The organism is Acinetobacter sp. ANC_7511, assembly GCF_056779975.1.
On record NZ_JBWYIY010000021.1, the window covers coordinates 1 to 47,832 of the forward strand.

The 47,832-nt window shown below is 38.8% G+C and carries 48 protein-coding genes and 1 pseudogene; 37 read left to right on the forward strand and 12 right to left on the reverse strand.

Annotated features, from left to right (window positions below):
* Window positions 1-120: 120 nt before the first annotated feature.
* From AC1M9L_RS13045 to AC1M9L_RS13060, 4 genes are all read right to left on the reverse strand, one after another.
* Window positions 121-864 (reverse strand): amino acid ABC transporter ATP-binding protein, encoded by a 744-nt coding sequence (locus AC1M9L_RS13045; protein WP_481592363.1) that lies wholly within the window; start codon window positions 862-864, stop codon window positions 121-123.
* An 11-nt stretch (window positions 865-875) separates the two neighbouring features.
* Window positions 876-1,553 (reverse strand): amino acid ABC transporter permease, encoded by a 678-nt coding sequence (locus AC1M9L_RS13050; protein ID WP_481592364.1) that lies wholly within the window; start codon window positions 1,551-1,553, stop codon window positions 876-878.
* Between the two features lies 1 nt (window position 1,554).
* On the reverse strand, window positions 1,555-2,397 hold the full coding sequence (locus tag AC1M9L_RS13055; protein WP_481592365.1) for an amino acid ABC transporter permease: 843 nt from the start codon (window positions 2,395-2,397) through the stop codon (window positions 1,555-1,557).
* 69 nt (window positions 2,398-2,466) lie between these two features.
* Window positions 2,467-3,366, reverse strand: coding sequence for an amino acid ABC transporter substrate-binding protein (locus AC1M9L_RS13060; protein ID WP_180028739.1), 900 nt, complete (start codon window positions 3,364-3,366; stop codon window positions 2,467-2,469).
* Window positions 3,367-3,824: 458 nt separating this feature from the next.
* Between AC1M9L_RS13060 and AC1M9L_RS13065 the strand changes: the two genes are divergently transcribed.
* From AC1M9L_RS13065 to hisG, 5 genes are all read left to right on the forward strand, one after another.
* Window positions 3,825-5,276: an RNA polymerase factor sigma-54 gene (locus tag AC1M9L_RS13065; RefSeq protein WP_481592366.1), complete on the forward strand. Its 1,452-nt coding sequence runs from the start codon at window positions 3,825-3,827 to the stop codon at window positions 5,274-5,276.
* Between the two features lie 188 nt (window positions 5,277-5,464).
* Window positions 5,465-5,797 carry a ribosome hibernation-promoting factor, HPF/YfiA family gene (hpf, locus tag AC1M9L_RS13070; protein WP_035268921.1) on the forward strand — a complete coding sequence of 111 codons (333 nt, stop codon included), beginning with the start codon at window positions 5,465-5,467 and terminating at the stop codon, window positions 5,795-5,797.
* 142 nt (window positions 5,798-5,939) lie between these two features.
* On the forward strand, window positions 5,940-6,191 hold the full coding sequence (gene ibaG / locus AC1M9L_RS13075; protein WP_180000146.1) for a BolA family iron metabolism protein IbaG: 252 nt from the start codon (window positions 5,940-5,942) through the stop codon (window positions 6,189-6,191).
* Window positions 6,192-6,198: 7 nt separating this feature from the next.
* The gene (gene murA, locus AC1M9L_RS13080; protein ID WP_481592367.1) at window positions 6,199-7,458 is read left to right on the forward strand and encodes a UDP-N-acetylglucosamine 1-carboxyvinyltransferase; all 1,260 of its coding nucleotides are present in this window, start codon (window positions 6,199-6,201) and stop codon (window positions 7,456-7,458) included.
* 4 nt (window positions 7,459-7,462) lie between these two features.
* The gene (gene hisG / locus AC1M9L_RS13085; protein WP_180000150.1) at window positions 7,463-8,161 is read left to right on the forward strand and encodes an ATP phosphoribosyltransferase; all 699 of its coding nucleotides are present in this window, start codon (window positions 7,463-7,465) and stop codon (window positions 8,159-8,161) included.
* On the opposite strand, the gene AC1M9L_RS13090 is transcribed toward hisG, so the two are convergent.
* The gene (locus AC1M9L_RS13090) at window positions 8,158-8,931 is read right to left on the reverse strand and encodes a hypothetical protein (RefSeq protein WP_481592368.1); all 774 of its coding nucleotides are present in this window, start codon (window positions 8,929-8,931) and stop codon (window positions 8,158-8,160) included. The two genes, hisG and AC1M9L_RS13090, sit on opposite strands and share 4 nt — an antisense overlap.
* 272 nt (window positions 8,932-9,203) lie before the next feature.
* Between AC1M9L_RS13090 and hisD the strand changes: the two genes are divergently transcribed.
* Together hisD and hisC are read left to right on the forward strand one after the other, a co-directional pair.
* Window positions 9,204-10,505 (forward strand): histidinol dehydrogenase, encoded by a 1,302-nt coding sequence (gene hisD, locus AC1M9L_RS13095; RefSeq protein WP_481592369.1) that lies wholly within the window; start codon window positions 9,204-9,206, stop codon window positions 10,503-10,505.
* 150 nt (window positions 10,506-10,655) lie between these two features.
* Window positions 10,656-11,747, forward strand: a complete 1,092-nt coding sequence (gene hisC, locus AC1M9L_RS13100) for a histidinol-phosphate transaminase (RefSeq protein WP_035268929.1) — start codon at window positions 10,656-10,658, stop codon at window positions 11,745-11,747.
* A gap of 48 nt (window positions 11,748-11,795) precedes the next feature.
* On the opposite strand, the gene pabB is transcribed toward hisC, so the two are convergent.
* The gene (gene pabB / locus AC1M9L_RS13105; RefSeq protein ID WP_481592370.1) at window positions 11,796-13,142 is read right to left on the reverse strand and encodes an aminodeoxychorismate synthase component I; all 1,347 of its coding nucleotides are present in this window, start codon (window positions 13,140-13,142) and stop codon (window positions 11,796-11,798) included.
* A gap of 246 nt (window positions 13,143-13,388) precedes the next feature.
* Here pabB and filA point away from each other — a divergent pair, with 246 nt between their 5' ends.
* The 6 genes from filA to filF all read left to right on the forward strand — a co-directional run bounded on the left by filA (window position 13,389) and on the right by filF (window position 21,405).
* Entirely contained in the window at window positions 13,389-14,258 is an 870-nt protein-coding gene (gene filA, locus AC1M9L_RS13110) for a putative pilus system protein FilA (protein ID WP_481592371.1), read from the forward strand.
* Window positions 14,259-14,441: 183 nt separating this feature from the next.
* Complete coding sequence (gene filB / locus AC1M9L_RS13115) at window positions 14,442-15,275, forward strand: putative pilus system C39 family peptidase FilB (protein ID WP_481588027.1); 834 nt, start codon at window positions 14,442-14,444, stop codon at window positions 15,273-15,275.
* A 65-nt stretch (window positions 15,276-15,340) separates the two neighbouring features.
* Window positions 15,341-16,549 (forward strand): putative pilus system protein FilC, encoded by a 1,209-nt coding sequence (filC, locus tag AC1M9L_RS13120; RefSeq protein WP_092768595.1) that lies wholly within the window; start codon window positions 15,341-15,343, stop codon window positions 16,547-16,549.
* 12 nt (window positions 16,550-16,561) lie between these two features.
* Window positions 16,562-18,229: a putative pilus system OmpP1/FadL family transporter FilD gene (gene filD / locus AC1M9L_RS13125; protein ID WP_481592372.1), complete on the forward strand. Its 1,668-nt coding sequence runs from the start codon at window positions 16,562-16,564 to the stop codon at window positions 18,227-18,229.
* Window positions 18,229-19,485, forward strand: coding sequence for a putative pilus assembly protein FilE (filE, locus tag AC1M9L_RS13130; protein ID WP_481592373.1), 1,257 nt, complete (start codon window positions 18,229-18,231; stop codon window positions 19,483-19,485). The genes filD and filE overlap by 1 nt, the downstream gene beginning before the upstream one ends.
* A 12-nt stretch (window positions 19,486-19,497) precedes the next feature.
* Window positions 19,498-21,405, forward strand: a complete 1,908-nt coding sequence (gene filF, locus AC1M9L_RS13135; protein WP_481592374.1) for a putative pilus system protein FilF — start codon at window positions 19,498-19,500, stop codon at window positions 21,403-21,405.
* A 35-nt stretch (window positions 21,406-21,440) separates the two neighbouring features.
* Here the strand turns inward: filF and AC1M9L_RS13140 are convergent, their stop codons facing one another.
* Window positions 21,441-21,989: an NUDIX hydrolase gene (locus AC1M9L_RS13140; RefSeq protein WP_035268253.1), complete on the reverse strand. Its 549-nt coding sequence runs from the start codon at window positions 21,987-21,989 to the stop codon at window positions 21,441-21,443.
* A gap of 130 nt (window positions 21,990-22,119) precedes the next feature.
* Here AC1M9L_RS13140 and AC1M9L_RS13145 point away from each other — a divergent pair, with 130 nt between their 5' ends.
* The 9 genes from AC1M9L_RS13145 (at window position 22,120) to AC1M9L_RS13185 (ending at window position 30,408) form a co-directional block, all read left to right on the forward strand.
* Complete coding sequence (locus tag AC1M9L_RS13145; RefSeq protein ID WP_035268255.1) at window positions 22,120-22,734, forward strand: CoA pyrophosphatase; 615 nt, start codon at window positions 22,120-22,122, stop codon at window positions 22,732-22,734.
* A gap of 27 nt (window positions 22,735-22,761) precedes the next feature.
* Entirely contained in the window at window positions 22,762-23,292 is a 531-nt protein-coding gene (locus tag AC1M9L_RS13150) for a gamma carbonic anhydrase family protein (protein ID WP_035268256.1), read from the forward strand.
* A 122-nt stretch (window positions 23,293-23,414) separates the two neighbouring features.
* On the forward strand, window positions 23,415-24,080 hold the full coding sequence (gene tsaB, locus AC1M9L_RS13155) for a tRNA (adenosine(37)-N6)-threonylcarbamoyltransferase complex dimerization subunit type 1 TsaB (protein ID WP_481592375.1): 666 nt from the start codon (window positions 23,415-23,417) through the stop codon (window positions 24,078-24,080).
* Window positions 24,081-24,092: 12 nt separating this feature from the next.
* A complete protein-coding gene (locus AC1M9L_RS13160; protein ID WP_481592376.1) occupies window positions 24,093-24,917 on the forward strand; it encodes an undecaprenyl-diphosphate phosphatase in 825 nt (274 codons plus the stop codon).
* Window positions 24,911-25,729 (forward strand): class I SAM-dependent methyltransferase, encoded by an 819-nt coding sequence (locus tag AC1M9L_RS13165; protein WP_481592377.1) that lies wholly within the window; start codon window positions 24,911-24,913, stop codon window positions 25,727-25,729. The genes AC1M9L_RS13160 and AC1M9L_RS13165 overlap by 7 nt, the downstream gene beginning before the upstream one ends.
* Before the next feature lie 118 nt (window positions 25,730-25,847).
* The gene (locus AC1M9L_RS13170) at window positions 25,848-27,272 is read left to right on the forward strand and encodes a C13 family peptidase (protein ID WP_481592378.1); all 1,425 of its coding nucleotides are present in this window, start codon (window positions 25,848-25,850) and stop codon (window positions 27,270-27,272) included.
* 32 nt (window positions 27,273-27,304) lie between these two features.
* A complete protein-coding gene (gene fghA, locus AC1M9L_RS13175) occupies window positions 27,305-28,141 on the forward strand; it encodes an S-formylglutathione hydrolase (protein ID WP_481592379.1) in 837 nt (278 codons plus the stop codon).
* Between the two features lie 219 nt (window positions 28,142-28,360).
* Window positions 28,361-29,371, forward strand: coding sequence for a YjgN family protein (locus AC1M9L_RS13180; protein WP_481592390.1), 1,011 nt, complete (start codon window positions 28,361-28,363; stop codon window positions 29,369-29,371).
* Between the two features lie 11 nt (window positions 29,372-29,382).
* The gene (locus tag AC1M9L_RS13185; protein WP_481592380.1) at window positions 29,383-30,408 is read left to right on the forward strand and encodes a M48 family metallopeptidase; all 1,026 of its coding nucleotides are present in this window, start codon (window positions 29,383-29,385) and stop codon (window positions 30,406-30,408) included.
* Between the two features lie 29 nt (window positions 30,409-30,437).
* Here AC1M9L_RS13185 and AC1M9L_RS13190 read toward each other — a convergent pair whose 3' ends face one another.
* Window positions 30,438-30,728: a DUF2218 domain-containing protein gene (locus tag AC1M9L_RS13190; protein WP_481588036.1), complete on the reverse strand. Its 291-nt coding sequence runs from the start codon at window positions 30,726-30,728 to the stop codon at window positions 30,438-30,440.
* A gap of 229 nt (window positions 30,729-30,957) precedes the next feature.
* Between AC1M9L_RS13190 and rpe the strand changes: the two genes are divergently transcribed.
* The 5 genes from rpe (at window position 30,958) to AC1M9L_RS13215 (ending at window position 34,165) form a co-directional block, all read left to right on the forward strand.
* Window positions 30,958-31,644: a ribulose-phosphate 3-epimerase gene (gene rpe, locus AC1M9L_RS13195; RefSeq protein ID WP_481592381.1), complete on the forward strand. Its 687-nt coding sequence runs from the start codon at window positions 30,958-30,960 to the stop codon at window positions 31,642-31,644.
* A gap of 606 nt (window positions 31,645-32,250) precedes the next feature.
* Window positions 32,251-32,568 (forward strand): DMT family transporter, encoded by a 318-nt coding sequence (locus AC1M9L_RS13200; protein ID WP_481592382.1) that lies wholly within the window; start codon window positions 32,251-32,253, stop codon window positions 32,566-32,568.
* 54 nt (window positions 32,569-32,622) lie between these two features.
* Window positions 32,623-32,940: a quaternary ammonium compound efflux SMR transporter SugE gene (sugE, locus tag AC1M9L_RS13205; RefSeq protein ID WP_180000188.1), complete on the forward strand. Its 318-nt coding sequence runs from the start codon at window positions 32,623-32,625 to the stop codon at window positions 32,938-32,940.
* 31 nt (window positions 32,941-32,971) lie between these two features.
* On the forward strand, window positions 32,972-33,460 hold the full coding sequence (locus AC1M9L_RS13210) for a methylated-DNA--[protein]-cysteine S-methyltransferase (RefSeq protein WP_180028722.1): 489 nt from the start codon (window positions 32,972-32,974) through the stop codon (window positions 33,458-33,460).
* A gap of 36 nt (window positions 33,461-33,496) precedes the next feature.
* Window positions 33,497-34,165 (forward strand): nuclease-related domain-containing protein, encoded by a 669-nt coding sequence (locus tag AC1M9L_RS13215; RefSeq protein WP_481592383.1) that lies wholly within the window; start codon window positions 33,497-33,499, stop codon window positions 34,163-34,165.
* 31 nt (window positions 34,166-34,196) lie between these two features.
* Here AC1M9L_RS13215 and AC1M9L_RS13220 read toward each other — a convergent pair whose 3' ends face one another.
* On the reverse strand, window positions 34,197-34,964 hold the full coding sequence (locus tag AC1M9L_RS13220; protein WP_481592384.1) for a hydroxymethylpyrimidine/phosphomethylpyrimidine kinase: 768 nt from the start codon (window positions 34,962-34,964) through the stop codon (window positions 34,197-34,199).
* Between the two features lie 83 nt (window positions 34,965-35,047).
* Between AC1M9L_RS13220 and AC1M9L_RS13225 the strand changes: the two genes are divergently transcribed.
* Window positions 35,048-35,695, forward strand: coding sequence for an HAD-IA family hydrolase (locus tag AC1M9L_RS13225; protein WP_481592385.1), 648 nt, complete (start codon window positions 35,048-35,050; stop codon window positions 35,693-35,695).
* 54 nt (window positions 35,696-35,749) lie between these two features.
* Here AC1M9L_RS13225 and AC1M9L_RS13230 read toward each other — a convergent pair whose 3' ends face one another.
* Window positions 35,750-36,214, reverse strand: a complete 465-nt coding sequence (locus AC1M9L_RS13230; RefSeq protein WP_092768640.1) for a winged helix-turn-helix transcriptional regulator — start codon at window positions 36,212-36,214, stop codon at window positions 35,750-35,752.
* A gap of 138 nt (window positions 36,215-36,352) precedes the next feature.
* Here AC1M9L_RS13230 and AC1M9L_RS13235 point away from each other — a divergent pair, with 138 nt between their 5' ends.
* The 4 genes from AC1M9L_RS13235 (at window position 36,353) to AC1M9L_RS13250 (ending at window position 40,732) form a co-directional block, all read left to right on the forward strand.
* The gene (locus tag AC1M9L_RS13235) at window positions 36,353-37,612 is read left to right on the forward strand and encodes a D-amino acid dehydrogenase (RefSeq protein ID WP_481592386.1); all 1,260 of its coding nucleotides are present in this window, start codon (window positions 36,353-36,355) and stop codon (window positions 37,610-37,612) included.
* A gap of 44 nt (window positions 37,613-37,656) precedes the next feature.
* Window positions 37,657-38,760: an alanine racemase gene (gene alr, locus AC1M9L_RS13240; RefSeq protein ID WP_481592387.1), complete on the forward strand. Its 1,104-nt coding sequence runs from the start codon at window positions 37,657-37,659 to the stop codon at window positions 38,758-38,760.
* 56 nt (window positions 38,761-38,816) lie between these two features.
* Window positions 38,817-39,176 (forward strand): RidA family protein, encoded by a 360-nt coding sequence (locus AC1M9L_RS13245; RefSeq protein WP_035268302.1) that lies wholly within the window; start codon window positions 38,817-38,819, stop codon window positions 39,174-39,176.
* Window positions 39,177-39,310: 134 nt separating this feature from the next.
* Window positions 39,311-40,732 carry an amino acid permease gene (locus AC1M9L_RS13250; protein ID WP_481592388.1) on the forward strand — a complete coding sequence of 474 codons (1,422 nt, stop codon included), beginning with the start codon at window positions 39,311-39,313 and terminating at the stop codon, window positions 40,730-40,732.
* A 53-nt stretch (window positions 40,733-40,785) separates the two neighbouring features.
* Here AC1M9L_RS13250 and AC1M9L_RS13255 read toward each other — a convergent pair whose 3' ends face one another.
* Both AC1M9L_RS13255 and AC1M9L_RS13260 read right to left on the reverse strand, forming a co-directional pair.
* Window positions 40,786-41,238 (reverse strand): CopD family protein, encoded by a 453-nt coding sequence (locus AC1M9L_RS13255; RefSeq protein ID WP_481588043.1) that lies wholly within the window; start codon window positions 41,236-41,238, stop codon window positions 40,786-40,788.
* A gap of 28 nt (window positions 41,239-41,266) precedes the next feature.
* Window positions 41,267-42,496 carry a beta-ketoacyl synthase N-terminal-like domain-containing protein gene (locus AC1M9L_RS13260; protein ID WP_035268310.1) on the reverse strand — a complete coding sequence of 410 codons (1,230 nt, stop codon included), beginning with the start codon at window positions 42,494-42,496 and terminating at the stop codon, window positions 41,267-41,269.
* A 272-nt stretch (window positions 42,497-42,768) separates the two neighbouring features.
* Here AC1M9L_RS13260 and AC1M9L_RS13265 point away from each other — a divergent pair, with 272 nt between their 5' ends.
* The 5 genes and pseudogenes from AC1M9L_RS13265 to AC1M9L_RS13285 all read left to right on the forward strand — a co-directional run.
* Complete coding sequence (locus AC1M9L_RS13265) at window positions 42,769-44,196, forward strand: EcsC family protein (protein WP_481592389.1); 1,428 nt, start codon at window positions 42,769-42,771, stop codon at window positions 44,194-44,196.
* A 171-nt stretch (window positions 44,197-44,367) separates the two neighbouring features.
* Complete coding sequence (gene rpsL, locus AC1M9L_RS13270) at window positions 44,368-44,742, forward strand: 30S ribosomal protein S12 (RefSeq protein WP_004648013.1); 375 nt, start codon at window positions 44,368-44,370, stop codon at window positions 44,740-44,742.
* Window positions 44,743-44,922: 180 nt separating this feature from the next.
* Window positions 44,923-45,393 (forward strand): 30S ribosomal protein S7, encoded by a 471-nt coding sequence (rpsG, locus tag AC1M9L_RS13275; protein WP_004648014.1) that lies wholly within the window; start codon window positions 44,923-44,925, stop codon window positions 45,391-45,393.
* A gap of 131 nt (window positions 45,394-45,524) precedes the next feature.
* Window positions 45,525-47,660 (forward strand): elongation factor G, encoded by a 2,136-nt coding sequence (gene fusA, locus AC1M9L_RS13280; RefSeq protein ID WP_035268315.1) that lies wholly within the window; start codon window positions 45,525-45,527, stop codon window positions 47,658-47,660.
* Between the two features lie 92 nt (window positions 47,661-47,752).
* Window positions 47,753-47,832: pseudogene (locus AC1M9L_RS13285) on the forward strand (hypothetical protein); the annotation flags it as partial.

Consider the following 47,832-nt stretch of genomic DNA (forward strand, 5'->3'; position numbering starts at 1 on the left):
TAATTAAACCCTTGTAATTAAATAAGAAGCTCCATTCAGTTAATTTATGCCAAAAGATTGATGATTCTTGCAATTAAAAAAACAACAATAATCGCGAAATTTTCGGATTTAATCTAATATTTAATGTACTGCTGAAATTTTCTCTAAAAAATACTTTGTTCTTTCATGTCGCTCTTGTGGCTTATTAAAGAAGTCATCAGTCGGGCAATCTTCTAGAATTTTGCCTTGATCCATAAATATCACTCGATCTGAAACTTTTTTTGCAAATCCCATTTCATGCGTAACACACATCATCGTCATGCCTTCTTTTGCAAGTTGGCTCATGACTTCAAGCACTTCACCGACCATTTCAGGATCTAATGCGGAAGTGGGTTCATCAAAAAGCATACAGACTGGGTCCATACAAAGACCACGTGCAATCGCGACACGTTGTTGTTGACCACCTGATAATTGTCCTGGAAATTTATCTTTGTGTGCTGTCAAACCCACTCGATCCAAATATTGTAAGGCCTTTATTTTAGCTTCTTCAGTTGAGCGATTAAGTACTTTGATTTGTCCTATTGTTAGGTTCTCTAACACAGTCATATGAGGAAATAGTTCAAAATGTTGAAATACCATACCTACTCTAGATCTGAATTTTGCTAGATTCGTTTTAGAGTCTTTTAAAGCGGTACCATCAACGATAATATTTCCTTGTTGAAAAGGTTCTAAAGCATTCACTGTCTTAATAAGTGTAGATTTACCTGAGCCAGATGGACCGCATACAACGACAACTTCACCTTTGTTGATAGTGGTTGAGCATTCGCTAAGTACCTGAAAATCTCCATACCATTTGGATACATCTTGAATTTCAATCATTGGCATTTTGATTCTCCTTATCGAATAATGGCTATTTTTTGATGTAAGTGTTTAACTAGTCGTGAAAGTGCAAATGAAATGACAAAATAGACGACAGCAACAACTAGATAAAAAACGGCTTTGGTTTCCGAACCATAGGTATTAGCTAAAGTATTTGCATTGCCTAGGAAATCTGGTGCACTGATGACATAAACCAAAGATACATCTTGAAAAAGAACAATGGATTGCGTCAATATCACGGGTAACATATTTCTAAAAGCTTGGGGTAAAACTACGTATGACATTGTCTGGCGATAATTAAAACCCAAGGCGTAACCTGCATTCACTTGTCCTTTAGAAACTGATTGAATGCCAGAGCGGACAATTTCTGAAAAAAAAGCAGCCTCAAAAATGGCGAAGGTTACTACACTTGAAAATAAAGGTCCCCAATAGGTGTGATATTGGAAATCGAAAAACTTAGGAAGTAAAAAGTAAAAGATAAAAATAACTTGAATGAGGGGAACACCTCGAAAAAAGTCGACATAAAATTTTGCAAATCCACTGGCAATTTTATTATTCGATAGACGCATCATCGCGATTGGTGTACCAAGAAGAATCCCACCAATAATCGAAAGAATGGTTACTGTAACTGTAAATTTAAAACCAGCGATCAAACTTGCAACGACATCGGGATGAGTTAGAACACTAAAGTCCATTTTATTTACCTCCCGAACCTAGACCTGGTACAGCCATCCGTTTCTCAATCCATGCCATCAGGTATTTAATTGAATAAGTGATGATGAGATAAACAGGTGTTGAAAGAATTAAAATGACCACGTCTTGAGAGGTTTCTTCTCGCATTGTTTTGGTATATGCAAAAAAATTCAAAACACTTAAGGCAAAAAGTACGGCTGAATTTTTAAATACATTCATTGCTTCTGATGTCAGTGTTGGCCAAACGATTCGATAAGCCACTGGCAGAATGACATAACGATAACTTTGGTTTAAATTTAAACCGATCGCATAAGCTGCATTTTTTTGACCTTGTGAAACGGTATTAATACCTGCTCGAACCTGCTCAGCAATCCTTGCAGCGGTATATAGGCCCAGCGCAAATACACCAATAATTGCTGGATTATTATTTAAAATATTTTGCCACCATCCGCCAGAAACCATTTCACCACTTCCAGTACTCATACTCAATGGTAGAAGTTGAGGGAAAACGAATGCCCAGAAAAATAATTGAACAATTAAGGGTATATTTCTGAATAACTCTACATAACAAGTCCCAATGAATGACAGTAATTTATTGGGTAATGTACGCATAATGCCAATAAGTGAACCAAGTATAAATGCGATGAAAAAGGCAATGACAGCAGTCCAGATCATGGTCCAAATACCTGATCCAAGTATCTGTAACCAAGTCGGTGCATCAGCAACAGCTGAATAACTTGAACCTCCAATCGCACTACAGATAGATTCAGCCCAATCTTTTTTATCAACGCCATATTCGTTGGATGCCAAGCAAAATGACGTCCAATTTAAAGAACCAACAGCCATTGAAATTCCCTGCAATGGTTACGAGAAAAAAGGGCTTAAGTGTTTCTATTTAAGCCCTCATAATTTTTGTTATTTAATCCCTGCATCATTCGGAGATGCTTTTAATTTTTTAAATGAGCTACTCATAGGCATGTTTAGATTGATATTGCGTGGTGGAATAGGTGATAAGAACCATTTTTTATAAAGGGTATCCATTTGACCATTTTTCCACATTCCAGTTACCACACGATCTGCAATCGCTTTAAACTTGGCATCGCCTTTAGGCAGCATAATTCCGTAAGGTTCTGACGAAAGGACTGGACCTACAATTTTAAAATCTTGAGGTTTTGATGATTTGGCAATGAGCCCTGCAAGAATATTGTCATCCATAACAAATGCAGCTGCACGTCCCGAAGCGACCATTGCAAAAGAATCAGCATGATCTTTACCATAGACATTGGTAACTTTTATTTTTTCTCCTCGTGCACCCATTTTGATGTATTTATCCGAGGTTGTTCCTTGCGTTGTGGCAACGGCTTTACCATTTAAATCACCTAAATCTTTGAAAGGCGCTGAAGCTTTGACTGCCATACGTACTTCAGTGGCAAAGTAATTTGTAGAGAAGTTGACTTGCTGTTGTCGCTGGACAGAGTTGGTTGTCGTCCCGCATTCCATATCAATGTTTCCAGCGAGCATTTCAGGAATTCGCGTGGAAGAAGTAACCGCTTTATATTCAACTTTTAAGTTGGGGAGTTTTAAGTCTTTTTTTAATTCGTTAGCTACGTTATTACAGATATCGATGGCATATCCCATAGGTTTACCACCAACAATATATGAGATTGGATCAGAAGATTCACGATACCCGATGATCACTTTTCCATTTTTTTTGATTTTCGCAATGGTGTCAGTAGCATTGGCTTGACTCATTGTTCCACCAGCGATGATGAAGCCTAATGCGCTGAGAAGGACTTTACCAGATAGACTTTTCATCAAGAAATCTCCATGTCTTTTAATATATCGTTCTTATAATTTTGACAGTTCTCAAATTTGGTTGAAATCTATTCAAAATAAGCTATTAATTATTTTTATACTTTCTATGAGAATAAGTAAAGAATAAAAAATACTCGAAATTCGAATGAATTTAGATTTTTTGATTAACGCGAAACAAATCATGAGCTTATAAAACCTTAATCATGAGTAAGTGGTTTATTTTTAATCAACCATAACTGCAGATAACGCTAAAAAATTATTTTTTTTATTTAAACTTGAGTGCTCATATTTTTTCTGAATATTAATTAAAAAAAAATGATTGAATTATAATGTATTTTATCCTTATTTGTTATTAACAATTAAGACTAATTGATTAACTTAACACTTGAAACTTATGTTATAAGAATTGTAGGCATGATTATTGCTTAAATAATAACGATGTTAGGGGGTAATGATTAATGAAATTAGCGTTAGGACTAAAAGTATCCAATTCTTTGTCTTTGACACCCCAACTCCAACAAGCGATCCGACTTTTACAATTATCCAGCTTAGAGTTGGAGCAAGAAGTTCAATTGCAGTTGGATAGTAATCCCTTACTTGAGAAGGTGGAAGACGATTCCCCAATGCAAAGTTTGGAGGAGTTGAATCAGGAGCAGTCTGCTAGTGATCTTACTCGAGAATTAAATGCAGATCATTTACCAAATGATTTACCTGTAGATACTGAATGGGATGATGTCTATACTCATCAATCATCATCAATGGAATTACCAGAATATGAAGAACGTGAGGATAATCGTTCAATTCAAAATACACTGAAAGATCATATTTTACAGCAAGTTAATCTCCTAAATTTCTCCCAAACTGATCTTTTGATTGCCTATTGCATCGTAGATGGTTTGGATGAAAAAGGCTTTTTAGATGAGAGCGTTGAAGAAATTCACCACGCAGTGCTGACTTTACTCGCACAGATGGATATTCAAGAAGATGTTGAGATTGATGAAATTTTAGTGGTGTTGAAACATATACAAAGACTAGAGCCGATTGGCGTTGGTTCACGCAATCTTGTGGAATGCTTATATGTTCAGCTTCAAGTATTGCCTAATACCTTACCTTGCCGTAATGACGCGTTATTGTTATTGCAGCATTATGAATTATTGATTGCCAATGACCTAAATAAATTACTGAAGCAAACAGGTTTTAAACTTGAACAGTTAAAAGCAGCAATACAACTTTTAAAATCATTACAACCCTATCCAGGTCTAATGTTTGAGAATAAAGAATCTGATTACCAGGTACCTGATGTGGTGGTGGCAAAGAAAAATGACAGTTGGCATGTGCACTTAAATCCGGATATTTTGCCAAAATTACGCATCAATCCTTATTATGCAAATATGATTCGTCGAGCTGATCAAAGTGCAGATAATCAATATTTACGCAATCAAATGCTTGATGCTAAAAATTTTATTAAAAGTGTAGATGAGCGCCATAAAACGCTTTTAAAAGTAGCGACATGTATTGTTCAGCATCAACGAGATTTTTTAGACTTGGGTGCTGAAGGAATGAAACCTTTGGTGTTGAGAGATGTGGCGGAGGAGGTTGAGTTACATGAATCAACAGTATCTCGTGTAACCACCAATAAATATTTGCTTACTCCGAGAGGGTTGTTTGAACTTAAATATTTTTTCTCAAGCCATGTTGGAACAACGTCAGGTGGTGAAGCGTCTTCAACTGCGATCCGAGCAAAAATTAAAAAGTTGATTGCTGAAGAGAACCCAAGAAAACCATTATCTGATAACAGTTTAGCTAAGTTGTTAAATGAGGATGGTATCGATGTTGCACGTCGTACAGTCGCAAAATATCGCGAATCGTTACATATTCCTGCATCATCCGATCGAAAAGTCTTGATCTGAAATTTGAAGTGTGATTATTCTAGAGGTTCATTATGACGAAATAATGAATCTCTTTTTTTTAGTTACACGAGGTTTAGCCAGCATGATTTCATGACTTAAATTTGCAGAATAATTCTATGTTGAATGTTCTGTCATGCAATCACATGGCTTAACTCAATCAAATCCTTTAGAAGGAGAGGGATAGGATTATGCAAATAACAATTCGTGGACATCATTTAAGTATTACTCCTGCAATAGAAGAGAATATTCGTTGTAAATTCGCCGAAATGACCAAGCACCTTGATCAGGTCAATAGTATGCAGGTGAAACTCACAAAGGATCACCAAGTCGATAAGCGTTCGAAAAAAGGAAGTTCGAATCATATCGCTGAAGCAATCGTGCGTTTACCCGGCGTCGAACTTTTTGCTCAAGCATCTGGCGATGATATGTATGCATCAATTAAAAAATTAACTGAGAAAATAAAAAGACAGTTAATGCGATATCGTAAAATGCAAATGGCTTTTCAGCCGCTGCCTATATGACGGTCTGTAGCTGAAAATAAAAAAAGAGGTATATTGCCTCTTTTTTTTATAGATAAATTGTATAGCAGATGAATTCATTGAATGAGTTATAGTAAAATAATCCGTTTTTACACAATCGATCGTCCCATGAGAGGTCTTTGCAATGAATAGTGAACAGCTCACTGAAATCTTAAAAGCTGCTTTCCCTTCTGCTGATGTTGCTGTAAGTGGACAAGGTGGGAAATTTGACCTCCGTATTGTAGATGATCTGTTTGAAGGTAAAAGAACAGTTGCTCGTCAACAAGCAGTTTATGCTCCTCTTAACGAATATATTAAAAGTGGTGCAGTTCACGCTGTAACCATACGCGCAATGACAAAAGAAGAATGGCGCAAAGCTAGTCTTTTCGGAGCTTAAGGAATAAATGGATAAATTTCTAATCACTGGTGGTAAAAGACTAGAAGGCGAAGTTCGCATCTCTGGTGCAAAAAATGCTGCATTGCCACTTTTAGCAGCAATGATTCTTGCTGAAACACCAATTACGCTCAGAAATGTACCCAAGCTTAAAGATGTTCATACGCTTGTAAAATTAATTGCAGGGCTTGGGATTACCATGAAGTATGAAGGTGATACTGTTGTCGCTGATACTTCAACCCTTGATAATCAATTTGCACCATATGAACTCGTAAAGACTATGCGAGCGTCTATTTTGGTGCTTGGCCCATTGCTGGCGCGCTACGGTAGTGCAAAAGTATCTTTACCTGGTGGTTGTGCTATTGGCTCACGTCCTGTTGACCAGCATTTAAAAGCATTAGAAGCTTTAGGTGCGGAAATTGAAGTCGAAGCAGGCTATGTCAATGCAAAAGTTGATGGTCGCTTAAAAGGCGGTGAAGTTGTTTTCGATATGGTCACTGTAGGTGGGACAGAAAACATCCTCATGGCTGCTGTCTTAGCAGAAGGTGTTACTACCATCCGTAATGCGGCTCGTGAACCTGAAATCACTGATCTTGCACTAATGCTCATAAAAATGGGTGCGAAGATTGAAGGTTTAGATACGGATACATTAATCGTCACTGGCGTAGAAAGTTTGCATGGTTGTGAATACTCAGTTGTTGCTGACCGTATTGAAACAGGATCTTATTTAGCTGCTGCTGCTATTACGGGTGGACGAGTTAAAACGACACATACAGATCCATTGCTGATGGAATCAGTGTTGGATAAATTTGAAGAAATGGGTGCAGAAGTTACGCGCGGTGATGATTGGATCGAACTCGATATGATGGGTAAGCGTCCTAAGGCCGTTAGTTTCCGTACATTGCCTCATCCAGATTTTCCAACAGATATGCAAGCACAATTGATGGCGGTCAATGCAATCGGTCGTGGGTTTGCAACAATTTCAGAAACGATTTTTGAAAACCGTTTTATGCATGTACCTGAATTGTCACGTATGGGCGCTAATATTCAGGTTGAAGGTAATGATGCAGTTGTAACAGGAGTTGAAAAACTTTCAGCTGCACCTGTTATGGCAACAGATTTGCGTGCTTCATTTTCTTTAGTTTTGGCTGCTTTAGCTGCTGAAGGAGAGACTTTAATTGACCGTATTTATCACATTGATCGCGGTTACGAAGATGTTGAAGCAAAATTACAAGGTTTAGGTGCCCAAATTAAGCGAGTGAGCGAGTAAGTTAATGAGCGATATGAGAAACGATGATCCTAATTTTGACGTAATGGGCAATTTTGATCATGGTTTAACCTTAGCATTAAGTAAAGGTCGTATTTTAAAAGAGACATTGCCATTGCTAGAAACAGCAGGGATTAATCTTTTAGAAGACCCAGATAAATCGCGTAAATTAATTTTTCCTACGACGCATAAACATGTTCGAATTTTAATTTTACGTGCATCTGATGTACCAACTTATGTAGAAAATGGTGCGGCTGATATTGGTGTTGCAGGTAAAGATGTACTGATGGAACATGGTGCACAAAATGTCTATGAACCATTAGATCTTAAAATTGCAAACTGTAAGTTAATGACAGCGGGCAAAGTGGGTATGGAGCGTCCGAAAGGTCGTTTGAAGATCGCGACCAAGTACGTGAATTTGACGCGTCAATACTATGCGAGCTTAGGCGAGCAAGTAGATGTGATTAAACTTTACGGTTCGATGGAGCTTGCACCTTTGGTTGGTTTGGGTGATTACATCGTTGACGTCGTGGACACAGGTAATACACTTCGCGCGAATGGTTTAGAGCCTCTTGAAGAAATTTGCAAAGTGTCTTCAAGACTGATTGTGAACAAAGCGAGCTTTAAGCGTAAACAAGCCTTACTTAATCCGATTCTTGCACAGCTTGAAAAAGCGGTGGAAGAAAGAGAAGCGAAAAAAGCTTAAGCTAGTTTAAAAAAAAACCGCCTTATTAGGCGGTTTTTTTTATGCGGTTTAATAATTTTAACTAGTTCTTGAACTAAATCATTAAAAGATTGATCGTAATCTTTTTTGTGCTCTGCAAAAGTTTTATCTGATTCGTTTATTTCTATTGATAATGGATCGGTGATAGTAACTTTAATATTTTTTGTAGTTATCATTTCATATAATTGATCGCTGAATTCTCTTCGAGCAGCATTTCCGATTATAGGTGGTGAATTTTCGAAATTCGTACCAAAATTATGTAGATCAATGATCTGAGTATTTGGGGTCACCTTAAATGCGTCATTGATGTGTCTGTAATAATTATTTAAATAACTTTCTTCAATATAAGTTATAGATTGATCAAAAAAATGAAACTGCATATAGAACTTTTTGTAGAACTTTATATCAATACGATCTTGATGGTTTAAAATTTTGTTTAGTAGTTCTAAGCCTTGTTGAATTAATTCGATCTCATTAATTTGAGACAAGCTTACTCTTTCATGCTCAAGGCTTGGAATGATTACAATGCTTTCTTTAACAGAATAAAGTGATTCAATTAATTTGTATTTTTTGTAAATTTTAAAATTCACTTCAATTAAAAGACTTATTAGTTTCTCAGCTTGTGATTTTTCTAAATCATATTGTTTTTCAATCTTCCAATTTAAGAAACCAATAATTGCAACTATTGGCGTCAGTACATATGCGGTTAAAGTTACTATATCTTGGATTCCTTGTTTAGTAACGGCACACATCAAAGACTGTCCCTGACAGTAATAAAAGTATTGAAAAATCCACAAATAGTTAAAACAACGACATAAATACCTAAATAGTAACCGACATATTTTTCTATTTCTTTCATCTAAAATCCCCCCGAGTAAAATCAAATTATGATAAGAACAGAGCTCAATAGAAAATTCAATTTAATCAAAAGTTATTTTCAATCATTTCTATCTGGGTTGCTTGAATGAAGATGCCCACAAATCAGTAGAAAACAGGTAAACTAAAGCTTCCCTTTAATTTCATTGTGGATAAATTGATGCGACGTTTATCGACTCAAGATCAAAATTTTAAGCAAGACTTTGCTGACTTGCTCGCTTTTGAAACCGTGAGTGACCCAGAACTTTTAAAAACAGTAGACAAAATCATTGCCGATGTTCGTCAACATGGTGATGCTCATGTTCTCAAACTCACACAACAGTTCGATCGACATCCAGCGCATCAATTTTCAGATTTAGAACTGACACAAGAGCAACTTAAAGCTGCATTTGATCATTTAACGACTGAAGTTCGAGAAGCTTTAGAGTTGGCTGCAAATCGTGTCCGTGAATTCCATCAGGCACAAAAACAAGATGGTTGGACCTATGTTGATGCTTTGGGTAACACCTTAGGTCAAAAAGTGACGCCGCTTGACCGTGTTGGAATTTATGTGCCAGGTGGTTTGGCTTCATACCCATCATCAGTACTCATGAATGCGGTTCCTGCTCACGTCGCAGGAGTACCTGAAATTATTATGGTTGTGCCTGCACCAAATGGTGATTTAAATCCATTGGTGTTGGCAGCTGCGTATTTGGCAGGTGTCACTCGAGTTTTTACGATTGGTGGTGCACAAGCGGTTGCAGCATTGGCCTATGGTACTGAAACTATTCCAGCAGTAGACAAGATCACTGGACCGGGCAATCGTTTTGTTGCAGCAGCAAAACGCGCCGTATTTGGTCAGGTAGGTATTGATATGATTGCAGGTCCTTCAGAAATTTTAGTGTATGCTGAAGGGGAAAATAATGCAGAATGGCTTGCAATGGATCTTCTGTCTCAAGCAGAGCATGATACTGTTGCTCAAGCTGTATTTATGACGCCAGACGAGCAACTGCTTCATGATGTCGCGATTGCAATTGAAGAGCACTTAAAAGCACTTCCTAAAGCAGAAATCGCACGAACTTCTATTGCTAATCGTGGTGCGCTCGTTTTAGTTAAAGATCGTGCCGAAGGTGCAGAATTGATCAATCAAGTTGCCCCTGAACACTTGATGCTATGTTTAGATGAAGCACAAGAAATGGCTGAAGGTATTCGCCATGCAGGTGCTATCTTCATGGGGCGTTATACGCCTGAAGCAATTGGTGATTACTGTGCAGGTCCGAATCATGTATTGCCAACCTCGGGTACGGCACGTTTTTCATCACCACTCGGGGTGTATGATTTCCAAAAGCGTTCAAGCCTAATCATGTGTTCGGAAGATGGCGTGAAAACTTTAGCGAAAACAGCAGATATTCTCGCACAGCAAGAAAACTTAGATGCTCACGCTCGTTCAGCGCGATATCGTTATCAGTAATTTAAACCATAAATTTGGTATGAATATTCCTCTCTAAATCTGTTTTTAAGCATTGCTGGAAATCGAAATGCAAGTGAGGTTAGGTGAGGGTAATTAAAAAATCTCTCCCTAACCTCCTTAGTCAGTGAGGGGAATTTAGAGAATTTAAAAATGAATATTACAGTAGAACAAATGCGTTTTTGGAGTCCCGAAGTACGTGAACTAGAGCCATATGTGCCTGGTGAACAACCCAAAATCCAAAATCTTTTAAAATTGAATACCAACGAGAACCCGTATCCACCATCTCCAAAAGTTGTAGAAGCGGTACAACAAGTTTTAGCAAATGGCGCGGATGTTTTACGTTTGTATCCTGACCCTGACGCATCGGAATTAAAGCAAGCAATTGCGAAACAGCAACATGTTCCAGTGGGGCACGTGTTTGTTGGTAATGGTTCTGATGAGGTTTTAGCTCATATTTTTAAGGCATTTTTTGTTCAAGATTTGCCAATTCTTTATCCAGATATTACCTACAGTTTCTATCCTGTTTATAGCCAATTTTTTGGTGTGAAAACTCAAATTTTGCCTTTAAACGAAAAATTTGAAATTGTTGTGGACGACTATAAGCAACCAAATGGCGGCATCATTATCACCAATCCAAATGCCCCTACCAGTATTGCACTTGGTTTGTCTGCAATTGAGGAAGTACTTCAATCGAACCCAAATTCAGTGGTTGTGATTGATGAAGCATATGTAGACTTTGGTGCTGAATCTGCAGTGGCTCTCGTAGAAAAATATGACAACTTGGTGGTCTGTCAAACAACTTCGAAATCACGTTCGCTTGCGGGATTAAGGGTCGGGTTTGCGATTGCACAGCCGCATTTAATTGCAGCGTTAGAAGCGGTAAAAAATAGCTTCAATTCATATCCAATGGACCGTTTTGCGATTGCCGCTGCAGTGGCGTCTTTCGAGGATCAAGCCTATTTCGAAGCGCAAAATGCCAAAGTGATTGCTAGTCGTATAAAGTTAGTTGAGCAACTGAAATCCTTAGGGTTTGATGTGTTGCCTTCTGCCGCAAATTTTATATTTGCAACACTGCCTAGCAAAGATGCAGGTCAGCTTGCAAATGAATTGCGAGAGCGTGGCATTATCGTAAGATATTTTAATAAACCACGTATTAATCAGTATTTGCGTATCACCATTGGTACAGATGAGCAAAATCAACGTTTAGTAGACACCTTGAAGAATGACATTTTAAAAGTGTGAGTGCTGCAAATTTTTGTTGTTGAAAAAGCGACCAGATAGGTCGCTTTTTTATGATTCGTACCATTGATTCATCAGTTTTAGCATGGCTTCAACCTTATCAAAACATTCTTGATATTCTGCATCGCAATCTGAACTGATTGTGACACCACCACCAGCCCAAATAGACACATCTTGCTGATATTTTTGAATTGTTCGGATCAAAATATTCCAAGAACCAGTACCATCAAAATTGAAATAACCAATAGAGCCACAGTATGCACCGCGTGGGGACTCTTCAAGTTCTTCAATAATTTCCATCGCTCGAATTTTGGGTGCCCCCGTTATTGAACCGCCGGGGAGCGCTGCGTGTAAAACATCTAATTGATGAACATCAGATTTTAACGTCGCTTCAATTTCACTGACCATGTGGTGGACTTGATTAAAGCTTTCAATGTTAAATAATTTTGGTGTCTTGACAGTGCCAGTTTCTGCATAAATGCTTAAATCATTTCTGAGAAGGTCAACAATCATTAGATTTTCGGCTTTATCTTTCTCAGAGTTGATGAGTGTTTGTTTTGATTCTTGGTCTTTTTGAGGATCTTTAAAGCGTGGCATGGTGCCTTTGATCGGTTTAGTGATCATTTTTTTATTGGGTCTAAACTCGATAAATAACTCAGGTGAACAGCTCAAAAGTTCAAGGTTATCAATTTTAAGATAAGCAGCATAAGGAGCATTTGTGAGTGCCCAAAAAGGTTTAGCTATACTCAGTAGCTCACCTTCAGCTTGTGCTACAAATTCTTGAGTTAGGTTAATTTGGTAACAATCCCCAGCAACAATGTAATCTTGTACTCGTTGAAATGCACTTAGATATTGTTGTTTAGTCCAACGTGCTTGCATGGGTGAACTGAGTTGAAATGATGATGGGCTAGATTGCTGAAAACAGTCTAATAATCGTGTATAAAGGCACTCGGCATTATGTTCAGTGCTATAGAAAACCCAATCATTATTTTCATAAATCAAATAGCTTTCATACAAGCCAAAAAACAATTGTGGTTGTTTTTTTACCTTGGTGTTGATTTGAAAATTTGCTGCAAAATTATAATCATAGTAACCAATGTAACCGCCTCTGAAATAATGGCTTGCAGAATCTGGAAGTGAATTTTCGCTACATTGAACAAAATCTTTGAGTGAAGAAAATTGGCTTTCATACTGATAATTAAAATCAGAGCAACGCACAAATTGACTGAATCCGCCGTTTATATAAACGCAATATTTTTTTGGCAAAAATCCGATAATCGGTAAATCCTGATTTTCAAGATATACCAATCCTGTCAATGAACCAATTTTTTGCAAAAAATCAGCTTTACTTAGTCCTGAAATTTTTAAGTTTTGTTTAAAAAATGAAGCACTTACCATTTGTGACTTGTTACACTCTTTTCAGAAAATTTGCATCACCCATTTAATACTAGTTCACACTTATGCCATTTATCGGGAATAGGTCGAATTTTCTTAACAGATATTGATCATAAGATAACATAAGGTTAACTTAATACTGCAAAGCGAACTGCTCAAGGATGAAGTTTCAGTCGTTAAATTATAAAAACTTCAGAAACACGGAGAGCAGTCAAAAAAATGAAAAAAATGCTCTTGGGAGAGTACATAATGAAATTATTCACAAAATTGGCTTTAGTTTCTTCAATGGCGGTGAGCGTGAATGCTATGGCGATGCAGGCAATGGATGATGCATCACTCAGCGCAACGACTGGTCAAGATGGTATTACTATTGCCATTGATACAACTGCTGGTATCGAAATCGATAAGTTATATATTCATGATAATGATGGTTTTACAAATAGCGCTTTGACATTCGGTGATACGACCATTAATACAGCTGGCACTGCTGATCCAACAATTGGTGCTGGTGCAATCACGGTTAACGGTTTAACGATTTCAAAGGGTACTGGAAATACTCAAAACTTAGCAACGTTGAAAGTTGATGCCGCAGATGTTGGTGGTCAAGCGGTACTTAATGTTCTTGCTGAAACTGGTGTTTTAGACATCAATGTTGGTTCTATTGGGGTTGCAAGCTCTGGCACTTACAGTTCTGATGACAATGTTCGTGGTGTTGTTGAAGGTTCTGAAAAACAAATTATTACAGGTTTAACATTATCATTGGGTGCAACCAAAGCAAACGTTCAATTAGGTAATGCACCTCAAGGCGCTATGATTGTCGTTGATTCTGAAATCACTGGTGGTTTATCTACAAGCTTAACTATTAATGATACATCTACATCGGGTGGTGGTAGCATTGGAATCGAGGGCTTGAAAGTTACAAGTTCAGGCAGTAAAAACCTGAATGCTGACGCCAAAATTGGTGTAACAAAAGATGGATTATATATCAGCCCAGCTCAATCACCATTGAATGCTTACATCCAAAAAGTTTCTTTAGGTGAAGCTAATAAGAGTATCGGTTCAATCGAAGTTCAAGGTTTGAATTTGGGTAGCACTTCAATCAAAATTTCTGGTCACTAAGTTTTTATACAAAAAACGCGTGTTGATCACGCGTTTTTTAAATTTTGCGAATTTGAAATTAAAAAGTAAAAGTACTGTATTTTTAGGATGAAAAAGGTATTCTGAATATAAGAATAAATGTGAGTGCAAACTCCAACTACAGAATCATAAAGGCAAGTACGCCGAACTAGAACAGTTAACATTATGATAGAAATTACTTTAGGCTCTGCAATTATGTATTTTTTTGCGAGTCATGCTCTCGAAATTAAAGAAAAACCACGCGAAGCAGTTTATTACAGTGAGATTGCAGACTCACGACATCTATCTTATACAAAAAATCACCGTGAACCTGTAGCTATCAAGCCGGCTATCGAAAATCAGTTTAGAGGAATAGTTCGTCAAGCGTATGACTATAGTTGTGGTTCTGCGGCGTTGACGACAGTTCTTAATGGTCACGCTGGTCTAAATTTGACAGAACAACAAACCATGGAGGGATTGTTGCGATTTGGCGAGTATGATCGAATCATTGAGCGTAGAAGCTTTTCATTATTGGATATGAAGCGCTTCGTCACTGCTTTAGGTTATGAAAGTGGTGGGTACCGTGGTGAATTCAAAGACCTGATTAAACAGACACAACCTGCTATTGTTCCAATTCACTATGCAGGTTTTAAGCACTTTGTTGTATACAAAGCATATAAAGATGGAAGGGTTTATGTTGCTGACCCTGCATTAGGAAATATCAGTTTTGATGAAGCACGATTTAAAGAAATTTGGGAAAACAATACCTTATTTTTAGTGAACGTTCCTGAATCTCAACAGAAAGATCTATTGGCATTACAAGAAACAGATTTAAGACATGTCGATGATGCAACAATTAACCGTTACGCCTTAGTTGATGCACAATTTTCGTCAGATTATATGAATAAAATCGCAGATAAAGCCTCAACTATGCGTAAAGTATTAGATCTTGATCCCAAATCTCCAACGTATAATCAACCCATTACAACATATATGCGGCTTTACTATAAACGTAAGTAATTTAAATGCAATTAAATTGAATTGAAACAAAATCCAAATAATGAAGAATTGTGGTAGGAAGTAAAATGAATAATCAATGGACGAAAAGAACGCTACTCGCAATCAGTATTCAAATGATTGTCACAGGCGTCTATGCAGCACCCGAAACAGTTGAAGCTCCATCAGAAGAGAATATTTCTCAAGATACTCAAAATAATACTGAAAATAGTTCGGCGACCGAGCTTGAACAAGCACAATCAAGTTATACGGCAGAATCTACTGAAAATGTTGATGCAACACCTTCTCTTAAGCCAGGTGTTGAAGGGCAGGCTGCAAATGCGCTCCAACAAAAAGAAGGTGATGCGACGCAAGAGACTAACTTGCAGGAAGTTTTTTCCTCTAATGAGCGACAATATTCACTGATTAAGCGTGGTGAGTTTTCAACGTTCTATGATCTTGATTATTCGTACTATCGGGATTCACAAATAAATGCTTCGATCGATGAAGGACAGTTGTATCAACTTCGTATTGATGAAGATGCAAATCATACGATTACCAATACCATCACAGCGCAATATGGTTTAAGAGATAACATCACGCTAAACGCTTCAATTCCATTGGTTGCAAAGTCTGATAGTGTCAAAGATACGACCACTGCTGGTTTGGGTGATATTAGTTTAGGGGCGCGTTGGGAGCCATTTCCACTGAAAGAAGGTCGTTTGCCACTTATTTTGTTTGGTAATCTATCGACAAAAACAGGTGATAGCCCCTATGAAATTAATCCTTTGACGGATCTCTCAACAGGTAAGGGGTATTATTCAGTTGGTGTTGGTGCAAGTACAAGAAAATATATTGATCCAGTTGTATTGTTTGCGTCAGTATCAACAAATTATGGTTTTAAAGAATCTGGCTTAAATCAAATCCGAGGGGGAGGAAATACTCAAGGTGAAGGTTTAACTGGGCGTAACCGTGTTTTAGATACTTTTGAACCCGGTGTTACGGCTGGATTCTCGTTCGGGTTTGCATATTCATTTAACTATGATGTCTCCTTGACCATGTCTTATCAGCAATCGATGAACATGGGTACCAAATTTACATATGATACAGGTGAATATTACGAGCCTGCGACTCAGACCAGCTCTATGTTTGCGGTGGCACTCGGTGTACGTGTTAGTCCGAAGACGATTGTCAATGGAACGATAGGTATCGGTTTAACTGAAGACTCTCCAGATGTTTCTCTCGGCCTATCGTTCCCATTAGATATACTTGGCTTCGGTAAGAAAAAAGCAAGCTAAAGGAGTTCGGAAATGAGTCAATTCCGTTTGCATCCTTTAGTTACAGCAATTGTTCTGAGTGGATGTAGTACGCAAGTCTTTGCACACCTTGGGCAGAATTTATCTGTAGATGTACGCTCATTATCAATGGGTAATGCTGTCACTGCAGATCCACCCGGGATTAGTGCAATTCACTTTAACCCTGCGGGTTTAACCAAACTCAAAGGGTTACAAACCGACGTTCAAGGCTTAGTTGCTAATTTTGATATTCAGCGTGAATTTTCCGCGCCATCAGGTTATGACGTCTTTGGATATTCTGATGATCCATTAATCTGTAATGATGCGCTTGATAATCCATCAAACCTCTGTACTGATTTTAAGGATTCTGTGAGAGGTGATGTCGAGTACGCATCCTTATATATTCCTGTATTGAAAAAAATGGTGGATTTAGGAGAAGGATGGCCAGTAGCAGCTCCAACTGGAGGGATCTCCTACAATCCACCAGGATCTAAGTTTACTTTCGCTACTGCAGTTTATGCACCTCTGGTTGCAGGTTTCGGTGCAGAAGATGGTAATCCGGGTAACTTCATGGGGCAGCAAGTTGCCATGGAGCGTATTACATATTTATCGCCATCGATTGCTTATCAAGTAAATGATGAACTTTCGATTGGTGCTTCAGTGGGAATGTCTTATCAAGCCATTGCCATGAAAACAGATTTGCGATTTCCAAATGAAATGATAGGTCTTCTTAGGATGGTGGATGAGTCTGTCTGTGCCCCTTTCCGTGGAGGAAATGACAATATTGTCACGAATATTTTGCTATTCGGCTTATGTAATACCAATGAGGGCATGAATCCATTTTCAACCTTTGGAAAGATCAATGTTGAACTGGAGCAGAGTTTATCTCCAAGCTACAACCTAGGTGTCTTGTGGGAACCTACTGAAGAGTTTGGTTTGGGGCTGGTTTACCAAAGCGGTGCTAAAATGCGCTTAAAGGGAAAATATATTGTAGAAAATGGAAACGCATCCCGAGAATTAATCAAAGGACTAAACTCCTCACCTACGGGGCAAGTTTTGGCAACAATACTTGGTTTTCCGAACTATGTACCTGCGATTGAAACTGGTCTAATGTCTATGGATTTAGAATATCCAGCACATTTCCAAGCAGGGATTAAGTACAAAGTATTCCCGGACTTACAGGTAAATTTCGATGTGGGATGGACTGACTATGCGGCTTGGGATAAGTTTAAATTTGAGTTCGATCGTCAAATTTCTGCTCTGAAAATTGCAAAACTGTTATCTAATGATGTAACAGACTCATCTTTATCTCTGCCTCTAGGTTTTCAATCTCCATGGAGTTGGGGCGTTGGCGTTGAATATTCTGCCAATGACCGTTTGAAATTCCGTGCTGGTTATGAACCTAGAACAAGTGCGATCCCAGATGGAAAGCGGAATACAATGGTACCGATCAATAATGCACAATTGTTTGGATTGGGTATTGGTTACCGTTTTGATGAAGATACAGATATTGATTTATCAGTCGGGTTCCTTCGTAGCCGCGATAGAATTCCAGCGGGATCAAGTAGCCTAGCCAATCTAGACGCCGTGGATAATTTATTACTTAATCCATATGCTGGCTTAAATGTATCGACGAATACCAAAATTACGATTTTAGGTATAAATTATAGAACGAGATGGTAATGGACTTAAATCTTGAGCAATTTAAACAAATAAAGACAAGAGTAAGCCAGTCTCTCGGTTGTGTCTTATGCGCAGGTTCTTTTTTAATATGTCCTACATTGAATGCCCAAGACTTTTACACAATTATAGGTCCAGATGGTAGACCGATTGTCATTGAAAGATCTGCATCTAGTGCTCAAAAAAACGAATCTATTAAAAATCGAAAATCAATTCAAAGAGAAAATGTTCAGCCAAAAATCATTCAAAAAAAACCAGCAGATGAGCCTAAAAAAATACAGGTTGAAATCGCTCAGCCGAGTATTAAAGCTCCTACAGCGAGCAAATCAGTTGGGCGCAGTCAAAATGACAATGTTGAACAATCAACAGTGAGTGTTGAAAAAAAGACTCAAGATCAAATGACGAAAATTGATCTTGCACAGACTAAAGTCAATACGAAACATGAGCAGTCATTAACAAAAAATAAATCTACACACGATCAAAATTCTAAAGAAAGCGTTCAACGTGTTGAGCAGATTTCAGATAGCAAAAACGCAGGTGGTTCACTGAAAGCTGAAAAAGGAAGTCCTGTAACTGTAATTGATGGTGTTGAATACATTGATCATGAATATCTTGAAGATCGTGAGTTTAATCTGGAAGGAAGAAAACGGTTTTATGTAGTTCCTGATACGCAGGGTGTAGGTGCAGCTCGTTTTGAAACAATTGAGCGACAAAAAGGGATTACCAAAGCCGTTTTATCTCAGTTCCTACAGCCGACAGAGCCTACAGCGAAAGAAGCAATGGCTTTATCGAGTACGTACATGCGTATTGAAGCAAAAGATCTTGCAGAATCTTTGGAACGTACATGCTTTCAAGATAAAAAAATTCAGAAAGCTAAGCGTTTGAAGGGTGCTCAAGGTGAAATTGGTTTATGGCCAGTTGCGCCATTGAAAGAACGTTTTGCTTATGAGGTGGTGGAGTTAGATGAATCAATTGATCAGATTCAAATTCAATCATTTGCTTCATCTCAAAATAACCCAACTTTTTATTGGCCGATTGCAGTATTTTTGGATCAGCAAGGTTGCATTTTAGAGGGAGCGACTGGTTTTAAAAGTACAGATACTCAAGCCAACGTCACGACATACTCTGCACTCGAAGGTATATTAAAAAAACCACCTCAAACACGATATTTATTACTCACCCCTTTAGTCGAATCAATTGATATTCAAAATCAAAAACTCGTGAATACTGGTCAGCTAAAGCTTAAGGCCATCAAATAAAAGAGAACTAGAATGAAAAAGTCTAATATTATCCCATTCACGTTTTCCACGCTTTTTTTAGCACTGACTGGATGTGGTGGAGAGAGTGCTAAAATAAATGAAGATCCTAACCGTGGTTCCGTTACAACCTCTAATGGTTGTTTAACCTCAAATGATGCTAATTGTCTTGGATTTGTCTTGGACTATCCTGTAGAGGGACTAAAGTTCGATTGTAGTACTGACAAACTGAATCACTATCGAACTGAACTCGATCCTAATGTTGCAACTGGTTCATGCCAAGTGGGAGACAAAGTTACATTTTATATTCAGGGTGAAGCCAGTGCTCGAAAAATTGAGTTAGGGACGGTCGATCTAGGTTCAATTGTGCCTAAGAAAATGAGCGATGTTTATATTCAGATTGGTGTACAAGATATGGCTCAAGGGCTAACTGGTAAGCCAATTGAAAATTTTAATATGTCCGATCCTACCTATAACGCAATGGTCGGAATTATACGAATTTTGCAAACATTAGGTGTAGATCAAATCAGTAATGTACCTGGTGATATACAGCAAGTTGTGCTGTCAAAAGACAATTTGGATGGTCTTCAAGTGATCAGCCAAAATATAACGGCCAATGAGTTCAAAAATGGCAGTTATGTTCAGATCCTGAAACCATGGTTAGATGTCGATAAGGTCTCAATTGATGATGCGGAAAAAGTAGCACAACAGATCATTAGAATGAGAAGTGTGGGTATTTATCAGGCCAATCACTTACTCTTTATTGGACAAAATACTAATTTCGCAGGGTTTCACGGCTCAAGCCTAAACAATAATCAAGCAATTGCTGATATGAGCGTAATTACTACGCGCGAAGGTTATGCGAGTGGTTATCTCTCACAGTGGAGAGGGAAACCAATTGTTACGGGTAGTAATACTTCAGAAGAGTTAGCACGAGTATTATTAATCAATCAAGTACCACCTGAAAAATTAGATGTCGTTTCTAATTCAAAAGATTGGTTGAATAATATCTCACAAAAAATACAAAAACCTTTAGTTTTTAAAAGTATTGAATCTTCAAATGACAAATTAGAAATCTATAAAGGAACTCTGTTTGGTCAATCCATTATTCCTGGTAATCAGTATGCTTATCAAGGATTCTTAGGCAGCAAGGTTACACCTACAAGCACTGAGGTATATGGGGAGTGGCGTCAAGATGTCAATTCTGAGCGCTATACAGGTAAGCTTGATATTCTAAAATACAGTCCAGTGAGCTATTTAGATCGTAAAGTGTTCAAAACACGTAAAAATGTTGAAGCTGGGGATCAAATTATTTTCCCATTATACGCAGATTTAGTGTTTAACTTTAATGATAAAACGATTCCATCACAAACAGTGAGTATCGTCATTGATGAAAATGGAGATATACGAACCAATCGTACTGCATCGAGTTTAAAATCTACCACTTGTCCAAGCATTAAGAATACTTCAACCATGACCGATGAATTGGATGTTCAACAATTCATTATTGGTACGACAGGCACAACATATTCAACTGCAAATGATAAATCTCTGACAATACGTATGATTCTAGCGAATCCAATTTTTGGGAACCTAAATGGGGTCAGAGCTGGACTAAATAACAGACCAGACTTTGGAGTCGATTCTAATAGTGAACTTGTGTCATCTGGAGGCGTACGTTTAAATTTACAAAACTTAATCGTAAATAATGACATAAGAGCGGGTATTAATATCACGAGTTGGGATAATAAGGGCTCTACAGCCGCAGCTGAATGGGTGAATACGCATGCGACATACCAACACACGTACAATTCGATTCCAGAGAATAAACCAACGACTGAACAACTTAATCTAGCAAAGCTTAGAACAGGAACAATTGAAATTGCTTTAACACCTTGTTATCAAATAGGTCGAAAAGCTTAACCAAAAAAACTTCATCTTATGAGATGGAGTTTTTTTTAACCTGTTTGATCAAGTCGAGTACCTAAGGTCTCTAAGTGTGTAGGAAAATGATTCGATTTTCGGTCTTCAAAATAATGACGAAGCGTTCGTTCAACACTTGGGAAAGCTAAACTATCCCATGGAATCTCGTGTTCTTCAAATAAACGACTTTCGATGGTTTCTTCACCAGCTCCAAATTTACCTTCAACAAGGTGAGATTTAAATAATACGTAAATTTGACCAATACGAGGGATATTGTACATACAGTACAATTGCTCAATTTCCACTTCAGCTTCAGCTTCTTCACGAGTTTCACGAGCTGCACCTTGCTCCATTGTCTCGAAGAGTTCCATATATCCTGCTGGTAGCGTCCAAAGACCATAGCGCGGCTCAATCGCTCTACGACATAAGAGTACTTTATCTTCCCAAATCGCTAAGGCTCCACAAATGACCTTTGGATTCACATAGTGAATGGTTTTACAATGCGTACAGACTTGGCGTACTTTATGATCACCTAAAGGAATCTGTTCGGTCGTCGGTTGCCCACAGGCCGTGCAAAAAGGCATATGCTGTCAAGTAAAAATGAGATGATTCAGCATACCCCAAAAAAATAACTTTCGCATCATTTATAGCCTTATGCACAAAATTTCATATATGATGGGATGAGAATAAAAAAGAGAGATCGAGCTATTCAAGATGATGGATCATTCATTAACATTGCAACTGCAACAACACCTTAGGTTTTCTAAACGCATTCAAAAAGCTGATGCTGCAGTATTACTTGCAATCACCAATGAAGATGATCCTAAAATTCTGCTGACGCGTCGCTCTATTTATATGAATAATCATGCGGGTGAAGTGTCATTCCCAGGAGGAAAAAGAGATCCGAACGACACCAGTAATATTGTCGTTGCACTCCGAGAAGCATGGGAAGAAACGGCTTTGAATCCGTTCGATGTAAAGTTGCTAGGTGATCTGCCTTCAGAGCGCTCAAAAGCGGGTGTTTTAGTAAAACCTGTTGTTGGATTGATACCGCCTAATGTGAAGCTTGTCCCACAACCTACAGAAATAGATCGTATTTTTTTTGCTTCAATACGCGAAATGATGGATGCTCGCCCAACACCTTATGAAGTTCGATTGGCTAAGCAATCAATCTATTTTCCAAGTTTAAGAGTTGAGAATGAGGTGATATGGGGTCTTACAGCAAGGATCCTGATTTCGTTGTTTCAGTATGGCTTAAATTATAAAAAAAACTGGCCCTTTTTGCTCAATTCCCCAAGTTTTAAATCTTCAATTTTCAAACAACATTAAAATATTAAATGCATAGGATTGCTGCATATGATGTACAAATTTCAAGACAAAACCCCTTCAACGACGATTCAACCATGGAATGGATGGATTGCAGAAAATGCCACTGTGATTGGCGATGTTGAACTTGGACAAGAGGTGAGTGTTTGGTTTGGTGCGGTAATACGCGGGGATAACTGCAAAATTCGTATTGGTGATTTCAGTAATATTCAAGAAAATGCCGTCTTACACACTGATCCCGGCATTGAATTGAATGTTGGGCAATATGTCACCATTGGTCATCAAGCAATGTTACATGGTTGTACGATTGGAGATAATAGTTTGATTGGTATCAACGCCGTCATATTAAATAATGCTGTAATCGGTAAAAATTGCATTATTGGCGCGAATGCGTTGATTCCAGAAGGTAAAATCATCCCAGATAATTCATTGGTGATGGGCTCTCCTGGCAAAGTAATTAAAACATTAGATGAGTTTGCAGAAGCTAAACTCAAAATGAGTGCGATGCATTATGCGCATCATTTCAAAAATTTCACTCAGCTTGAAAAATTTGAATTTTAAATATAAGTGTTGAGATTGATACGAGCGTTCAATAATCACTAAATCTGAACAGATCTGCTCTCGCAGGAATAATTCGAGTGGAGTATGATTAGCACCATTTTTAACGATTTATAGGGGCATGCATGAAATTGCTTGCATTAGAAACTGCCAATGAGCAGTGCTCAGTTTCGTTAATTGATGAGAATCAAGTACTTTTTTATCAACTAGATGATCGTGCAAAAGCGCAGACCCAATCTATCCTCCCAATGATTGAAGCAGCTTTTCAGCAAGCTGAAGTACACGTTTCAGATTTGGATGCGATCGCTTTTAGTCGTGGTCCTGGCTCATTCAGCGGTGTGCGTATTAATGCAGCAGTCACTCAGGCACTTGCATGGTCACATGACGTGCCTGTGATTCCTGTTTCATCCCTTCAAGCTCTGGCACAGGCTGCTTATCGAATGTATCAACTGACAGAAGTTACGGCTGTACTTGATGCAAGAATGAGTGAGGTCTACATTGCAAGTTTTCAGTTAAATGCTCAAGGTTTAATGCAGTTGGTGGATGAAGAGCAATTATTAAATTATGAAAATGCTGCAGCCTATCAAAAGTTTCAAATGATTGGTTCAGGAACAAAATGTATTCATCCCGAATTAAATGATTATTCACATGTCCAAGCAACTGCTGAGGATATAGCGACGATTGCACGTGAACATGCTTTAAAAGAACAATGGCTCAGTGCCGATCTCGCACTACCCGTTTATTTACGTGACAATGCGTGGAAAAAAATTCCAGAACAAGGCAAAGCATAATTAGGAATTTCTATGGATCTTTTACTGCTGCTTAAAGCGGCAATTATGGGTATCGTTGAAGGTATTACTGAGTTTTTACCCATTTCTAGTACAGGCCATTTAATTTTAGCCGCTGAACTCATGAATTTCTGGACCAAGGAAAAAAGTGATGTCTTTGTGATTGCCATTCAAATGGGGGCAATCGCAGCGGTTATTTATGAATATTGGTCGCGCTTATGGGGTGCTGCAACGGGTATGGTCACTGGCGAAGCACAAGGTAGAAGACTCGGATTTGGTTTAATCTTGGCTTCAATCCCAATTGTTACAATAGGTTTGACCTTTGGGCAAACAGTAAAAGAGCTATTATTTAATAACTACGCGATTGCAATTGGCCTGATTGTGGGTGGTTTAATTATCATTTGGGTAGAAAAAAATCCCCCAAGAATACGTGTCAAAGAAGTTGAAGAGCTCAGTTATAAAGATGCAATTTGGATTGGTTTAATTCAAGTGCTCTCTTTGATCCCAGGTACGTCACGTTCTGGTGCTACGATCATCGGGGCAATGTTTTTAGGCGTTTCCCGCAAAGCAGCGACCGAATTTTCATTCTTTCTTGGAATTCCAGTCATTATTGGTGCTGGATTATTAGATTTATATCAAAGCTATGATGTGTTCCAGACTGCTGAAGATTGGGCAGTGTTGACAACTGGGTTGATTGTTTCATTTGTCTCAGCTTTATTACTCATTCGAGCTTTGGTTGCCTATGTCGCAAAACGTGATTTTATGATTTTTGCTTGGTATCGAATTGCTTCAGGTTTAGTGATCCTTCTCTTTGCATTTACAGGTTGGAAATTATGGTAAGCGAAATACGCTTATTTGCTGAACGAGATTTTCTTGAGAAAGCACAGCATTTTAATGCTGTGCTTTCTTCTCGTGGGGTGCAGTCAACAATCGAAGAGGTTGAAAAATTGAATGCTCGATTTTTCAGACATCATCCTGAACTTGCGCTTTGTGTTGATCAAGATGGGTTGTGGCTGTGCGCACAGGGCATGCGTATGCAACCTGATTGGAAAGCCGAAGTCGGTCGCTTAAAACGTGCTAGCTTGAAATCTGAAATGATTGCGAGGGCATGCCAGTTATCTGAAAAACCCCAGCTCATTGATGCCACCGCAGGGCTTGGGCATGACAGTTTACTGATGGCACATTTAGGGGCAAATGTCACATTAGTTGAACGACATCCAATTCTATATACTTTGTTAGAATCTACTCATCAACAAGCGAGTCTTGACCCATTTTTAAAGAGTATTGTTGCGCGTATTCAGCTGGTTTTTTCAGATTCCGCTGATTATCTTAAGCAATGTGAAAACCAACACGTCGATGCCGATGTAGTATATTTAGATCCAATGTTTCCACAGCGCGATCAGAATCAAAATGCCATTAAAAAACAAGCGCAAGTTAAAAAACAAATGCAGCTGTTACATCTTCTGTTGCCTGAAGATGGAGAGATGGATTTAGGTGAAGAATTGTTGGCATTGGCTCAAAGCGTTGCTAAGCGAGTTATTGTAAAGCGACCAAGGCATGCTGTTTATCTCAATGCGCAAAAACCTGATCATCAATGGTTAGGTGATGCATGTCGCTTTGATGCCTATTTTCAAGCGATTGTTTCTGAGTAGTTTGGTAAATGACTCAAAAATAATCGAAAAATTGTTATATAGTTAAAAGTAGCATTGATAATTATTTAACCGAGCATAAACTTAAAAAAGCTGATCCAAGCACCTACACAGTAATCTTATGATAGACCTTAAACCTTCAATTAACTTTTGGCATGATTTAAAAAGTAACCAGCTTGCAGGGATTTGGTTATTTTTAGGTTCAAGGAAATCACTACAGATTGTAAGGCCATCAATTCTTCAACTTATTTTTTGGGGAATTCTTGGAGGTTCAGCGAGCTCTTTATTTAGCTGGTTGTTATCGAATGGTGCTGGAGAATTTAATTCTCAAGGATTAGTGAGTTATGCGCTCTGGCCATTTATTGCTTTAATTGTTGGGATTTTCCTTTCACAGCGTACTAATAATCCACGTTTGATGTTAGTGCCAGCATTACTTTGGTTAGTACTAGACACACATATTGTTTTGATTCAGTGTCTTATCCAATATTATTTTAATAACTTTGACTATCAACCTAATTTCCTTGTTGATCATTTGCAGCACATATTTTCTTTATTGTTTGTTTGGCAAAGTTTAGCTGTTGTTTGGGTTTTTTCGCGTGAATTAAAATGGCCTTGGTGGGAGCGACTGCTCATCATGATCGCCACGTTTTTTACACTTTTTGTTTGGCAGATTTCGTCACAAAGTCAACCAATTTGGAAGGTAGATGAGGCGCCTCCAAGTATTTCAGAACAATCATTTTACGCGCAAAGCAGATTATTAAATCAGGCGCTTGAACAGATCCAATTTGGAGAGTTCGCGAACTCGCATTGGTATTTTATGGGCGTAGCTGGTGCAAGTTATCAAGATGTATTCAAATTGGAAATTCAAAGATTTAAAGATCAATTTGATACGCGTTTCGGAACCTTTGGTCGTTCAATTGCGTTAATTAATAATCCTGCAACTCGCGAAGAATATCCAATTGCGTCAAAGACCAGTATTAATTTGGCATTGCAACGTATTGGCGCTCAGATGAATCGTGAAAGTGATGTCCTGTTTCTTTATATGACTTCCCATGGATTGAGTAACCAATTTCAAATGGAAAATACGCCAATTGATTTGGAAGACATAGATCCAAAATGGTTGCGCCAAACGCTTGATAAATCAGGGATCAGATGGAGAGTCATTGTGATTTCATCATGTTTCTCTGGTAGTTTTATTCCAGCGTTGCAATCGCCAGATACATTAGTCATTACTGCAGCTGCAGCAGATCGAGAGTCTTTTGGTTGTTCAAATGATGCAGACTCGACTTATTTTGGACGTGCTTTCTTTGATTTAGCGATGCGTGAAAAAAATAGCTTACGTGAAGCCTTTGAAGATGCATCAGTCAATATTGCGCATTGGGAAAATGCACAAGGGTTTATGCCATCAGAGCCACAATGGGTCATTGGTAAGAATATGGAAATTATGTTGCCGCAACTTGAAAAGAGATTATTTCCTCAGGTTGGATTATCAACCGTAAGTAGTGAACACCAGAGTGATAGTGCTCAGTTTACGAATATGCGATGATGTTTTAAAAATTAAATGTGTGAGGCAGTGCAATGGAATTGGTTCAAAAGAATAAATGTTTTGATGGTGAACAACGTGTTTATCAGATCAATTCAAAGTTTTTGAAAAATCCCACTAAATTTTCTGTATTTTTACCTTCACAGGCACTCGAGGGTCAAAAATGTATTGCGTTGTACTATCTTGCAGGTTTGACTTGTACTGAAGAAACTTTTGTTATCAAAGCACATGCACAACGTTTAGCTGCACAATTGGGAATTATCTTGATTGCTCCAGATACATCACCTCGTGGTGACGACGTGGCGGTCGGGGATTCTTGGGATATAGGGCAAGGGGCTGGATTCTATTTGAACGCAACTCAAGCACCTTGGGCTGAGCATTATCAGATGGAGTCGTATCTTATACAGGAGTTGTATCCTTTAGTTCTTACATCGTTTCCTGTACAGGATGACGGGATTGGTATTTTTGGTCACAGCATGGGAGGGCACGGTGCACTCACGCTTGCTTGGAAATATCCAGACTTATTCAAGTCAGTCTCAGCATTTGCACCGATTTGTGCACCATCAATTTGTCCATGGGGTGAAAAGGCATTTTCAGCTTACCTCGGAGAAGATCGTGAGTTATGGAAAGCACATGATGCGAATGAGCTCGTGAAAGCAAAGGGTGCTCTATATCACGAAATTTTAATTGATCAGGGGGTTGCAGATCAGTTTTATGCTCAACTTAATCCAGCACTATTTGCTGAATCATGTAAAACCGTAGGTCAAAAGCTCACATTGCGTGAGCACGAGGCTTATGATCACGGATACTTCTTTATCCAAAGTTTTATTGATGATCATCTGCAATTCCATGCTTTACAATTGCAAAATTAATCTGATTTGAATTTTGAGATATTCATACTTAAGTTCGTTATAATGTGTGCGATATCACATTTAAACCATGTTGAATGATGACATCTCTCGGGATGTCATTTTTTATAATCAGAGAAAATAATAATGAATTCATCAGAACACTCCGCTGAACAAGCACCCTTACCATTGATCAACGATCCATTTCCATTATCTGATGCAGATGAAAATCGACCGATTTATATGGGGAAAGTATTTAAATTTAAATTTCATGGCAATGCGATGGAGTACTTTGGCATATGGATCGTCAATATTTTATTGACGATTGCGACATTGAGCCTATATGCGCCATGGGCGAAAGTACGTCGTTTAAGATATTTTTATAACAATACCGAATTTTTTCATCGCTTTTTTGATTTTACTGGTTTACCGACTAAAATTTTGATTGGTCGACTGATAGCCATTGGCATTTGGGCAATATTTGCGATTGCCTCATATATGGATATGACGATAGCAGCATTTGGTGGACTGATTATTTATATTGCTCTTCCATGGTTGGTTCGTGCCACAATTCGATTTAATGCGCGCAACAGTAAATTTGGGAACAGCCGTTTTTATTTTTCTGGCACGAATAAAGAAGCCTATAAACAATTTTTACTTGCGCTTGCTATCACCATTTTTACATTAGGTATATTTAGCCCTGTCGCAATTTGGATTTATAAAAAATATACGCTTAATCATTTGTACGCTGGACAACTCAAATTTCAATTAAACAATGACTGGCCTAGTTATATGCGAGCAGTATATGTTCCCATGATTCTCTTTGTATTGATTCTTATGCTCATCGGATTTGGTGGTTCGACATTATCAATACTCAGTGGTCATGGAATGGATATGATGCTGATGATGATCTTTGCCGTTTATGTGATTGGAATGTTGTTTATTGGTCCGTTAATACAGGCACGAATTTTTATTACTACGTGGAATAGCACAACACTCAACAACAGTCAGTTTAAGACCAGTTGTAATCAATGGCGCTATGCATGGATTGTTGCGAGTAATTGGATCGCTAGAATCTTAAGTTTAGGATTATTGTCAGCATGGGCTGCTATTCGCATTTATCGATACCAAGTTGAATCGATGAGCTTAGAATTAAATGATGATCCAAACCTGATGATGAATATTGCGCAAAGTGATCATAGTGCCATCGCGGAAGAAATTAGTGATATTTTTGATATTGATATTTCACTTTAGGAGTTAATTCAATGAATCAACCTCTCACAGTGACATATTATGATGGTGTTCTTTCTAAGCCTTTTACAGCACAGATTCGCCCTGCTAATCAAGACAGTATCGCTGTCAGTTATACAGATCAAGGCGAAGTGAAAACAGTCTACTATCATGCAGATGAAATGGTATTGCTTGGTAAAATTGGTCGACGTAATCCAGCTTTAGAGTTAACACATGACGCTAGGATTGAATTTCATGAGCGTCAGCTTCCTGAATGGTTGCCTGTTGAGCATAAAAATTTTCATCAAAAAGTATGGAAACTTGAACGTACACCATCGTTGATTATTTTTAGTGTTATTTTCGTGGTCGCACTTGGTTTCTCCGTCATTAAATGGGGAATACCGACGGCATCGCACATTGTTGCTTTCCAGCTGCCAGAAAATACGCTGAATCGTTTGGGTGGTCAGGCAGAAGTTTATTTAGCCGAATACACTAAACCTTCTCAGTTATCACAGCAAAGACAGGATCGGATTCTCGCGGATTATCTGAAATATGTTGCTGAGGGTCGTCCCGCTCAGTTGAAATTTAGGGAAGGTACCTCGCTTGGAGCCAATGCACTCGCATTGCCAAACAATACAATTTATCTCACCGATGAATTAGTGAAGCTTGCCAAGAATGATCAGGAAATTATCGGCGTTTTGGCACATGAACAAGCACATTTATTAAAACGTCACAGCTTACAACAAGGTCTTTCGAGCCTAGGATTCAGCGTACTTTATATTGCTATCACTGGTGATGGATCGGATTTAATTGCGACTTTGCCAGTTGCCATGATTGGTGCAGGATATTCACGGAAGTTTGAGTTAGAATCAGATCAGTATGCGCTAGAACTCATGCATAAACATGAAATGGATACAGTGCATTTTGCAAACTTTTTAAAACGTATGAGTGATGATATGGGAGAAGACGAAGATCAATCAAAAATTCTTGATCTCTTTGCAAGTCATCCTGCCACTGAAGAACGAATTCGCCGTGTTACTGAATTTAAACAGCAACAATAATGAAAAGCCGACTTTATGTCGGTTTTTCTTTAACTTTCTCTAGACCATATAACTTGATAGTCAGCTTGAACCATGCGATTGATATGATCAAGCACGACATTTTCTAGTCGTATTAATTCTTCTAAAGATATTTCTTCTTTATTCACAATACTGACATGAAGTTGATCAGGTTGTATTGATAATTCAACTGTCACTTTTGGCATAAAAATTTGATATTGGTCATCGGTATTGGCGACATCAAATTTATGTTTCCAATGATTGCTTAATCGTTTAGCGATACGTAATGCTTCGGAGCTGTCTATCGTTGTGGTTGTTTTCATTATTTACCGTAATGCTTGAAATTTATTGTATCTTAACATTCATCTCACCATAAGGTTGTTCCGAATATGCAACATAGCTTTGCATAAGTCATATTCCGTCCTTGAAGATTTTTTTATCAACGATTTGCATTTTGAGTTGAAATTTAAATAGCAGTAATTTCGAAGGAATGAATAAACGAAGTTTTGCTATAATCAACTTTTGAATTCTAATTTCCCGCCAGGTCCTGACATGTCCAAGCCATTCTTAATTGCTCCATCGATTTTATCTGCTGATTTCGCTCGCTTAGGTGAAGAAGTCGAAAACGTACTTGAAGCAGGTGCAGATGTGGTCCATTTCGATGTAATGGACAATCATTATGTACCAAATTTAACTTTTGGTGCTGGTGTATGTAAGGCACTTAAAAAATATGGTATTCAGGCCCCAATTGACGTTCATCTTATGGTGAAACCAGTCGATCGTATGATCGGAGATTTCTTAGAAGCGGGTGCAGATATCATCACTTTTCATCCAGAAGCATCAGACCATATCGACCGTTCATTGCAGCTGATTAAAGCTGGTGGTGCTAAAGCAGGTTTAGTTTTTAACCCTGCAACGCCTTTATATTACCTTGATTATGTACTGGATAAAGTGGATCAAGTCTTATTAATGAGCGTCAACCCTGGCTTCGGTGGACAAAAATTTATCCCAATGACGCTAGATAAACTTCGTGAAGCACGCAAAATTATTGATGCATCTGGTAAAGATATTCGCTTAGAAGTTGATGGTGGTGTTGGTCCAGCAAATATTCGTGAAATCGCTGAAGCTGGTGCAGATATGTTTGTAGCTGGTTCTGCCATTTTTGGAAAGCCAGATTATAAAGCTGTAATTGATGAAATGCGTGCAGAGTTGGCGAAAGTAGGTTCAATTAACGTTTGATCCGAAACATGTATAACACTACACACATCTGTGGATAAGTCTATGGATAACGTGGTGGATATCTGTGTTGATAACAGTCTGGATAATTTGATTAGATTATAATCATATTTAGTTCAATGGTTTGTTTATTAGACAATAAATGTATAAAAAGGACTCATTTGAGTCCTTTTTTACAAAAAATGGATCTTCTTATCTTTTCTGTTGTATTGTTTGGGGGAGAAATTTTAGTTGCTCATTATTTGGCTTATCTTCGTGAATAAGTCTTAAAAGAGCGAGATAAAAAATCAATTTAAACATCCCAGACCAGTGATTCTATAGTGCTGTAAAGTGTTTTAATTTAGTGCGGATTTAGTCTTCCATCTGGCAATAGCGATCGCGTTCGCAATGCAATAGCCTAAAAATGCAGAAATAATCTAGAAAAGCTAGTCCGATAATGACCTATTTTTTGTAGGTGTATTTTGGGTCAAAAATTGTAAAATTGCGCCTATTTTGTGCGTGTGTTGATATAATTCAACCATCATTTGGAGGAACGACCTCCCTCATTTCTCTGAGAAAAATCGTCAGGACGGCCTGACTCTTAAATTATTTTAATTGGGAGCAGGCATCATGGCTTGGTTTATTCTTATTCTCGCGGGTTTATTTGAGATCGTTTGGGCATATAGTATGAAAATGTCTGAAGGATTTACTAAATTCACACCGACTGCAATTACTCTATTTTTTATGGTTCTCAGTTTTGGGTTGTTGGCACATGCCATGAAAACATTACCTCTGGGAACTGCCTATATGATTTGGACGGGGATTGGTGCAGTAGGGTCTTTTTTAGTCGGCATTTTTATTCTGGGTGAGCCTGCGACAGCAATGCGGGTGATTGCGGCTATTCTGATTATTTCAGGTTTAGTCATGATGAAATTAGCTTCAGCGTAAGATTTAAGGCAGCGTATCCATACGCTGCTTTTTTTAATTGAGAGAGGGTTTATTTTGGCTTGGTTAGTCTTGATTGTTGCAGGGTTGTTGGAAGTGGTCTGGGCCTATTTTATGAAAGTTTCAGATGGATTCACCAAATTGACACCCAGTATTTTGACGATCGTTTTCATGATCGCAAGTTTTGCTTTACTTTCCCATGCGATGAAAACTTTACCACTCGGGACAGCTTATACCGTATGGACAGGCATAGGCGCTGTAGGTTCATTTGTGGTTGGGATTTTTATTCTTGGAGAACCTGCAAATGCAATGAGAATGATCGCTGCAGTATTGATTATTTCGGGTTTGGTCTTGATGAAGTTATCATCAACATAGTTAGATGATTCAACTTTCAGGCGATTAAAAAATGACTCAATTTTATTTAAAAAAAATAATGACACCTGTCGGTGAACTTCAATTGGTTGCTCATGATCGAGCATTGATTGTTGTCGCTTGGGAGAATGCACTTCCTCAGTTTATCCGAAATCAAATCGTAATTCAGCGGGATGATCACGAGATTTTATGCATTGCCGAAACACAGCTTCGCGAATATTTTTTAAAACAACGTCAGGTATTTGATTTGCCCATAGAACTTTATGGGACAGAATTCCAACGCTCGGTATGGAATGCGCTGTTAAAAATTCCTTTTGGAGAGTCTAGAACGTATAAGCAAATTGCTGAGGATGTTGGGAATGTAAAAGCGGTTCGAGCGGTAGGCTTGGCCAATGGGAAAAATCCTATCGCGATCATTGTACCTTGTCATCGTGTAATAGGTGTCAATGGCAAGCTGGTCGGATTTTCAGGAGGTGTGGAAAATAAGCTTAAGCTGCTGCAGCTTGAAGATGATAAGTGGTGATGTTATAACAGCATAAACATATGAAATACAAAAATTATGTCTAATGAGAATCCTATAATTATAATTGTTTTTAATCTCATATCGCAGTTATGGTGGTTGATCTTAATTCTAGCAATCATCCCTGTATTCAAAATGTTTGTACCTTATATCAAAGGAAAATTGGGTGAATACATTGTCCAATATCATGCAAAAAAATTTTTGAATGAGGACTATATTTTACTGAATGATCTTACATTTTTGGATCAGGACAATCAGACCACACAGATTGACCATATTTTATTAAGTCCTTATGGAATATTTGTAATTGAGACTAAAAACTATAAAGGTTGGATTTTTGGTTCATCACATCAAAAAATGTGGACTCAAAAAATTTATAAATCAAGCCATAAATTTCAAAATCCATTGCACCAAAACTACAAGCATATAAAGGTTTTAGAGGGATTATTAAAAGATTTAATCGATTCAAATCTGTCGATACATGGGTTAGTGGTTTTCGTGCCTAATTGTGAGTTTAAAACACCAATTCCTGTACATGTTCATTTGGGTAAAAGTTGGATTGAAGAAGTTAAAAGCTATAAAATGAAAGTGATCGATGATCGTAGGCTACAGAGAATTAAATATCGTATTGAAAAAGAAGCGCTTCAAAAATCGTGGAAAACCAATAGAGAACATATCCGATCAGTCAAAGAAAAACTAAAAGATTAATAAAAAAGCCCACAGTCAGTGGGCTTTTTATTTAGAAGCGTTTTGGAATTCTTTGGCCACCTTCAACTGGGATTTCAGCGCGTTTTAATACACCAAATAGCCATGTTTCCGCATGGTGAACTGCATTTTTAATTTGATCACCTTGTGCCAATCTCCCCGCAATAAAACTTGCGAGTGAGCAGCCTGAACCATGATACTCACCTTCAAGACGAGGACATTTTGTTTCAGAGATCATATCACCGTTAATGTAGAGTGCATTTCTAATATAAGTCGGTGTGGCTTCGTGACCACCTTTGACTAATACAGCTTTAGCACCCATTGCAAATAACTTCTGTGTGGCTTGATCTAAATCTTCACAGCCTGTTAATGCGCGAAGTTCTACGGTATTTGGTGTAAGAATCGTAGCAAGAGGAATCAATTCAACAAAAGCCTTGACCAATGTTGCTTGATTTCCTAATGAGCCACCACTATTGGCAACCAAAACTGGATCGAGTACGTATTGGAAATCAGGATGTGCTCTTAGGAATTCTGCCAAAGCGGCGATATTGTCGGTAGTGCCGAGCATGCCAGATTTCACTACTTTGATAGGAAGATCGTTCACTACAGCATTCGCTTGAGCCAGCAGTAAATCTTTTGAGGTTGCTTCAAATCCAAAAACTTGTTGAGAGTTTTGAATGGTTAACGCTGTACATGCGATTGCTGCATGAGCACCACTTTGGCCGATTGCTTCAATATCTGCTTGTAAGCCAGCACCACCAGATGGATCTAAACCAGAAAAGCACAATACAGTAGGGCGCACAACAATGTCCTTCATCGATCAATTTGGAGTAGTATAGGCAAGTTTCTGAGAAGTCTCGATAGCATTTCTAAAAAAGGTACAGCATGATTAAAAATATTCTCATTGATTTAGATGGAACGCTAACTGATCCTAAAGTGGGTATTACGACTTCTGCACGTTATGGTTTAGAAAAAGTAGGTCATCTTATCGCGGAGGATGAGAATATTGATTGGATTATTGGACCACCTTTAAAAGCCTCGTTGGCCAAAATTTTGAAGGTTGATGTGAATGATGATTTGGCGGAACAGGCTTTACTTGGTTATCGTGAACGCTTTGCTGTAAAAGGTTTATTTGAAAATTTATTATTTGAAGATGTAGCAGAGACATTGGCAACACTTAAGAACAAAGGTTACAGATTGTTTTTAGCTACTGCAAAGCCTGAGGTGTATGCCCAGAAAATTCTTGAACATTTCAATCTCACACCGTATTTTGATTGTGCCTATGGCAGTGAGTTAAATGGTGACCGCACCAATAAAGCTGAACTTATTGCATATATTTTAGAGCGAGAAAAAATTAAGCCAGAAACCTGTTTAATGGTAGGGGACCGAGAGCATGACATTATCGGTGCTCGAAAAAATGGGATTGAAACGATTGCGGTGGAATACGGTTATGGCAGTGATGCAGAGTTAGCCGCTGCTGCACCCAAAGCCAGAATTCAAGCTTTCCATCAAATTTTAAATTACGTTGATTAATCTAAGCCGAAATTTGGGCTCAAGAGCAACTCTCAAGAGATTGCTCTTCGTAGCTTAGCTTAGATCCAAGTACAAGGACTCTTTGACCTCTTCCATCACGATGTAACTATGGGAGGATGCAGAGGAGGGAAGCATTTTAAGCAGGTCACCCAGTAGTTGGCGATAAGCACTCATTTCTTTTAGTCTCGCTTTCACCAAGTAATCGAATTCACCTGAAATTAAATGACACTCTAATACCTCAGGTATCTCAACTAAATTCTTGGCGACTTGATCAAAAACGTCTCCAGATTTCGCCGATAATTTAATTTCTAGAAAGACGAGTAAATTACGCTCCAATAACTCCGGATTTAATCGGGCGTAATAGCCCATAATAATGCCATCTCGTTCTAGTCTTTTGACTCTTTCTGAGCAAGGGGTTGTAGAAAGATTTACTTTTGCAGCCAGTTCACTAATGGCGATACGACCGTCCTTTTGCAGAATATCTAATATCATACGATCAGTGCGATCTAATTTCCGCATGAATAATTTCCTTATTTTTTAATTTTTTTAGGATAAAACCCTTAAATTACCTAAATTATAACGTTTAAAAGAGTGAAAAAAACTATTAAAGCAAAAATATACTAGTGAAATAAACTACACAGTGCTGAGGGATAGTTCATGCGCGTTATTGTATTAGGTAGTGGTGTCATTGGTGTTGCAAGTGCGTATTACCTAGCGCAACAAGGAGCAAGCGTCACTGTATTAGATCGTCAATCAGGTCCTGCCGAAGAAACGAGTTTTGGCAATGCAGGACAGATTTCTCCTGGGTATTCTACACCATGGGCCGCACCAGGAATTCCATTTAAAGCGGTTAAATGGATGTTTCAACATCATGCACCATTAGCAATTAATGTAGATGGAAGCTTGTGGCAGCTGAAATGGATGGCTCAAATGTTGAAGAACTGCAATGCGGCACATTACGCTATCAATAAAGAGCGTATGGTACGTGTTGCTGAATACAGTCGAGATTGTTTAAGAGAATTACGCGAAAATATTGGCATATCTTATGAGAATCGTTCAAAAGGAACATTACAAATTTTTCGTAAGGATGCGCAATTAGACGCAGTTCAACGAGACATTGAAGTTTTAAAAGAAACAGGTGTCGAATTTGAGTTATTAGATCGTGAAGGTCTAGGTCGAGTTGAGCCTGCTTTAGCGGAAGTTAAAGACAAATTGGTCGGTGGTTTACATCTTCCAAATGATGAGACTGGCGATTGCTATATCTTTACCAACGCGCTTGCTGAATATGCAAAAGGTATTGGTGTTGAGTTTAAATTTAATCAAAATGTTGAAAAACTCGTAGTTGAAGGTGATGAAATTAAAGGCGTTGTTGTCGATGGTCAAGTACTTACAGCAGATCGTTATGTACTTGCCTTCGGTAGCTATTCACGAGATTTTATTAAACCATTAGGTCTAGATTTGCCCATTTATCCAGTAAAGGGATATTCATTAACTATACCTATCGTGGATGCGCAATATGCGCCTCAATCAACCGTATTGGATGAAACCTACAAGATTGCAATAACTCGTTTTGATCAACGAATTCGTGTTGGTGGGATGGCTGAGTTAAGTGGTTTTAATAAAGAGTTAAATGAGGATCGCCGTGGCACCTTAGAGATGGTAACACGTGATTTGTTCCCAGGTGGAGATATGGCACAAGCCAGTTTCTGGACGGGACTACGACCGATGACACCAGACAGTACGCCTATTATCGGTGCGACGAAATATAAGAATCTATTTTTAAATACTGGACATGGCACGCTCGGCTGGACCATGGCATGTGGTTCTGGAAAGCTGATTAGTGATTTAGTGCTGAATCGGACTCCAGAGATTAGTACCGATGGACTTTCAATTCAACGTTATAACCACGCAGCTTAAAGGCTGCGTGGTTTGCTATTAAAAAATATAATAGGACAAGGAATATGTCTCGCCCGATACAGGCTGTCATTCATTTAAACGCAATCAAACATAATTTGAAAGTTGCTAAGCAACATGTGCCAAATGCCCAAATTTTTGCTGTTGTAAAAGCTAATGCTTATGGCCATGGGATCGAGCGCATTTATTCAGCCTTAAAGGATGCTGATGGGATTGCACTTCTAGAGCTGAGTGAAGCACAACGAGTTCGAGATTTAGGTTGGAAAGGCCCAATTTTGCTTTTGGAAGGTATCTTTCAAGAAGCGGATTTACAGTTGTGTCATGATTTGGAACTTCAATTTACCGTTCATAATGAGATTCAAGTCGAATGGATTAATCGGTGCGGTTTAGATGCTCATTTTAATATTTTTCTGAAAATGAACAGTGGCATGAATCGTTTAGGATTCCAACCTCAACGTTACTCTGAAATTTGGAGTCTGTTAACTGAATTGCCGCAAGTGTCATCAATCACTCACATGACACATTTTTCTGATGCTGATGGCGAGCGCTTGAATCAGGTTGGCGTTGACTATCAAATTTCAGTATTCAATCAAATCGTCAGTGCTTTAGGTGGTCCTTGCTCAGTAAGTAATAGCGCAGCCATTCTTAGACATGCCAATCATGTCCACTCTAACATTGTACGTAGTGGCATTATGTTGTATGGGAGTTCACCGGATTATCCAACCCATACTATTCAAGATTGGGACTTAAAACCAACAATGTCTTTAAGAAGTGAATTGATTGCAATTCAAGAAATTAATCCTCAGCAAAGTATTGGCTATGGATCGACATTTTTTGCAGAACAAGCTATGAAAATTGGCATTGTCGCTTGTGGATATGCAGATGGATATCAACGGATTACTCAATCTGGCACAACAGTGCTTGTGAATGGACAAAAAACTTCTTTGATTGGTCGTGTAAGTATGGACATGCTAGCTGTTGATATCACGCATATTGAAGATGCAAAAATTGGCAGTGAAGTCGTACTGTGGGGCGTCTCAAAGTACGGAAGTTTGTTACCGATTGATGAGGTCGCTGCAGGAGCGAGTACTGTGGGATATGAGTTAATGTGTGGCGTAACGACGCGGGTTCCATTTGTTGTAGAAATTTAATGTTAAAAATTCAACGATCAACACTAGGATCGATACTGAGTAATCAAGGAATTAATATGCAAAATCAGGATATTCAAAAATTCAATAGTAATGGCGTGATGAGTGCAGTTACAGTCTTTAATCAAGTGGCTTATCTTTCTGGTCAAGTACCTAAGATTACGACGCCTGATATCGCCTTACAAACGAAAGATGTGCTGAATACGATCGACGCTCTTTTGGCTCAAGTAGGCACAGATAAATCTCGTTTATTGTCAGCACAAGTTTTCGTGAAGAATTTGGAAGATTTTCAAATCTTCAATCAAATTTGGATTGAATGGATGGAGGATTCAATACCACCATCACGAGCAACCATTCAGGCTGACCTCGTTAATCCAGAATGGTTAATTGAAATCGCAGTGATTGCTGCATTGAAATAACTGAATATAAGTAAGACTTCACGAGGAAGAGTCATTTATGGCTCCTCTCATAATAACAAAATCTCTCGAATCTCAGTTTGAAGCGGAATTTAGGCTGATCGATTAGATTAGATGGTGTAAAAGGATGTTGAATAATGACAACCACAAATATTGATGAACAATCATCTCCCAATGAATTACAGCGTAAGCTTTCAAATCGACATTTACAACTCATCGCCATCGGTGGAGCGATTGGTACAGGGTTGTTTATGGGCTCAGGAAAAACGATTTCACTTGCAGGACCTTCAATCATCATCATTTATATGATTATTGGTGCTATGTTTTTTTTCTTGATGCGTGCCCTTGGTGAAATTCTTTTATCTAATCTGCACTACAAATCATTTATTGATATGGCACATGATCTCATTGGACCAGGTGCAGGGTATTATATTGGTTGGTCCTATTGGCTGGGATGGATTTTGGTCGGTATTGCTGATTTAGCAGCAATTATCAATTATCTCAGTTTTTGGTTACCTCCAGATCAAATGTTTACCCCAATGGGGCAAGCAGCGATTAGTGCAGGATGTGTCTTATTCATACTCGCAATTAACTTAGTCACTGTAAAACTTTTTGGTGAAATTGAGTTTTGGTTTGCATTAATCAAAATTCTAGCCATTATTGGATTGATCTTGGTGGGTGCCTTCATGGTGTTTACGAGTTTTCAGTCACCAAGTGGTGCTGTTGCAAGCTTCAGTAACATTTGGTCTCATGGTGGAATGTTCCCGAAAGGATCCATGGGCTTTTTGGCAGGCTTTCAAATCGCAATGTTTGCCTTTGTAGGTGTAGAGTTACTCGGGACGATGGCTGCGGAAACCAAAGATCCTGAAAAAAATTTACCAAAAGCGGTTAATGCTATTCCGACACGTATTATTATTTTCTATGTGCTTTCGTTGATCATGATTATGTCTGTGACACCTTGGATCAATATCCCAGCAGATCAAAGTCCATTTGTCACATTATTCTTATTTGCGGGTATTGGTTCAGCTGCTGTGATTATGAACCTAGTGGTTTTGTCTTCTGTGATGTCTTCCATGAACAGTGGTGTCTTTTCTACCAGTCGAATGTTATTTGGATTGGCCCGTGACGGCCAAGCCCCTCAAAAGCTAGCAGAACTTTCAAGTCGTGCCGTACCTGCTAAGGGATTAATCTTTTCATGTACATTTATTATGGCCGGTGCAGCATTTCAGTATTTTGTGCCAAATACGATGGAAGCTTTTACATTAGCAAGTTCGCTGTGTGTGATTCTTTTCATTAGTATTTGGGCGATTATCATGGTGTGCTATATACGCTACCGTAAATTGCAACCTGAGCTACATGAAAAGTCGAATTTTAAAATGCCGGGTGGAGTGGCAATGTCATACGTTGTATTGGCATTTTTGCTATTTGCATTAATCATTTTAAGTTTAGAGCCAGACACGCTTAAAGCTTTGATGATTAGCCCAATCTGGTTAATTCTGTTGGCTGTAACATACCGTGTTCTTTATAAACCACGTATGCGTAAGCGTAACCATAATTAATTTTTAGAGAAAGAAAAAACCTCCACGAATGGAGGTTTTTTTATATTCTTTAGTTAGAATGTAGGTTTGACCACAACTAAAATTACAACTGCGAATAAGATCAATGTGGGCATTTCGTTGAAATAGCGCCAGAACTTATGACTTTTATAGTGTGCATTATCAATGAGTTTTTTACGGTAATATCCACACACTAGGTGGTATATGACCAGTAATCCGACTAAACCAACTTTTAAATAAAACCATAAAGCTTCATGATAATGTCGAGTTGCATCACCCCAGTCCACTAAAAAATGTGCAGTGATCAATGTTGCGATCATCGCAGGCCACATAATGCCACGATAAAGCTTACGTTCCATGACTTCAAAGCGTTGATGACTTATGGCATCGTCACTCATCGCATGATAAACATAAAGCCGTGGTAGATAGAACAAAGCAGCGAACCAACATACCACAGCAATAATATGTAATGCTTTTACCCATAGGAAAGCATCTGAAGGAGCATCCATCTAATCACCCATTATGGGCGGAATTAAATTAGCCTTCCCATTTCTTGAAAATGAGGCAGGCATTTACGCCGCCGAAACCAAAACTGTTACTCATTACAGTATTCAGTTTTGTATCGCGTTTTTCAAGTACGATATCAAATGGTTTTGCACCTTCATCAAGCTCAGTAACGTTGATATTTGGTGCAATAAAGTCATTCTGCATCATGAGAATAGAGTAAATCGCTTCTTGTACACCTGCAGCGCCTAAGCTATGACCTGTCATAGATTTTGTTGAACTTAAAGGTGGTACTTGACCTTCACCGAATGCGCGTTCCATTGCTTTCAATTCAGTCACATCACCAGCTGGTGTAGATGTGCCGTGTGTATTTACATAATCAATTTTTTCAACACCATGCTGTTTTGCTTCATCAAGTGCCATCAAGATGCAACGTGTTGCACCTTCACCTGATGGTGCGACCATATCAGCACCATCAGAGTTGGCTGCATATGCAACGACTTCAGCAAGAATATTTGCACCGCGCGCTTGAGCATGCTCAAGAGATTCAAGTACCACGAAACCACCGCCGCCAGCAATGACAAAACCATCACGATCAGCAGAGTAAGGGCGAGAAGCGGTTTCTGGTGAGTCATTATATTTTGAGCATAAAGCACCCATTGCATCAAATAATAGACTTTGTGACCAATGGTCTTCTTCACCACCACCAGCGAGCATTAGATCCTGTTTGCCAAGTTGAATCAGGTTGTATGCGTAACCAATGGCATCAGCTGAGGTTGCACAAGCACTTGTAATAGAGTGAGCGATACCTTGTAATTTGAATGCCACACCAACGTTAGCTGTAATAGTATTTGACATATTGCGTGGAACAAAGAAAGGGCCAATTTTACGTGCGCCTTTCTCTTCAAGAAGTTCAATCATTTCAGCGACAGAAGCTGTAGAGTTGCCGCCTGAACCACCCGCAATACCATAACGAGGATTGCCCGCAAGATCTTCAGCGGTTAGACCCGCATTTTCAACCGCAGCGACTGCAGCGTTATAGGCATACATCGCACATACACCCATAAAGCGTTTCAGTTTACGGTCAATACCGTCAAAATTTTGTTCCGCTGCAGCACTAACATGACTTTTAAAATTAAGTTCAGCATAAGTTGGGTTAAAACGTGTGCCTGAAATACCATTTTGTAAGGCATGATTTACATCTTCTAATGTATTACCAATGCATGAGTTAATGCCCATACCAGTGATTACAACACGTTTCATTTACAATTCCCTATTATGGTGAAGTCATTTTATGGAAAAATTCACATCGATTTGATTGGATGTAAAAGTCCATAAGATCTTGTCAAAAATTCGTATCATGATATCAGAATCTATTTTAAATTCTTATGGCAAATCAATATCGCAGCGTTAAAACGCTTATTGGCAGATATGTTCACTATATTGCAACCGAATAAAACACGATAAAGTTGAGATAACTCTTGACTGCACATAGAATTTTAAACATAAGTGATAAATGCGAAGGAGGGTTGTAAATGGCAAATTCTAATAATAAGCAATCTAGCGGACTGGTATTAAAAGCATTTGGAGTGGCTAAAAAGCTCAGTGCTACTGGATTTGAACTGGCACAACATGTTGCACCTGGATCAATTGCGAAATTGACGCAACAACCTGATCCACAAAAAATTATTGACATAACTTTAGATGAGAGAAAAATGACTGAACAAAAAAAGTACGAAACCCCTCAACAATTATTTCGTGATCATGTCCCTCAAGTTTCTCAAAAAATTTTTGGTCGTCATTACAGTAAATTAAATAATGTTGCTTCTTTTATCTCTCCAGACTTAAACAACAAAGTTGCAGATTATTTTTTTGATAAATTGAATGATTTTGTTTCTGAGTTAAGTTCAGTTGAGCATGTATTAAAGGAAGTTGGTGCAAAAAGCTTGGATGAACTTAAATCAAGCCCTGATCGTGCGAATCGTATCGGTGAAGCATTAGCCAATCAAAATAAGTTGATTGCAGCGGTTCAGGGGGCAGTGTCTGGTGCGACTGGCGTAGTTGGTACGGCCATCGATATTCCTTTCTCGTTGGCATTTACGTTGCGTAGTATTTACCAAGAAGGGCGCGCGCACGGTTTTGAACTTAATCATCGTCAAGAGCAAGAGATCGTTGAGTATGTATTCAAACAAGTCGATTTAGGTGTTATTGCGGAAAAGCAAACACTTTTAGTGGCATTAAGAACAGTCGCAAATTTATTGGAAACACAAGATACTCATCAGCTACAAACCCTATTGGGCTCTAGTAACGACTTCACGGCTTTAAAAAATTGGTTGAGTAATCCTGAAGGTGGTTATAAATGGAATTGGTTGAATCAGATTCCTCAAATTTCAATTTTATCTAAATTAGCACCTGTGGCTGGTGCTGGTATTGGTGCAGTATATAGCTGGCGTTTGGTGGAAGAGGCTCATACTAAAGCTAGAGCTGTTTTTTCAGGAGCACAGAAGTACATTCTCCAACATCCAGATGAGCAGGTATCTGTTCAGGAGGCCTTTGAGCGCGGTACAGAATTATTAAAGCAATCTTCACTCGCATTGAATTCCGCAGTGTCAATCAATAATGAGTTAGTGGTTGAGGTTGAAGAGTTTGCAAAAAAACTTGAAGGAGAAGAGTCTATTCAAGTTGATGAGTCTGCAGTTCATAATGATTCAATTTCAGCAATTAAAATTGAAGCAAAATCTACCGAGTCTGAAAAAGAAGAAGTGGTCAGTGTTGAGGATGGTCTTAAGGCCTTAGCTGAAAAACATGTGGAATCGGCTTCTAATGAAAGTGTTCAAGACGCTGATAAAGACCAGCCTCAAGGCGAACCTATTGTGCAGGTAAAAGCGCCCCCTAAGCGTCGTAATTCAAAAAAGAAAGACGAAGCAGCAAACTCACTACCTACGTCACAGAAAAAACAATAAATTTAGTTATGAATGGTTGATCAAATCATTCTGAAAATTTCGTTGTAAGCACACAATGGTCAATATTTGATGTCATGTTGAATGTTGACCATTTTTACTTCTTGGCTTACAATTGCATGCCCTCAAAAAGTAGTATTTTTTGGGGCTTTTTATTAACGGGAGAATTGCCACATGGCAACAACAAATCAGTTGATCCGTAAGGGTCGTACGACTTTGATTGAAAAATCAAAAGTTCCTGCGTTGAAGGCTTGTCCACAACGTCGTGGTGTTTGTACACGTGTTTACACAACTACACCTAAAAAACCTAACTCAGCAATGCGTAAAGTTTGCCGTGTTCGCTTAACTTCAGGTTTTGAAGTATCTAGCTATATCGGTGGTGAAGGCCATAACCTACAAGAGCACAGTGTTGTTCTTATCCGTGGTGGTCGTGTTAAAGACTTACCAGGTGTACGTTACCATACCGTTCGTGGTTCTTTAGACTGTGCTGGTGTTAAAGATCGTAACCAGTCTCGTTCTAAATACGGTACTAAGCGTCCTAAGAAATAATCTAACTAGATCATTTTCTTAAACGTATAGAACTGCAATCCTTTATCGTCTCGCTTGTCTGATTTCTGCATTTAATTTTGTGAAATTCAAGCGACGTGTAGTAAGGCCAGCGAATAGTACATGACACTTTGTACTGCTGCTGGATAAACCTGAAGTGTCATATTTATAGGTAGTATTAAAATGCCAAGACGTCGCGTAGTCGCTGCTCGTGAAATCCTTCCGGATCCTAAGTTCGGCAGCCAAACAATCGCTAAGTTCATGAACCACGTAATGCAAGATGGTAAAAAATCTATTGCTGAAAGTATCGTTTACGGTGCTTTAGACCGCGTTCAAGAAAAATCTAAAGTAGACCCAGTTGAATTTTTCGAGACTACTCTTGAAAAAGTTCGTCCTATGGTCGAAGTAAAAGCACGCCGTGTTGGTGGTGCTACATACCAAGTTCCTATGGAAGTACGCCCATCCCGTCGTACTGCTTTAGCGATGCGTTGGTTAGTAGATGCTGCTGCTAAGCGTTCTGAAAAAACTATGGCGTTACGCCTTGCTGGTGAGTTGCTTGACGCAGCTGAAGGTAAAGGTTCAGCGATCAAGAAACGTGAAGATGTGCATCGTATGGCTGAAGCCAACAAAGCCTTCTCTCACTACCGTTTCTAAGCGGATAAAACAGCCCCTATTCAGGAGGGTGGTAAGTCGGGTTTCACTGATTTGTCATCGAATCGCTTTAAGCTGCTCAGCAGCTTAAAGCGTCCTGTTTTAAACAACAAAATTTAGGAATGCAAGAAATCATGGCTCGTCAAACCCCAATTTCTCGTTACCGTAACATTGGTATCTCAGCACACATTGATGCTGGTAAAACAACGACTTCTGAACGTATTTTGTTCTACACAGGTGAGAGCCACAAACTAGGTGAAACTCACGAAGGTTCAGCAACAACTGACTGGATGGAACAAGAGCAAGAACGTGGTATTACTATTACTTCAGCAGCAGTAACTTGCTTCTGGAAAGGTATGGGTAACCAGTTCGAACAACACCGTATTAACGTAATTGACACACCGGGACACGTTGACTTCACGATCGAAGTTGAGCGTTCTATGCGTGTTCTTGACGGCGCGTGCATGGTTTACTGTGCTGTAGGTGGTGTACAACCTCAGTCAGAAACTGTATGGCGTCAAGCAAATAAATATAAAGTACCTCGTATTGCGTTCGTTAACAAAATGGACCGTACTGGTGCAAACTTCTTCCGTGCTGTTGAACAAGTAAAAACACGTCTTGGTGGTAATCCAGTGCCAATCGTGATTCCTGTTGGCGCAGAAGAAAACTTCCAAGGTGTAGTAGACCTTATCGAAATGAAAGCGATTATCTGGGATGAAGCATCTCAAGGTATGAAGTTTGAATACGGTGAAATTCCTGCTGACCTTGTTGAGCTTGCTCAAGAATGGCGTACGAACATGGTTGAAGCTGCTGCAGAAGCATCAGAAGAACTCATGGATAAGTACCTAGAAGAAGGTGATTTGACTAAAGAAGAAATCATCGGTGGTCTTCGTGCACGTACATTGTTGAATGAAATTCAACCAATGCTTTGTGGTTCAGCGTTCAAAAACAAAGGTGTTCAACGTATGTTGGATGCTGTTATTGAATTCTTACCAGCACCTACTGACGTTGAAGCAATTAAAGGTATCTTAGACGACAAAGATGAGACAGAAGGTTCTCGTGAAGCGTCTGATGAAGCACCGTTTGCTGCGCTTGCGTTCAAAATTATGAACGACAAATTCGTTGGTAACTTGACATTCGTTCGTGTTTACTCAGGTGTTCTAAAAGCTGGTAGTGCAGTTTATAACCCTGTTAAATCTAAACGTGAACGTGTTGGTCGTATTGTACAGATGCACGCTAATGACCGTCATGACATCGAAGAAATTCGTGCGGGCGATATCGCGGCATGTGTAGGTCTTAAAGATACGACTACAGGTGATACACTTTGTGATGAAAACAACGTAATCACATTGGAGCGTATGGAATTCCCAGAGCCAGTAATTGCACTTGCAGTTGAACCTAAAACTAAAGCTGACCAAGAAAAAATGTCAGTTGCTTTGGGCCGCTTGGCGAAAGAAGATCCATCATTCCGCGTTCGTACTGATGAAGAATCTGGTCAGACTATTATTGCTGGTATGGGTGAGCTTCACCTTGACATCATCGTTGACCGTATGAAGCGTGAATTCGGTGTTGAAGCGAACATTGGTAAACCAATGGTTGCTTACCGCGAAACGATTAAAAAATCTGTTGAGCAAGAAGGTAAGTTTGTTCGTCAAACTGGTGGTAAAGGTAAATTCGGTCACGTATATGTACGTTTAGAGCCAATGGATCCTGAAGCTGGTAAAGACTACGAGTTCGCTGAAGAAGTTGTTGGTGGTGTTGTACCTAAAGAATTCTTTGGTGCTGTAGACAAAGGTATTCAAGAACGTATGAAGAATGGTGTCCTAGCTGGTTACCCAGTTGTTGGCATCAAAGCGACATTGTTCGATGGTTCTTACCATGATGTCGACTCTGACGAATTATCGTTCAAAATGGCGGGTTCTTACGCATTCCGTGATGGTTTCATGAAAGCAGATCCTGTTCTTCTTGAACCTATCATGAAAGTTGAAGTAGAAACTCCAGAAGACTACATGGGCGATATCATGGGTGACTTAAACCGTCGTCGTGGTATGGTTCAAGGTATGGACGATTTACCTGGCGGTACTAAAGCAATCCGTGCTGAAGTTCCACTTTCTGAGATGTTCGGTTACGCAACACACATGCGTTCTATGTCTCAAGGTCGTGCGACTTACTCTATGGAATTTGCTAAATATGCTGAAACTCCACGTAACGTGGCTGAAGGCATCATTGCTAAGTTCCAAGCTGGTGGTAAAAAAGGTGACGACGAGTAATCTTTCGATTACTATAAGCCCAACTAATTCATAGTTTAAAACCAAGTGCTCATGGAGTGATCCTCCATGAGTAGTTTAAAAAGGAAGATCTCATGGCTAAGGCTAAGTTTGAACGTAATAAGCCACACGTTAACGTGGGCACAATCGGTCACGTTGACCATGGTAAAACAAC

Bases quoted from the DNA above. Each gene is read 5' to 3' on its own strand.
- AC1M9L_RS13045 (WP_481592363.1), bottom strand. From the start codon at position 864: ATGCCAATGATTGAAATTCAAGATGTATCCAAATGGTATGGAGATTTT.
- AC1M9L_RS13050 (WP_481592364.1), bottom strand. From the start codon at position 1,553: ATGGACTTTAGTGTTCTAACTCATCCCGATGTCGTTGCAAGTTTGATC.
- AC1M9L_RS13055 (WP_481592365.1), bottom strand. From the start codon at position 2,397: ATGGCTGTTGGTTCTTTAAATTGGACGTCATTTTGCTTGGCATCCAAC.
- AC1M9L_RS13060 (WP_180028739.1), bottom strand. From the start codon at position 3,366: ATGAAAAGTCTATCTGGTAAAGTCCTTCTCAGCGCATTAGGCTTCATC.
- AC1M9L_RS13065 (WP_481592366.1), top strand. From the start codon at position 3,825: ATGAAATTAGCGTTAGGACTAAAAGTATCCAATTCTTTGTCTTTGACA.
- hpf (WP_035268921.1), top strand. From the start codon at position 5,465: ATGCAAATAACAATTCGTGGACATCATTTAAGTATTACTCCTGCAATA.
- ibaG (WP_180000146.1), top strand. From the start codon at position 5,940: ATGAATAGTGAACAGCTCACTGAAATCTTAAAAGCTGCTTTCCCTTCT.
- murA (WP_481592367.1), top strand. From the start codon at position 6,199: ATGGATAAATTTCTAATCACTGGTGGTAAAAGACTAGAAGGCGAAGTT.
- hisG (WP_180000150.1), top strand. From the start codon at position 7,463: ATGAGCGATATGAGAAACGATGATCCTAATTTTGACGTAATGGGCAAT.
- AC1M9L_RS13090 (WP_481592368.1), bottom strand. From the start codon at position 8,931: ATGTGTGCCGTTACTAAACAAGGAATCCAAGATATAGTAACTTTAACC.
- hisC (WP_035268929.1), top strand. From the start codon at position 10,656: ATGAATATTACAGTAGAACAAATGCGTTTTTGGAGTCCCGAAGTACGT.
- pabB (WP_481592370.1), bottom strand. From the start codon at position 13,142: ATGGTAAGTGCTTCATTTTTTAAACAAAACTTAAAAATTTCAGGACTA.
- filA (WP_481592371.1), top strand. From the start codon at position 13,389: ATGAAATTATTCACAAAATTGGCTTTAGTTTCTTCAATGGCGGTGAGC.
- filB (WP_481588027.1), top strand. From the start codon at position 14,442: ATGATAGAAATTACTTTAGGCTCTGCAATTATGTATTTTTTTGCGAGT.
- filC (WP_092768595.1), top strand. From the start codon at position 15,341: ATGAATAATCAATGGACGAAAAGAACGCTACTCGCAATCAGTATTCAA.
- filD (WP_481592372.1), top strand. From the start codon at position 16,562: ATGAGTCAATTCCGTTTGCATCCTTTAGTTACAGCAATTGTTCTGAGT.
- filE (WP_481592373.1), top strand. From the start codon at position 18,229: ATGGACTTAAATCTTGAGCAATTTAAACAAATAAAGACAAGAGTAAGC.
- filF (WP_481592374.1), top strand. From the start codon at position 19,498: ATGAAAAAGTCTAATATTATCCCATTCACGTTTTCCACGCTTTTTTTA.
- AC1M9L_RS13140 (WP_035268253.1), bottom strand. From the start codon at position 21,989: ATGCCTTTTTGCACGGCCTGTGGGCAACCGACGACCGAACAGATTCCT.
- AC1M9L_RS13145 (WP_035268255.1), top strand. From the start codon at position 22,120: ATGATGGATCATTCATTAACATTGCAACTGCAACAACACCTTAGGTTT.
- AC1M9L_RS13150 (WP_035268256.1), top strand. From the start codon at position 22,762: ATGATGTACAAATTTCAAGACAAAACCCCTTCAACGACGATTCAACCA.
- tsaB (WP_481592375.1), top strand. From the start codon at position 23,415: ATGAAATTGCTTGCATTAGAAACTGCCAATGAGCAGTGCTCAGTTTCG.
- AC1M9L_RS13160 (WP_481592376.1), top strand. From the start codon at position 24,093: ATGGATCTTTTACTGCTGCTTAAAGCGGCAATTATGGGTATCGTTGAA.
- AC1M9L_RS13165 (WP_481592377.1), top strand. From the start codon at position 24,911: ATGGTAAGCGAAATACGCTTATTTGCTGAACGAGATTTTCTTGAGAAA.
- AC1M9L_RS13170 (WP_481592378.1), top strand. From the start codon at position 25,848: ATGATAGACCTTAAACCTTCAATTAACTTTTGGCATGATTTAAAAAGT.
- fghA (WP_481592379.1), top strand. From the start codon at position 27,305: ATGGAATTGGTTCAAAAGAATAAATGTTTTGATGGTGAACAACGTGTT.
- AC1M9L_RS13180 (WP_481592390.1), top strand. From the start codon at position 28,361: ATGGGGAAAGTATTTAAATTTAAATTTCATGGCAATGCGATGGAGTAC.
- AC1M9L_RS13185 (WP_481592380.1), top strand. From the start codon at position 29,383: ATGAATCAACCTCTCACAGTGACATATTATGATGGTGTTCTTTCTAAG.
- AC1M9L_RS13190 (WP_481588036.1), bottom strand. From the start codon at position 30,728: ATGAAAACAACCACAACGATAGACAGCTCCGAAGCATTACGTATCGCT.
- rpe (WP_481592381.1), top strand. From the start codon at position 30,958: ATGTCCAAGCCATTCTTAATTGCTCCATCGATTTTATCTGCTGATTTC.
- AC1M9L_RS13200 (WP_481592382.1), top strand. From the start codon at position 32,251: ATGGCTTGGTTTATTCTTATTCTCGCGGGTTTATTTGAGATCGTTTGG.
- AC1M9L_RS13210 (WP_180028722.1), top strand. From the start codon at position 32,972: ATGACTCAATTTTATTTAAAAAAAATAATGACACCTGTCGGTGAACTT.
- AC1M9L_RS13215 (WP_481592383.1), top strand. From the start codon at position 33,497: ATGTCTAATGAGAATCCTATAATTATAATTGTTTTTAATCTCATATCG.
- AC1M9L_RS13225 (WP_481592385.1), top strand. From the start codon at position 35,048: ATGATTAAAAATATTCTCATTGATTTAGATGGAACGCTAACTGATCCT.
- AC1M9L_RS13230 (WP_092768640.1), bottom strand. From the start codon at position 36,214: ATGCGGAAATTAGATCGCACTGATCGTATGATATTAGATATTCTGCAA.
- AC1M9L_RS13235 (WP_481592386.1), top strand. From the start codon at position 36,353: ATGCGCGTTATTGTATTAGGTAGTGGTGTCATTGGTGTTGCAAGTGCG.
- alr (WP_481592387.1), top strand. From the start codon at position 37,657: ATGTCTCGCCCGATACAGGCTGTCATTCATTTAAACGCAATCAAACAT.
- AC1M9L_RS13245 (WP_035268302.1), top strand. From the start codon at position 38,817: ATGCAAAATCAGGATATTCAAAAATTCAATAGTAATGGCGTGATGAGT.
- AC1M9L_RS13250 (WP_481592388.1), top strand. From the start codon at position 39,311: ATGACAACCACAAATATTGATGAACAATCATCTCCCAATGAATTACAG.
- AC1M9L_RS13255 (WP_481588043.1), bottom strand. From the start codon at position 41,238: ATGGATGCTCCTTCAGATGCTTTCCTATGGGTAAAAGCATTACATATT.
- AC1M9L_RS13260 (WP_035268310.1), bottom strand. From the start codon at position 42,496: ATGAAACGTGTTGTAATCACTGGTATGGGCATTAACTCATGCATTGGT.
- AC1M9L_RS13265 (WP_481592389.1), top strand. From the start codon at position 42,769: ATGGCAAATTCTAATAATAAGCAATCTAGCGGACTGGTATTAAAAGCA.
- rpsL (WP_004648013.1), top strand. From the start codon at position 44,368: ATGGCAACAACAAATCAGTTGATCCGTAAGGGTCGTACGACTTTGATT.
- rpsG (WP_004648014.1), top strand. From the start codon at position 44,923: ATGCCAAGACGTCGCGTAGTCGCTGCTCGTGAAATCCTTCCGGATCCT.
- fusA (WP_035268315.1), top strand. From the start codon at position 45,525: ATGGCTCGTCAAACCCCAATTTCTCGTTACCGTAACATTGGTATCTCA.